The 41,021-nt window shown below is 73.9% G+C and carries 37 protein-coding genes and 2 riboswitches; of the genes, 28 read left to right on the top strand and 9 right to left on the bottom strand.

Annotated elements, in window-relative coordinates:
* Window positions 1-242 precede the first annotated feature (242 nt).
* From amrb99_RS42445 to amrb99_RS42455, 3 genes are all read right to left on the bottom strand, one after another.
* Window positions 243-1,229 (bottom strand): CHAP domain-containing protein, encoded by a 987-nt coding sequence (locus amrb99_RS42445; RefSeq protein ID WP_347257097.1) that lies wholly within the window; start codon window positions 1,227-1,229, stop codon window positions 243-245.
* A 10-nt stretch (window positions 1,230-1,239) separates the two neighbouring features.
* Window positions 1,240-1,399, bottom strand: a riboswitch (cyclic di-AMP (ydaO/yuaA leader).
* A gap of 214 nt (window positions 1,400-1,613) precedes the next feature.
* A riboswitch (cyclic di-AMP (ydaO/yuaA leader) is annotated at window positions 1,614-1,815 on the bottom strand.
* A gap of 503 nt (window positions 1,816-2,318) precedes the next feature.
* Window positions 2,319-3,365, bottom strand: a complete 1,047-nt coding sequence (locus amrb99_RS42450) for a C40 family peptidase (RefSeq protein ID WP_347257098.1) — start codon at window positions 3,363-3,365, stop codon at window positions 2,319-2,321.
* Window positions 3,366-3,559: 194 nt separating this feature from the next.
* Entirely contained in the window at window positions 3,560-4,822 is a 1,263-nt protein-coding gene (locus tag amrb99_RS42455; RefSeq protein ID WP_347257099.1) for an NYN domain-containing protein, read from the bottom strand.
* Window positions 4,823-5,118: 296 nt separating this feature from the next.
* Between amrb99_RS42455 and amrb99_RS42460 the strand changes: the two genes are divergently transcribed.
* The 3 genes from amrb99_RS42460 (at window position 5,119) to amrb99_RS42470 (ending at window position 8,046) form a co-directional block, all read left to right on the top strand.
* Window positions 5,119-6,909: a DEDD exonuclease domain-containing protein gene (locus amrb99_RS42460; RefSeq protein ID WP_190867316.1), complete on the top strand. Its 1,791-nt coding sequence runs from the start codon at window positions 5,119-5,121 to the stop codon at window positions 6,907-6,909.
* A 61-nt stretch (window positions 6,910-6,970) separates the two neighbouring features.
* Entirely contained in the window at window positions 6,971-7,720 is a 750-nt protein-coding gene (locus amrb99_RS42465; RefSeq protein ID WP_190867319.1) for a rhomboid family intramembrane serine protease, read from the top strand.
* Between the two features lie 38 nt (window positions 7,721-7,758).
* Window positions 7,759-8,046, top strand: a complete 288-nt coding sequence (locus tag amrb99_RS42470) for an Lrp/AsnC ligand binding domain-containing protein (RefSeq protein WP_151544422.1) — start codon at window positions 7,759-7,761, stop codon at window positions 8,044-8,046.
* A gap of 19 nt (window positions 8,047-8,065) precedes the next feature.
* On the opposite strand, the gene amrb99_RS42475 is transcribed toward amrb99_RS42470, so the two are convergent.
* Together amrb99_RS42475 and amrb99_RS42480 are read right to left on the bottom strand one after the other, a co-directional pair.
* Complete coding sequence (locus amrb99_RS42475; protein ID WP_190867320.1) at window positions 8,066-8,758, bottom strand: cache domain-containing protein; 693 nt, start codon at window positions 8,756-8,758, stop codon at window positions 8,066-8,068.
* A gap of 16 nt (window positions 8,759-8,774) precedes the next feature.
* Complete coding sequence (locus tag amrb99_RS42480) at window positions 8,775-9,500, bottom strand: FCD domain-containing protein (RefSeq protein ID WP_190867322.1); 726 nt, start codon at window positions 9,498-9,500, stop codon at window positions 8,775-8,777.
* Between the two features lie 78 nt (window positions 9,501-9,578).
* Here amrb99_RS42480 and amrb99_RS42485 point away from each other — a divergent pair, with 78 nt between their 5' ends.
* The 4 genes from amrb99_RS42485 to amrb99_RS42500 are packed head-to-tail and all read left to right on the top strand — an operon-like array spanning window position 9,579 to window position 13,633.
* The gene (locus amrb99_RS42485) at window positions 9,579-10,658 is read left to right on the top strand and encodes an ABC transporter ATP-binding protein (protein ID WP_190867324.1); all 1,080 of its coding nucleotides are present in this window, start codon (window positions 9,579-9,581) and stop codon (window positions 10,656-10,658) included.
* 13 nt (window positions 10,659-10,671) lie between these two features.
* Entirely contained in the window at window positions 10,672-11,880 is a 1,209-nt protein-coding gene (locus tag amrb99_RS42490; RefSeq protein ID WP_190867326.1) for an ABC transporter substrate-binding protein, read from the top strand.
* Window positions 11,859-12,800 (top strand): ABC transporter permease, encoded by a 942-nt coding sequence (locus tag amrb99_RS42495; RefSeq protein ID WP_241756465.1) that lies wholly within the window; start codon window positions 11,859-11,861, stop codon window positions 12,798-12,800. Before amrb99_RS42490 ends, amrb99_RS42495 begins: the two co-directional genes overlap by 22 nt.
* On the top strand, window positions 12,800-13,633 hold the full coding sequence (locus tag amrb99_RS42500; RefSeq protein WP_190867328.1) for an ABC transporter permease: 834 nt from the start codon (window positions 12,800-12,802) through the stop codon (window positions 13,631-13,633). Before amrb99_RS42495 ends, amrb99_RS42500 begins: the two co-directional genes overlap by 1 nt.
* A gap of 192 nt (window positions 13,634-13,825) precedes the next feature.
* On the opposite strand, the gene trpD is transcribed toward amrb99_RS42500, so the two are convergent.
* On the bottom strand, window positions 13,826-14,872 hold the full coding sequence (gene trpD, locus amrb99_RS42505) for an anthranilate phosphoribosyltransferase (RefSeq protein WP_190867331.1): 1,047 nt from the start codon (window positions 14,870-14,872) through the stop codon (window positions 13,826-13,828).
* A gap of 106 nt (window positions 14,873-14,978) precedes the next feature.
* Window positions 14,979-15,404 carry a response regulator transcription factor gene (locus amrb99_RS42510; protein WP_151544428.1) on the bottom strand — a complete coding sequence of 142 codons (426 nt, stop codon included), beginning with the start codon at window positions 15,402-15,404 and terminating at the stop codon, window positions 14,979-14,981.
* Window positions 15,405-15,594: 190 nt separating this feature from the next.
* On the opposite strand from amrb99_RS42510, the gene amrb99_RS42515 reads away from it, so the two are divergent.
* The 13 genes from amrb99_RS42515 (at window position 15,595) to amrb99_RS42575 (ending at window position 31,606) form a co-directional block, all read left to right on the top strand.
* Window positions 15,595-16,251 (top strand): heme-copper oxidase subunit III, encoded by a 657-nt coding sequence (locus amrb99_RS42515; protein WP_194737671.1) that lies wholly within the window; start codon window positions 15,595-15,597, stop codon window positions 16,249-16,251.
* Between the two features lie 39 nt (window positions 16,252-16,290).
* Window positions 16,291-17,202, top strand: coding sequence for a c-type cytochrome (locus tag amrb99_RS42520; RefSeq protein ID WP_190867333.1), 912 nt, complete (start codon window positions 16,291-16,293; stop codon window positions 17,200-17,202).
* A complete protein-coding gene (locus tag amrb99_RS42525) occupies window positions 17,199-18,314 on the top strand; it encodes a Rieske 2Fe-2S domain-containing protein (protein ID WP_190867335.1) in 1,116 nt (371 codons plus the stop codon). Before amrb99_RS42520 ends, amrb99_RS42525 begins: the two co-directional genes overlap by 4 nt.
* Entirely contained in the window at window positions 18,311-19,945 is a 1,635-nt protein-coding gene (locus amrb99_RS42530; RefSeq protein WP_190867337.1) for a ubiquinol-cytochrome c reductase cytochrome b subunit, read from the top strand. The genes amrb99_RS42525 and amrb99_RS42530 overlap by 4 nt, the downstream gene beginning before the upstream one ends.
* A 162-nt stretch (window positions 19,946-20,107) precedes the next feature.
* Complete coding sequence (locus tag amrb99_RS42535) at window positions 20,108-21,235, top strand: glycosyltransferase family 4 protein (RefSeq protein ID WP_190867339.1); 1,128 nt, start codon at window positions 20,108-20,110, stop codon at window positions 21,233-21,235.
* 105 nt (window positions 21,236-21,340) lie between these two features.
* Window positions 21,341-22,150: a hypothetical protein gene (locus amrb99_RS42540; protein WP_190867341.1), complete on the top strand. Its 810-nt coding sequence runs from the start codon at window positions 21,341-21,343 to the stop codon at window positions 22,148-22,150.
* Window positions 22,151-22,703: 553 nt separating this feature from the next.
* Window positions 22,704-24,242, top strand: a complete 1,539-nt coding sequence (locus tag amrb99_RS42545; protein ID WP_190867343.1) for a penicillin-binding transpeptidase domain-containing protein — start codon at window positions 22,704-22,706, stop codon at window positions 24,240-24,242.
* A 316-nt stretch (window positions 24,243-24,558) separates the two neighbouring features.
* Entirely contained in the window at window positions 24,559-26,223 is a 1,665-nt protein-coding gene (locus amrb99_RS42550) for a hypothetical protein (RefSeq protein WP_190867345.1), read from the top strand.
* Window positions 26,204-27,223 carry a hypothetical protein gene (locus amrb99_RS42555; protein WP_190867346.1) on the top strand — a complete coding sequence of 340 codons (1,020 nt, stop codon included), beginning with the start codon at window positions 26,204-26,206 and terminating at the stop codon, window positions 27,221-27,223. The genes amrb99_RS42550 and amrb99_RS42555 overlap by 20 nt, the downstream gene beginning before the upstream one ends.
* Window positions 27,220-28,734, top strand: coding sequence for an NADH-quinone oxidoreductase subunit NuoF family protein (locus tag amrb99_RS42560; RefSeq protein WP_190867348.1), 1,515 nt, complete (start codon window positions 27,220-27,222; stop codon window positions 28,732-28,734). The genes amrb99_RS42555 and amrb99_RS42560 overlap by 4 nt, the downstream gene beginning before the upstream one ends.
* Window positions 28,735-28,882: 148 nt before the next feature.
* The gene (locus tag amrb99_RS42565; RefSeq protein WP_347257100.1) at window positions 28,883-29,518 is read left to right on the top strand and encodes a DUF4142 domain-containing protein; all 636 of its coding nucleotides are present in this window, start codon (window positions 28,883-28,885) and stop codon (window positions 29,516-29,518) included.
* Between the two features lie 37 nt (window positions 29,519-29,555).
* Window positions 29,556-30,899, top strand: a complete 1,344-nt coding sequence (locus tag amrb99_RS42570; RefSeq protein WP_190867353.1) for a DUF1996 domain-containing protein — start codon at window positions 29,556-29,558, stop codon at window positions 30,897-30,899.
* 44 nt (window positions 30,900-30,943) lie between these two features.
* Window positions 30,944-31,606: an NAD(P)H-binding protein gene (locus amrb99_RS42575; protein ID WP_190867355.1), complete on the top strand. Its 663-nt coding sequence runs from the start codon at window positions 30,944-30,946 to the stop codon at window positions 31,604-31,606.
* Between the two features lie 51 nt (window positions 31,607-31,657).
* Here amrb99_RS42575 and amrb99_RS42580 read toward each other — a convergent pair whose 3' ends face one another.
* Complete coding sequence (locus tag amrb99_RS42580; RefSeq protein WP_190867357.1) at window positions 31,658-33,448, bottom strand: AMP-binding protein; 1,791 nt, start codon at window positions 33,446-33,448, stop codon at window positions 31,658-31,660.
* A gap of 231 nt (window positions 33,449-33,679) precedes the next feature.
* Between amrb99_RS42580 and amrb99_RS42585 the strand changes: the two genes are divergently transcribed.
* The 6 genes from amrb99_RS42585 to amrb99_RS42610 all read left to right on the top strand — a co-directional run bounded on the left by amrb99_RS42585 (window position 33,680) and on the right by amrb99_RS42610 (window position 38,110).
* Window positions 33,680-34,375: a copper homeostasis protein CutC gene (locus amrb99_RS42585; RefSeq protein ID WP_190867359.1), complete on the top strand. Its 696-nt coding sequence runs from the start codon at window positions 33,680-33,682 to the stop codon at window positions 34,373-34,375.
* Window positions 34,376-34,428: 53 nt separating this feature from the next.
* The gene (locus tag amrb99_RS42590; protein ID WP_190867361.1) at window positions 34,429-35,196 is read left to right on the top strand and encodes a metallophosphoesterase; all 768 of its coding nucleotides are present in this window, start codon (window positions 34,429-34,431) and stop codon (window positions 35,194-35,196) included.
* A 77-nt stretch (window positions 35,197-35,273) separates the two neighbouring features.
* Window positions 35,274-35,708, top strand: coding sequence for an SRPBCC family protein (locus amrb99_RS42595; RefSeq protein ID WP_190867363.1), 435 nt, complete (start codon window positions 35,274-35,276; stop codon window positions 35,706-35,708).
* Between the two features lie 54 nt (window positions 35,709-35,762).
* Window positions 35,763-36,371: a hypothetical protein gene (locus amrb99_RS42600; protein WP_190867365.1), complete on the top strand. Its 609-nt coding sequence runs from the start codon at window positions 35,763-35,765 to the stop codon at window positions 36,369-36,371.
* Between the two features lie 49 nt (window positions 36,372-36,420).
* Window positions 36,421-37,389 (top strand): ROK family glucokinase, encoded by a 969-nt coding sequence (locus amrb99_RS42605; protein ID WP_190867375.1) that lies wholly within the window; start codon window positions 36,421-36,423, stop codon window positions 37,387-37,389.
* A gap of 10 nt (window positions 37,390-37,399) precedes the next feature.
* Window positions 37,400-38,110 (top strand): endonuclease/exonuclease/phosphatase family protein, encoded by a 711-nt coding sequence (locus tag amrb99_RS42610; protein ID WP_190867377.1) that lies wholly within the window; start codon window positions 37,400-37,402, stop codon window positions 38,108-38,110.
* An 82-nt stretch (window positions 38,111-38,192) separates the two neighbouring features.
* On the opposite strand, the gene amrb99_RS42615 is transcribed toward amrb99_RS42610, so the two are convergent.
* Entirely contained in the window at window positions 38,193-39,149 is a 957-nt protein-coding gene (locus tag amrb99_RS42615; RefSeq protein ID WP_190867379.1) for a hypothetical protein, read from the bottom strand.
* Between the two features lie 367 nt (window positions 39,150-39,516).
* On the opposite strand from amrb99_RS42615, the gene amrb99_RS42620 reads away from it, so the two are divergent.
* Window positions 39,517-40,263 carry a lysophospholipid acyltransferase family protein gene (locus amrb99_RS42620; RefSeq protein ID WP_190867381.1) on the top strand — a complete coding sequence of 249 codons (747 nt, stop codon included), beginning with the start codon at window positions 39,517-39,519 and terminating at the stop codon, window positions 40,261-40,263.
* A 3-nt stretch (window positions 40,264-40,266) separates the two neighbouring features.
* Window positions 40,267-41,021: DUF5931 domain-containing protein (locus tag amrb99_RS42625; protein ID WP_347257101.1), on the top strand; the 755-nt coding region annotated here is incomplete at its 3' end.

Consider the following 41,021-nt stretch of genomic DNA (forward strand, 5'->3'; position numbering starts at 1 on the left):
CCGCCGGCGGCCAGCAGCGCGGCGCCGCCGGCGCCCAACGCGAGGGCCCGGCGCCGCGTCACGGCGCCGGGCCGCGCCCACAGGTCCCGCGGAAGGACGGGACCGCCCCGCCGGGTTCCGGGGGCGTCGTGCCCCTCGTCCTCGGCGGGGCCGTCCTGCGGTGGGCCGTCCTCCATGCGCGCGATCCTATTGAGCCTTCCGTGGAAGCGGTGCCACCGGCGCCGTGTCGCCGTCCGGGGTCACTAGGCGTAGTCGGGGTAGCCGTAGCCGACCACGGTGTCCGTCGAACGCTCCTTGACCTGGACGGAGTTCCCGGTGTTGCCCTCGACGGTCTGGATCGTCCCGTCGCCGTTGTCCTTGATGACCATCCCCACGTGCTGGATGTCGTCGGCGGACTTGCCGCCGCTCCAGGAGAAGAAGACGATCGCGCCGGGCTTGGGCGCGTCGCCCCAGCGGCCGTTGTCCTGGAACCACTGGGCGTGCGCGACGGTCCAGGCGTCGCTGCCGATCTGGTCGGTGAAGCCGAGCTTGTCGCCGATCCAGGAGATGAACATGTCGCACCACTCGGCGTCGCTGTACTCCTGCACGGACCCGCCGTCGCGGGCGACGGTCTCCTTGGCGCGCTCGGTGCCCTCGTACCAGTCGCCGAACTTGGTGTCGCCGTTGCCGTCGGGGCTCGTGCCGACCTGGGAGCGGGCGAGCTCGATGGCGGCCTCGGCGGTCGGGCGGGACTTCTTGGAACGTTCCTTCGGAGCGGCGGCCTTCGGCGCGCTCTCCGCGCTGCGACGGGGCGCCGCCTTGGCGGGCGCCTCGGCCTGGGGCGTCCGGCGCGGGGACACGTGCTTCTGCGGCGCGGGCGCGACGGCCAGGTCGGCCGCGGCGGCCGGCTTGGCGGGCTCCGGCCCGCCGAACGGCAGGACCGACGCCTGCGCGGTGGCCACGGCGGTGCCGAGGACGGCGGCGCCGATGATCACGCCGCCGGTGGTGCGCCAGGCGACGGCGCGCCCGCTCTTGCGGTGCCGGCCGCCCGCCGCCGCGTGGGCGGTCTCGCCGCCGGCGTCCGCTGCCTCGGGCAGGACCTGGGCGGTGATCACCCTGGGCGCCGGGGCGGCCCCGGCCGCGCGGCCCGCCTTCTTCGCGGGGGCCGCGTGGTGCGCGGGGGTCCTTCTGACGGGGGTGATGGGAGTCGTGTCGCTGGTGGGGCTTGCCTTGCGGTGCTTGCCTGCCACGGGGGGATCTCCTTGGCTTCCATGCCGCCTACCGGGTTAGCTGACGGGTTCGGGCGTGGAAGCCGCCCTACGGCCTGCGGGCAGGCCGATTCACCCCGAGGGGACATGGGTGGGTCCCCGGCTCCGTCACCGGCCACGCGGGCACGGGACGGACTCGGCGGTGGCGCGCCCGGGGGCGGGCACGCCGGTTCGGATGGGGGTCCTCTCGGGAGGGGGCGCTGTCGTCGCGCCCGCGGAGAGGCAGAGAAAGAGGGGGCGGGCGCGGCCGTGCGCTCAGCGGACGGCCGCGCCCGGAGAGATTGGTGCCGTTCGGCTAGGAGGCCCGTCCGGGCCCGTCATCCGGCCGCGGCGGGGCGTTCTGCTGAGGGTAGGTGGACAGTGTTCACTCCTTCTTCCAGACGCCTACCGGGTTAGCTGTCGGGTTCGGGCGTGGAAGTGGCCCTACGGCGGCTCTCACCGGTCGTGCCGGAAGAGGCGCACCGATTCACCCCGGGTACCGGAATGTCCGTCCGGAACTGCTCCGGACTCCGGTGAAGGTGGGTCCCCGGTTCCGCGCCGCACGGCGCGGATTCGGCGCTGCCGCTGCGATCCTGTGGGCGTCATGGGGCCCGTGCGCGGGACCCTTTGTCCCGCGTGCGAAAGAGCGGCGCTGATGTTGTGATGGCGGCGGCCCCTTGTCCGGGGGACCGCCCGGGCCGGAGCCCTGTGTGGTCCAGCGTGGCGCGCTCTCAGCGCCATGCACGCTGTCGGCGTGCGCACGGTGGGCCGGGCCGGCCGGGTCTCGGAGAGACCGGTGCGGCACGCTCTCCCGGTGCCGCGGGGCGACGCGTGGATCGTGCCGCCCTGGGGGACGGCGCGTGGGGCGCGCCGCCCGGTCCGCGGCCGCCGTGACGGTGTGCCGCGTGGGGCCGCGGCGTCTGGAGGGCGCCGCGTGACCAGTGCGTCTGGAGGGCGCCTGGGTGGTGACAAGGTACCAAAGCCCCAACAGAAGGCAAACCCCCCCAAAATCAACAACGGACCAGGTCAGCCCTGGTCCGTTGCCGTCGGGGGGAGCGAACGGCCCCCCGCGGGGGGCCGTTCACATGATCGTCAGGGGCGTCCCGCGCCGTAGAAGTTCGACGTGTAGTAGCCCGACAGGGAGCTGATCTTCACCACGTCGCCGGTGTGCGGGGCGTGGATGAACTTCCCGCCGCCGACGTACATGCCGACGTGCGAGAGCCCGCTGAAGAACACCAGGTCACCGGGCTGCAGGTCGCTCTGGGAGACGTGCTTGACGGCCGCCCACTGGGAGTTGGTGGTGCGGGTGATGTTGACGCCCGCGGCCTCCCAGGCCCGCATCGTCAGGCCCGAGCAGTCGTAGGAGCCCGGACCGGTCGCGCCGTAGGAGTACGGCTTGCCGAGCTGGGCGTAGGCGAAGTTGAGCGCCGTCCGGGCCGAGCCGCTGGCCGGGCCGTTGTAGGTGCCGCCCGTCCCGCCGCCGCTCGAACCGCCGCTGGAGGCGCCGCCGCCGGTCTGCTGGACCAGCTTCTTGGCCTCCCGGACCTTCTTGTCGAGGTCCTTCTTGGCCTTGGCGAGCTCGTCGTGCTTGGTCTTGACGTCGTTGTAGGCGCTCTGCGCCTGGGCCTGCTCGCGGCGCAGCCGCTGCGCGGTCGCCAGGAACTGGGTGAGCTGGGAGCTGCGCTGCTCGGAAAGCTGGGTGAAGACCGCCGCTTGGTCGAGGACGGACTGCGGGTCGCCGCTGCCGACGAAGCCGGTGACGTCCGTGGAGTCGCCGTTCTTGTAGGCGTCCGCGGCCATCTGGGCGATCGCCGAGCGCTGCTTGTCGAAGGAGGCCTGCTCTTCCGCCGACGCCTTCTTGGCGGCGGCCAGCTTCTTCTGGGCGATCTTCAGCTTCTCGGTGTTCTGGTTGTACTGCTCGACCTTCTTGTCCATCTCCTCGTTGAGCTGGTCGAGCTTCTTCTGCGCCTGCGCGTGCGTGGGCTTCGGCTTGGCGTGCGCCACCACGGGCGGGAACGCGAAGGACGCGGTCGCCGCCAAGCACGCGGTGACCGCCAGGCGGCGGGTGACCCCTATCCCCGTCGAGCCGGCTCTCCGGTCGCGCGAGCGCGCTGGTTCCCCGATGAGATCGTTGGTCACGGTCCGATTCGCCCCTCTCGTCCACTACGTCAGCGGACGACATTAGCGAGGGGCCACAACCGTCACAACTAATTCGTCACTATCTGATTGACTTCAACCCTATTTGCGCACATTCCGTGTCGGCAAGATCACGGAGCGCACGATCAAGGCGGCGAAATGGTGAGATTCTCCCAATATGTCGGAGTCTTTGCGGGTCACGACCGGCCCAGCCGCCGCAGCAGCAGCGTGGACGGGCAGGGCCGCGCGTTCGCGCGCCGCGCCGCGTCCGCCACCTCCCGGTCGGAGGAGACCACCACCACCGCCCGGCCGTCCGGTTCCGCCCGCACCAGCTCGCCGATCAGCTCGTCGGCCGTCTGCCCCGGCCGGCTGAACAGCACCCGCACCCCGCGCGGCGCGGAGATCGCCACCGGCGCGTCCAGCTCCGCGCCGTCGAACACGCACGTCACCTCGGCGCGCGTCTGCGCCGCGAGCCCGCCGAGCCCCGACAGCAGCCGCGTCCGCTGGTCCGACAGCGGCAGCTCCCCGTAGCCCGTCTTCGTCACGTTGTAGCCGTCCACCACCAGATGCACCTGCGGCAGCGTCAGCAGCCGGTCCAGCAGCTGCGGGTCGCTGTCCGACAGCGCGCGCCCCGGCAGCGTCCGGTGCGCCAGCCGGTCCGGCTCCAGCGCGCCCACCGCGTCCGCCGGCCGCGCGATCGTCGACGGCAGCGCCAGCTCCCGCCGCACCCCCTGCGCCGCGTCCACCAGCGCGTCCAGCAGGAGCCGCAGCCGCATGTCGTCGATGTTGCGGCCCTCCCGCGCCGCCCGCTTGGCCGCCTCCGCCGCGGCCTCCGCCTGCGCCGCCCGCGACCGCAGCTTGCGCAGCTCCTTGTCGGCCGCCGCGGACATCTCGCGCGCGGCCGCCAGCTCCCGGTCCGTCTCCGCCGCGAGCGTCTCCGCCCGCTCCTGCGCCGCCCGGTACCGCGTCCGCGCGTCGTGCAGCTTGCGCCGCAGCTCGGCGACCTCCGCCTTGGTGTCGCGCAGCTCCGCGCGCAGCTTGTCGACCTCCGACGCGCGCGCCGACCGGGCCGCGGCCAGCTCCTCCTTCAGCGCCGCGACGCGCCGCTCGGCGGCCTCCTCCTCCGACGCCGTCGCCGACCGCTCCAGCTCCGCGCGCGCCGCCTCGACCAGCTCCGTCCAGCCGTCCGGGCGCAGCAGGTAGGCCACCACCGCGACCCGCACCGGGTCCGCCGCCGGCGGCACGCGGCCGCCCTCGACCGCCTCGACCAGGTCCGGCTGCGCCTCCCGCAGCGGCTCCGCCACCCGGCCCCGGAAGTCCGGATCCTTCTCCAGCACCGCGGCGATGTGCTGCCCGGCCAGCTTGGCCCGCTTGCGCCGCTCGAACCGCGCGAACCGGCGCAGCGGCACCGGCACCTCGTCCGGCGGCAGCGCGCCAATCAGCTCCGCGGCGGCCTCCACCACGCTCAGCCGGACGGCCTCCGGCAGCGGCCCTGCCAGTCGCCGTCCGGGCTCCGGGCCGCCGGGGCTCGCTTCGGGGCCGCTGTCGATGATCCCGCTCCTTCCGGGCTGCGCCGCCGGTGGGCTGTCTCTTCCCGAGCACCACGCAGCCTAACCAGCACGAACGTGGCATCGGACGGAACGCGCCAAGCTCCCCCTGGACGTCCCCCGCGGCCCCCGCCCGGCGGGACGCGCCGGCGCGCCCCCAACCCTAGCGGCCCGGCCTTCTGTCGGTGGCGTCCTCTACGGTCGCGGGCATGACGGCTGCGCACGAGGTCCAGGGGCAGGTCCGGGCGGTCCAGGGCACCCTGGACGACCTCGGCACCCCCCTGGCGGAGGTCACCTTCGTGGTGGTCGACCTGGAGACCACGGGCGGCTCGGCGGCCGACTCGGCCATCACCGAGATCGGCGCGGTCAAGGTGCGCGGCGGCGTGGAGCTCGGCGAGCTCGGCACCCTCGTCGACCCCGGCGGCCCGATCCCGCCGTTCATCACCGCGCTGACCGGCATCACCACGGCGATGGTCACCGCCGCCCCCCGGATGGACGCGGTGCTCCCCGCGTTCCTGGAGTTCGCCCGCGGCTGCGTGCTCGTCGCGCACAACGCCCCGTTCGACATCGGCTTCCTCAAGGCCGCCTGCGCCGCCCAGGGGTACGCCTGGCCCGCGTTCCCCGTCGTCGACACCGTCGACCTCGCCCGCCGCGTCCTCGGCAAGGACGAGGTGCCCAACTGCAAGCTCGGCACCCTCGCCCGGTTCTTCCGCACCCGCACCGAGCCGACGCACCGCGCCCTCGCCGACGCCCGCGCCACCGTCGAGGTCCTGCACGGCCTCATCGAGCGGCTCGGCTCCTTCGGCGTCACCTCCCTGGAGGAGCTGCGCGGCTTCGCCAAGGCGCCCACCCCCGAGCAGCGCCGCAAGCGCCACCTCGCCGACGACGTGCCGAGCGCGCCCGGCGTCTACCTGTTCGAGGACGCCGCCGGAGAGATCCTCTACGTCGGCAAGAGCGGCGACCTGCGCTCCCGCGTGCGCAGCTACTTCACCGGCTCGGAGACCCGCTGGCGCGTCCGCGAGATGGTCGGCCTCGCCGAGCGCGTCCGCACCATCGTCTGCGCCACCGGCCTGGAAGCCGAGGTCCGCGAGCTGCGGCTCATCGCCGAGCACAAGCCCCGCTACAACCGCCGCTCCAAGTTCCCCGAGCGCGCCATCTGGCTGAAGCTGACCGCCGAGCCGTTCCCGCGGCTGTCGATCGTCCGGGAGTGCCGCGACGACGGCGCCCGGTACCTCGGCCCCATCTCGTCCCGGCGGCAGGCCGAGGAGGCCCGCGCCGCGCTGCACGAGGCCGTCCCGCTGCGCCAGTGCACCCAGCGGCTCACCGTGCGGCTCATCGAGCGCGGCCGCGCCCGCACCTGCGCGCTCGCCGACCTCGGCCGCTGCGGCGCGCCCTGCGACGGCCGCGAGTCGCCCGACGCCTACGCCGTGCACGCCGAGACCGCCCGCGCGATCATGGAGGGCGACGTGCGGCCCGTCGTGGCCGCCGCGCAGGTCCGCATCGACCGGCTCGCGTCCGAGCTGCGGTACGAGGAGGCCGCCGCGCAGCGCGACCGGCTCGCCGCGTTCGTCCGCGCCGCCGCCCGCGGCCAGCGCCTCACCGCGCTCGCCCGGCTCCCCGAACTCGTCGCCGCCCGGCCGGGCTTCGACGGCGGCTGGGAGCTGTCCGTCGTCCGGTACGGGCGGCTCGCCGCGGCGGGGACCGTCCCGCCGCGCGCCCACCCCCGCCCCTACGTCGACGCCCTCATCGCCACCGCCGAGACCGTCTTCCCGCCGGCCGGCGGCGCCCCCGGCGGCGTGGCGCTCGGCGCGCCGCCGTCGTCCGGCGCCACCGCCGAGGAGATGGAGTGCGTGCTGCGCTGGCTCGACCTGCCCGGCGTCCGGCTCGTCGAACTGGACGGCGCCTGGACGTGCCCGGCGCACGGCGCCGAGGGCCTGCGGGCCTGGATCGACAACGCCTACGCGAGCCACGACCCCGAAGCCCGCCAGGGAAGGCGCTGACGGGCCGGGCCGCCCACTAAGGTGACGGTGGACACCCCGCGCCCGGAGAGGACGACCCCGCATGGCCCTGCCTCTCTACGACAGCCAGCCCGCGCGGCGCGTCCCGTGGGTGACGTACCTGCTGGTCGCGGTGAACGTCGTGGTGTTCCTCATGACCCCGATGTCGAACTTCGCCACCTGGTACGGCAAGGGCGCCGTCCGCGAGTGCAAGGCCGCCGAGTTCACCTACCAGTACGGCGCCGTGCCCAAGGAACTGACCACCGGCGACCAGCAGCCGCTGCCGACCGACATCACGAGCCAGTGCGGGCCCGACGGGTACCACAAGGCGCCGTGGACGTCGGCGTTCACCTCGATGTTCCTGCACTCCGGCGCGATGCACCTGCTCGGCAACCTGGTCTTCCTCTTCGTCGTCGGCATGGGCGTCGAGGACCGCCTCGGGCGATGGCGCTTCCTGCTCAGCTACCTCGCGTTCGGGCTCATCGCCGTGTACGGCTTCGCCTGGACCTCGCCCGACTCCACGGTCCCGCTCATCGGCGCGTCCGGCGCGATCGCCGGGGTGATGGGCGCCTACGTGATCCTCAACCCGCGCGGCCGCGTCGTCAGCTACGTGCCGCCGATCATCGTCCTGCGGCTGCCCGTCTGGGTGGTGCTCGGCTACTGGTTCATCCTGCAGTGGCTGTCGCTGGGCGACGAGGAGAGCAGCGTCGCCTACACGGCGCACATCTACGGCTTCTCCGCCGGCGTGCTGTTCGCGCTGCTGGCCCGCCGCGCGGGCCGCACCCGCCGCATCGCGGCGCTCAGCCGCACCTGAGTAGAGTCGGGGGCGTCCGAACTCAGGGGAGGGGCCCAGTGGTCACAGCGATCGTGTTCGTCAAGGCCGACGTCGCGCGCATCCACGAGGTGGCCGAGACGATCGCCGCGCTGGACGGGGTCAGCGAGGTCTACTCGGTCACCGGCGAGCACGACCTGATGGCGATGGTCCGCGTCCGCCGCCACGACGAGCTCAACGACGTGATCCCCGGGCGGGTGAACAAGGTCCCCGGCGTCGTCGGCACCGAGACCCACATCGCGTTCCGCACCTACTCCAAGCACGACCTCGACGCCGCCTTCGCCCTGGGCCTGCCCGACGCCGACTGAGCCGGCGCACCCGTGCGGCCTACGCGGCCGTGATCAGGCTCAGGGAGAGGTCGCCGCAGGGGTGGGCGGTGTGGCCGGGGCGGCCGCGGTAGACGGCGCCCGGAGGCCACGTGGCGGTGTTGGACGCCATCACGCGGCCCGGGGCGTTGACCACGAAGGCGGGCGCGGGGATCTCGCGCAGCACCGGGACGACCTCGTGCTCGAAGGTGCGGGCGAACACGTCCGCGGCGGCGACGCCGGCGAACTCCCCGTCCACGCGGACCGGGGCCGACAGCGTGAGGACGTACTCGTCGCTGCACAGGTAGTCGACGTAGGGGCCGCAGACGGTCTTCTCGGCGCCGCCCTCCGGGCCGGTGAACCAGTCCCAGGCGGTGTAGTCGTACAGGGCGCTGCTCTCGGGGTTCAGGTCGCGCAGCAGCTGGGCCGGGCCGGCGGGGCCGGCCTGCCACCACTCCAGGTACCAGGCGGCGTCGGCGAGCAGCCGGGGCGCGGCGATGAAGCCGAGGCCGCACACCAGCGGGCCGAGCCGGGGGAGCAGCAGGGGGCGCAGGGCGGCGAGGTCGGCGCGGGCCGGGACGCGGCCGGCGCCGCGCACCTCCCGCAGCAGCCGCGCCGAGGCGTCGCGGATCTCGGCGACCGTGCCGAAGACGGCGTCGAGGGTCGCGTGCACGCGGTCCGCCGCCGCACCGGCGGACGGTGGCTCGGGGGGCATGGGGGTCCACCTCGGGTCAGAGGGTGAGCCGTCGGTCAATCAGACGTTCTATCGCATTCGCGACGTGACTTTCAGCGACATCCCGGGCCCGGTCCTCCTCGCCCCGCTCGACGGCGTCGACGATCCGGGCGTGCTGGGCGTGCACGGCCCGGCGGGCGCCCGGCTCGTCGTGGACGGCCCAGATGAGCGGCCCGATGTCGGCCTGCAGCCGGATCTCCTCGCGGGTGAGCCGGACGGACTGGGACGCGGCGGCGATCTCCAGGTGCAGCCGGCCATCCAGCCGGCACATCCGGGGCGCGGCGTCCGGGCGGGTCATCTCGGCGAGGGAGCGGCGCAGCCGGTCGACGTCGCCGGGCAGCGAGCGCCGGGCGGCCAGCCGGGCGGCGGCGCCGGCGATCGCGGCGTAGTGGTCGCCGAGGTCGCGCAGCTCCTCGGCGGACAGCGGGAGGAGCCGCTCGTCGAGGTCGAACGTGCGCGCCGGGGCGCGCACGAAGCTGCCGCCGCCGCGGCCGCGCCGGGTCTCGATCAGCCCCTGCTGACGCAAGGCCATCAGCGCTTCGCGTAGAGTTACCGTCGATATCCCGAGATGTCCGGCGAGATCGGTCTCGCTGGGCAGCTGCTCCCCGTCGTCGAGGAGGCCGAGCGCGATGGCGTCGCCGATCCGCCGGACCACGGCGTCGACCCGGGCGGTGTTGTCGACCGGGGCGAACACGACGAGGCGCGCGCCCTCCGCACCGTCCATGGGCCCCCTCTCCCCGTTGACTCAGTGATACCGGATCGTCACTTGAACTAAAACCTATGACTCCATATGTTTTCGTCCATGCCGGCTACAGCGGTGAGGATCCGCGATCTGCGCAAGACCTTCGGTGCCGTCGAGGCGGTGGCGGGCGTCGACCTCGACATCGGGGACGGCGAGTTCTTCTCGATGCTCGGTCCGTCCGGATCCGGCAAGACCACCGTGCTGCGGCTCATCGCGGGCTTCGAGCGCCCGACGTCCGGGACGGTCGAGCTGGCCGGCCGCGACGTCACGGGCCTCGCCCCGTTCGACCGCGACGTCAACACCGTCTTCCAGGACTACGCGCTGTTCCCGCACCTGGACGTGCTCCGCAACGTCGAGTACGGGCTGAAGGTGCGGCGGGTCCCGAAGGCGAAGCGCCGCGAGCGGGCGCTTGAGGCGCTGCGCAGCGTCCGGCTCGACGGCTTCGAGGCGCGCCGGCCCAGCGAGCTGTCGGGCGGGCAGCGCCAGCGGGTCGCGCTGGCGCGCGCGCTGGTCAACGAGCCGAAGGTGCTGCTGCTGGACGAGCCGCTCGGCGCCCTCGACCTGAAGCTGCGCGAGGAGATGCAGGTCGAGCTGAAGACGATCCAGCGCCGCGCCGGCATCACGTTCGTGTTCGTCACGCACGACCAGGAGGAGGCGCTGACCCTCAGCGACCGCATCGCGGTCCTCGACGGCGGCCGCGTCCAGCAGGTCGGCACGCCCGCCGAGGTGTACGAGCACCCGGCGACCGAGTTCGTGGCCGGCTTCGTCGGCACGACCAACCGGATCGGGGACGTCTGCGTGCGGCCGGAGAAGCTGCACGTGCGCATCCTCGACGGCGGCGACGCCCCCGGCGACGGCGAGGGCGCCGCGCCGGACGGCGGGACGGGCGGGCCGGCGGGGGACCGGCACGCCGAGGGCACCATCGCCGAGGTCGTCTACGCGGGCGCCGTCACGAGGTTCGTGGTGGACCTGGAGTCCGGCGACCGGGTCGTCGCGCTCCGGCAGAACCTCGCGGCCTCCCCGGCGGAGGCGACCCGCCACCGCGGCGCCCGCGTCCGGGTCGGCTGGCAGGCGGCGCACGAGTTCCGGGTCGCCGGTGCCGCACCGAGCACTGAAACCTCCGCGAAAACCCCCAACTAAAGAGGAGTTCCTCATGTGGTCCACGCGCATGGCGCTCGCCGCCGCGGCGGCGCTGGCGATCGGACTGGCCGCCGCCGGCTGCGGCGGCGACTCGGGAGACAAGGCGTCCGGAGCCGGGCAGGGCGGCTTCACGGTCCCGAAGGTCCCGATGCAGAAGTCGCTCGGCCAGGGCGAGGGCCAGGTCAACCTGGTCGCCTGGGCCGGGTACGCCGAGGACGGCTCCAACGAGAAGACGGTCGACTGGGTCCACCCGTTCGAGAAGCAGACCGGCTGCAAGGTCAACACCAAGATCGCCGGCACCTCGGACGAGATGGTCGCGCTGATGAAGACCGGCCAGTACGACACGGTCTCGGCGTCCGGCGACGCGTCGCTGCGGCTCATCGCGTCCGGCAGCGTCGCCCCGGTCAACACCGCGCTCGTGCCGAACTACGCCGACATCTTCGCCGGGCTGAAGAACAAGCCGTGGAACTCGGTGAACAACGTGGCCTACGGCATCCCGCACGGCCGCGGCGCCAACCTGCTGATGTGGCGCACCGACAAGGTGAAGCAGGCCCCCGACTCGTGGGGCGCGGTGTTCGACGCCAACTCCCCGTACAAGGGCAAGGTCACCGCCTACGACTCGCCGATCTACATCGCCGACGCGGCGCTCTACCTGATGTCGGCCCGCCCCGAGCTCGGCATCAAGGACCCGTACGCGCTCGACCAGAAGCAGTTCGACGCGTCCGTGGCGCTGCTGAAGCAGCAGCGGGGCATCATCGGCGAGTACTGGTCCGACTACACCAAGGCCGTCCAGTCGTTCAAGAGCGGCGACACCCTGCTCGGCACGACCTGGCAGGTCATCACGAACTACGTGGAGGCCGCGAAGGCGCCGGTGAAGGCGATCGTGCCGAAGGAGGGCTCGACCGGCTGGTCGGACACCTGGATGGTCGCGGCGAAGGCCAAGCACCCGAACTGCGCCTACCAGTGGATGAACTACATCGTGTCCCCGAAGGCGAACGCGCAGGTCGCCGAGTGGTTCGGTGAGGCCCCGGCGAACGCCAAGGCCTGCCAGGAGACCGCGGACAAGAAGTTCTGCGACACCTTCCACGCCACCGACGAGACGTACTTCTCCAAGGTGCACTTCTGGACGACGCCGATCGCCCAGTGCCTGGACGGCCGCAAGAACGTCAAGTGCGTCGACTACTCCAAGTGGACGCAGGCATGGACGGCGATCAAGGGATGACCGCGTCCCCGGCGGCGTCCACCGCCGGTGAGGCATCCGCCCGCCCGGCGCCGGGTCCCCGGCGCCGGGCGGCGGCGCTGCTGCACCGCCGGCCGGCGCTGCGGCTGTCCCTGCTGCTGTCGGCGCCGCTGGCCTGGCTGGTGGTCGCCTACCTCGGCGCGCTCGCCGCGATCTTCGTCACCGCGTTCTGGTCGGCCGACACCTTCACCGGCGCGGTCGTCCGGCAGTTCACCCTCGCCAACTTCCAGGACCTGTGGAACGAGCCCGTCTACCGGACGATCGCGCTGCGCAGCCTCGGCGTCGCGGCGGCCGTCACCGCCATCGACACCGCCATCGGGTTCCCCATGGCGCTGTACATGGCGAAGGTGGCCCGGCCCCGGTACCGGCCGTACCTCGTCATCGCGATCCTGGCGCCGCTGTGGGCGGCCTACCTCGTCAAGGCGTACGCGTGGCGGGTGATCCTGGCGCACGGCGGCCTCGCCGACGAGGCGCTGAAGCCGTTCGGGCTCTCCAGCCCCGGATACGGCCTCACCGCCACGATCATCGTGCTGGCCTACCTGTGGCTGCCCTACATGATCCTGCCCGTCTACACCGGCCTGGAGCGGCTGCCGGACTCGCTGCTGGACGCCTCCGGCGACCTCGGCGCCCGCCCGTGGCGCACCTTCCGCTCGGTCGTGCTGCCGATGGTGTTCCCGTCCCTGGTCGCCGGGTCGATCTTCACCTTCTCGCTGTCGCTCGGCGACTACATCACCGTCAAGATCGTCGGCGGCCGGAGCCAGCTGCTCGGCAACGTCGTCTACGACAACATCGGCGCCGCCAACAACCTGCCGTTCGCCGCGGCCGTCGCCACGATCCCCGTCGTGGTCATGCTGGTCTACCTCGCCGCGGCCCGCCGCACCGGCGCCCTCAGGGAGCTGTGATGACCCTCTCGCCCGCCGCGCGGACGGCCCTGCGCGCCGTGATGATCCTCGGGCTCGCGGTCGTCTACGTGCCGCTGCTCGTCGTGCTGATCAACTCCGTCAACGCCGACAAGACGTTCGGCTGGCCGCCGACGGACCTCACCGGACGCTGGTGGGCGCACGCGCTCGACAACCCGGGCGCCCGCCAGGCCGTCTGGACGAGCGTCAAGGCCGGCGTCGGCGCCACCGCCGCCGCCATGGTCCTCGGCACCATGGCGGCGTTCGCCGTCGCCCGGTACCGCTTCTTCGGCCGCGAGACCGTCTCGCTGGTGGTGGTGCTGCCGATCGCGCTGCCCGGCATCGTCACCGGCATCGCCCTCAGCAACGCCTTCCAGGTCGTCCTGGAGCCGCTCGGCATCGGCCTCGGCCTGTTCACCGTGATCGTCGGGCACGCCACGTTCTGCGTCGTCACCATCTACAACAACGTGCTGGCCCGGCTGCGCCGCACCGGCACCAGCCTGGAGGAGGCGTCCGCCGACCTCGGCGCCGACACCTTCCAGACGTTCTGGTACGTGACGCTGCCGAACCTGCGCTCGGCGCTGCTCGCCGGCGGGCTGCTGTCCTTCGCGCTGTCCTTCGACGAGATCATCGTGACCACGTTCACCGCGGGCCCCGGCTCCCAGACCCTGCCCATCTGGATCTTCGACAACCTGTTCCGGCCCAACCAGGCCCCGGTCGTCAACGTCCTCGCCGCCGCCCTGATCGTCCTCTCGATCATCCCGATCTACCTCGCCCAACGCCTCTCCAGCGCCAGCCCAGGGGGGCGCCCCCCTGGAACCCCCGTCAGCGGTTGAGAGGCTGTTTCGCGCTCCGCTAGAGCTCCGCGCGAAACAGCCTCTCAACCGCCGGGCAGGCCCGCTGCGCTCGCTGCACTCGCTCCGCGTGCCTGCCCGTGACCGGTGGCTGAGGTTCCACCTGCCGGGGCTGGGGTTCCAGCCGCCGGGGCTGAGGTTCTACCTGGTCGGGGCTGGGGTCGCCCCCTGGGCTTAACGGTGCGCTTGGGAGGTCTCGATCCAGCGGTCCAGGAGGGTGGCGGCGGCGCCGGAGTCGACGGCCTCGGCGGCGCGGTCGCGGGCGGCGGCCAGCGTCGGGGTGAGCTCGTCGGCGGACGGGGCGCCCTCGTAGGCGGTGATCAGCGCCGCCGCGTTCAGCAGGACCATGTCGCGGACGGGCCCCTCCCGGCCGGCGAACGTCTCCCGCGCCACCCGGGCGTTGAAGGACGCGTCGGCGCCGCGCAGGTCCTCCGGGCGCGCCGGGGGGATGCCGAGCGCGGACGGGTCGAAGGTCGTCTGCGTCGCCGTCCCGTCGCGCACCACCCACACGGTCGAGGTGCCGGTGGTGGTCAGCTCGTCCAGGCCGTCGTCGCCGCGGAACACCAGCGACGAGCAGCCCCGCGCGGCGAACACGCCGGCGATCACGCCCGCCATCCGCGGATGGAACACCCCGACCGCCTGCGCCCCCGGCCGCGCCGGGTTCGTCAGGGGGCCGAGGAAGTTGAACACCGTGGGCGTGCCCAGCTCGCTGCGGGTCCGCGAGGCGTACCGCAGCGCCGGGTGGAAGCGCGGCGCGAAGCAGAAGGTGATGCCGGTCTCCGCGACGACCGCCGCCGTCGCCTCCGGGGACAGGTCGATCGCGACGCCGAGGTGCTCCAGCAGGTCCGCGGCGCCGCAGGACGACGACGCGGCCCGGTTGCCGTGCTTGACGACCCGGACGCCGGACGCCGCCGCCACCACCGCCGCCATCGTGGAGATGTTCACCGTGTGGGCGCGGTCGCCGCCGGTGCCGACCAGGTCCGCGATGCGGCCCGGCACGTCCACCGGGGTGGCGTTGTCCATCATGCCGTCGGCGAGGCCGGACACCTCCGCGACGGTCTCGCCCTTGGCGCGCATCGCGACCGCGAACCCCGCGATCTGCGCGTCGGTGGCCTCCCCGGCCATGATCGTGTTCATCGCCCAGGCGGTCTCCTCGCTGGTCAGCGACTCGCCGTCGAGCAGGGCGTTGAGCAGTGCGGGCCAGGTCGTGCGGGCGTCCATCTATCCCCCAGGTGCGGTGGGTCCGGAGGGAGCGCGCCGGGCTCGTCCCGACCCGGCCGGGGTGCGGACCGGGGCGGCGCCCAGAGCCTCCCCGGCGAAACGGTCTTTACAGGGCCGGAAGGCGGTTCTCGAGACGCCAGCGCATGAGGCCGGCGAGCTCCTTCGCCAGCGCCATCGGGTCCAGCGGAAGGCTCACCACGGCGTCGGCGCGCGACCAGGTCGCCAGCCAGCCGTCGTCGCGCCGCCCGATGATCGCCAGCACCGGCGGGCAGTCGTACACCTCGTCCTTGGCCTGCCGGCAGACGCCGAGACCGCCCGCGGGCTGCGCCTCGCCGTCCACGACCAGGACGTCGATGCCGCCCTCGTCGAGCCGCGCCACCACGGCGGGCTGGGTCGCGCGCTCGACGAACTCCACCTGCGGAAGATCGGCGGCGGGGCGTCGCCCGATCGCCATCCGGATCTGTGCGCGGGTGTTCGCGTCGTCGCTGTAGACGAGAACCTTCATCGGGCTCTCCGGGGCGGTGGTGCTCATGACACGGAAGGCTACCGGTTCGTTCCCGCGCGCACGAGATCCAGGTCATGTTTCCCCGCGTCGCGGCCACCGGAAGGCCAGGTGCGGGCAAAGATCGCCGGAGCCCGCGGCACCGTGCCGGAGGCCGGGTGACACGTTCGGGAACTCTAGGAGGGGGGTCATGCGTCACTCACGGGATAGGGGCGCAATAATGCTGCCCGTGACAGCATCCGCGATAGAGACAACACCTCACGCACGGGCGAACCGTCCCAATCTGGTCAGCGTGGGGACGATCGTTTGGCTGTCGTCCGAGCTGATGTTCTTCGCGGCGCTGTTCGCGATGTTCTTCACGATCCGCTCTGTGACGATCGGCCAGTCCGGGCACGACGCCTGGCCGGGCGCACCGCTGAACCTGCCGCTGTCGACGGCCAACACGACCGTGCTGGTGCTGTCGTCGGTGACCTGCCAGTGGGGCGTGTTCAAGGCCGAGGCCGGCAAGGTCGGCCGCGACGGCGGCCTGCTGAACGTCGCCCGCTGGGGCCTGCGCGAGTGGTACGTCCTGTCCTTCCTGATGGGCCTCTACTTCGTGGCGGGACAGGCCTTCGAGTACTACAGCCTGGTCACCAAGGACGGCCTCACGTTCTCCTCGTCGGCCTACGGCTCGGTCTTCTACCTGGCCACCGGTTTCCACGGTCTGCACGTCATCGGCGGCCTGGTCGCGTTCCTGTTCGTCCTCGGCCGGACGTTCGCCGCGAAGCGATGGACGCACGAGCAGGCGACGAGCGCGATCGTCGTGTCCTATTACTGGCACTTCGTCGACGTGGTGTGGATCGGCCTGTTCTCGGTCGTCTACCTGCTCGACCACTGACCCGCTGACCACCCAGACATGACCCGAACGGGGATTTCCGTGAGAAGGATCACCGCATGGCGACGGCGCCCCTGGGCGGGCTACGCCGTCGTGCTGGCGGCCCTGGCGGCGATCGGCGTCATCTACGCCGGTTTCGCGCCGCAGACTGGACGCGCCGAGGCGGAGAGCACGGCCCAGGCGGCGCAGGACCTGAAGAACGGCCAGCAGCTGTTCAACAAGAACTGCGCCAGCTGCCACGGCCTGAACGCCGAGGGCACCAAGGACGCCAAGGGCAAGCCGATCGCGCCGAGTCTGCTCGGGGTTGGGGCGGCCAGCGTCGACTTCCAGGTCAGCACGGGCCGCATGCCCGCGATGAGCCCTGGTGCGCAGTTCCCGCGCAAGACGCCGATCCCCGCCTTCAACACCCAGATCAAGACCGACTACGAGGACGAGGCCAAGCGCAAGGCGGCCGAGCAGCAGAAGGCGCAGGCCGAGAAGAACCTCGCCGACCTGCGGGCCTACATCTCCTCGCTCGGCGGCGGCCCGGAGGTCCCGCCGGCGTCGGCGACCGACCCGACCAAGGGCGACGTGGCGCTCGGCGGCAAGCTGTTCCGCACGAACTGCGCCCAGTGCCACAACTTCACCGGGCAGGGCGGCGCGCTGACGGGCGGCAAGTACGCCCCGCCGCTGTCCAAGAGCGACGTCACGCCCACGCAGATGTACGAGGCGATGCTGACCGGCCCGCAGGCGATGCCGGTGTTCAACGACACCACGCTCACCCCGCAGGACAAGCAGGCGATCATCTCCTACCTGGTGCAGACCCGCGAGCAGCCGAACCCCGGCGGTAACGGCCTCGGCCGCATCGGCCCGGTGTCGGAGGGCCTGGTCGGCTGGCTGGTCGGGCTCGGCCTGCTGGTGATGGCGGCGATGTGGATCACCGCGAAGAAGCCGAAGAAGCTGAAGAAGTCATGAGCGACGAGAACAAGGACACCGCCGGCTCGAAGGAGCCCGGCGAGGGCGGCGGCGCGCACGGGCGCGTGATCGGCACGCCGTCTCCGGCGAGGGACAGGACCCTGCTCGCGCAGGACGACATCTCCGCGCCCGCGGGCGTCGGGGAGGAGCTGGACGAGGCGTCGGCCAAGCGCGCCGAGCGCGTCGTCGCGACGTTCTTCCTGCTGGCGTTCGCCGCCAGCGTGGCGTTCATCGCGTACTACATCGGCTGGAGCGGCCGCAACGGCGGCATGCACGGCGTGACCCGGACGCGCGAGTCCAACTACTGGCTCGGCGGCCTGATGGCGCTGTCGTTCCTCGCGCTGGCCGCGGGCGTCACCATCTGGGTGCGCCGGCTCATGACCAGCAAGCCGATCGTGCAGGAGCGGCACAACCTGCAGGCCGACGAGGAGACCCGCGCGGCCTTCACCCAGGACTTCCTGGAGGGGGCGTCCGACAGCGGCCTGACCAAGCGCCCGCTGCTGCGCCGCACGCTGCTGCTGGCGGCGGCGCCGCTCGGCCTGGCGCCGCTGGTGCTGCTGCGCGACCTCGGCCCGCTGCCGGAGAAGCGGCTGCGCTCCACCTACTGGGGCGAAGCGGTCAAGAAGGCGCAGGCGCAGGGCAAGAAGGGCGTCCGCCTCGTGGTGGACGGCACCAACAAGCCGCTGCGGGTCAGCGACTTCTCCTCGCCCGGCGGGATGATCACCGTCCTGCCCGAGGGCATCGAGGAGGGCGTGCCCGAGGACCAGGTGCTGACGCAGAACGCGAAGGCCGTCACCATCCTGATCAACGTGCCCGAGAACGAGTTCAAGCCCGCCAAGGGACGCGAGAACTGGCACATCAACGGGATCGTGGCGTACTCGAAGGTCTGCACGCACGTCGGCTGCCCGGCCGCGCTCTACGAGCAGACCACGCACCACATCCTGTGCCCGTGCCACCAGTCGACGTTCGACGCGACCGACGCGGCCAAGGTCGTGTTCGGCCCGGCGGCGCGTCCGCTGCCGCAGCTTCCGCTGGCGGTCGAGGACGGCTACATCGTCGCCACGAGCGACTACCACGAGCCGATCGGCCCGAGCTTCTGGGAGCGCGGATGAGCGAGGCGACAGCCGGGGCCACGGCTCCGAAGGCGGTCGAGGGACCGCTCAACTTCATCGACGACCGGCTCGGTTCCACCACCTTCTTCAAGCGGAACATGAAGAAGGTCTTTCCGGACCACTGGTCGTTCATGCTGGGCGAGATCGCCCTGTACTCGTTCATCATCCTGCTGCTGACCGGGACGTTCCTGACGCTCTGGTTCAAGCCGAGCATGAACGAGGTCATCTACAACGGCTCGTACACGCACCTGAAGGGCGTGCAGATGTCGGAGGCGTACGCCTCCACGCTGCACATCAGCTTCGACGTGCGCGGTGGCCTGCTCATGCGGCAGATCCACCACTGGGCGGCGATCCTGTTCATGGCGTCGATCCTGGCGCACATGCTGCGGGTGTTCTTCACCGGCGCCTACCGCAAGCCGCGCGAGCTGAACTACCTCATCGGCATCAGCATGTTCGTCCTCGGCATGCTGGAGGGCCTGTTCGGGTACTCGCTGCCGGACGACCTGCTGTCCGGCACGGGCCTGCGCATCACCCAGGGCGTGCTCGAGGCGATCCCGCTGGTCGGCACGTACGGCTACATGTTCCTGTTCGGCGGGGAGTTCCCCGGCCAGGACATCGTGCCGCGCCTGTACATGCTGCACATCCTGCTGATCCCCGGCCTGATCCTGGGCCTGGTGACCGCGCACATGATGATCATGTGGGTGCAGAAGCACACCGCGATGCCGGTGAAGAACCAGACCGAGCAGCAGGTGTACGGCTACCCGTTCTACCCGGTCTTCATGGCCAAGACGGGCGCGTACTTCCTGTTCACCTTCGGTGTCATCGCGCTGCTCGGCGCGTTCGCGCAGATCAACCCGATCTGGCTGTTCGGACCGTACGATCCGGGCGCCATCTCCGCGGGCTCCCAGCCGGACTGGTACATGGGCGTCCTGGAGGGCGCGCTGCGCATCATGCCGAACTGGGAGGTCAGCGCCTGGGGCCACACGGTCAGCTTCAACGTGCTGATACCGGCGACGATCCCGCTCGGCATCGTCTTCGGCGGCGCGATGGCCTGGCCGTTCGTCGAGCAGTGGGTCACCGGGGACAAGCGGCACCACCACGTCAACACCCGTCCGCGCAACGCCCCGATCCGCACCGCCACCGGCGTCGCGGCGGTCACGTTCTACGGGCTGCTGTGGCTGGCGGGCGCGAACGACGTCCTGGCCGACAAGTTCGACCTCTCCCTGTACGCCACGACCTGGTTCTTCCGGGTGACGATCTTCGTCGGGCCGTTCCTGGCCTTCATCATCACCAAGCGGATCTGCCTGGGGCTGCAGCGCAAGGACGCGGACGTCGTCGGGCACGGCGTCGAGTCGGGCGTCATCCTCATGTCGCCGGAGGGCCGGTTCTCCGAGCGGCACGAGCCGGCGCGCGAGGAGCAGCGGGCGGTCCTGCTGTCGAAGGAGAACACCCGTCCGGAGGCGCCGCAGCGCGACGCCAACGGCATCCCGGCCGCGAAGGGCCCGCTCGGGCACCTGCGGTCGCGGCTGAACCGGGCGTGGACCTTCGACGACATCCCCGTCGAGGAGCACGAGCACGGCGAGCACGCGGAGATCGAGGGCGGCAAGCAGTCGCACGAGATCAGCCACTGATCGCGGAGCCCGATCGAGGGGCCCGGCACCGGACGACGGTGCCGGGCCCTTCGCTTTGCCCGGCCCCTGCCTGCCCGGCCGCCGCCCGGCGCGCGCCGATGTGCGCGCTGCGCGGCGTTCCGGCTGCTCCGGGGCGGTGCGGGGTCCGTATCCTGGCCGACGATGACCAAGACCCTGGTGGTGACCAACGACTTCCCGCCCCGTCCCGGCGGGATCCAGGCGTTCGTGCACGGCCTCGCCGTCCGGCGCCCGCCCGGCTCGGTGGTGGTGTACGCGCCGGCGTGGAAGGGGGCGGCGGCGTTCGACGCGGTGCAGCCGTTCGACGTCGTGCGGCATCCCGGGTCGCTGATGCTGCCGGAGCCGGGCGTGCTGTGCCGCGCGTCCGCGCTGATGCGCGCGGAGCGCTGCGACTCGGTGGTGTTCGGCGCGGCGGCGCCGCTGGGGCTGCTCGCGCCGGCACTGCGGCGGCGCGGGGCGGAGCGGATCGTCGGGATCACGCACGGGCATGAGGCGGGCTGGGCGTCGCTGCCGGTCGCGCGGTCGCTGCTGCGCCGCATCGGAGACGACGTGGACGCCCTCACCTACCTGGGTGAGTACACGCGGTCGCGGATGGCGCGCGCGCTGTCCCCGGCCGGTGCCGCGCGGATGGCGCGGCTCGCGCCGGGCGTCGACGAGACGCTCTTCCGCGCCGGAGCCGGCGGCGCGGAGATCAGGGCGCGGCACGGCCTGGCGGACCGGCCCGTCGCGGTGTGCGTGTCCCGGCTGGTGCCCCGCAAGGGGCAGGACGCCCTGATCCGGGCGTGGCCGCGGGTGCTGGCGACGGTCCCCGACGCGGCGCTCCTGCTCGTCGGCGGCGGCCCGTACCGCGCGGAGCTGGAGCGGCTCGCGGCGTCCGAGGGCGTGGCCGGGTCGGTCGTGCTCACCGGAAGCGTGCCGTGGGAGGAGCTGCCCGCCCACTACGACGCCGGGGACGTCTTCGCGATGCCCTGCCGGACGCGCCGCCGCGGCCTGGACGTCGAAGGGCTCGGCATCGTCTACCTGGAGGCGTCGGCGACGGGCCTGCCGGTCGTCGCGGGCGACTCCGGCGGCGCCCCCGACGCCGTCCTCGACGGCGAGACGGGCGTGGTGGTGCCCGGCCGGTCGGTGCCGCGGGTCGCGGACGCGGTCGCGGGCCTGCTCGCGGACCCGGAGCGGGCCGCGGCGATGGGCCGCGCGGGCCGCGCGTGGGTGGAGCGGGAGTGGCGCTGGGAGGTGCAGGCGGCCCGCCTGGACGCCCTGCTGCACGGCTGACCCGGCGGATGTGGCGCCGCGGTCACGGCCCCGGACCGGTGCGCGGCCAGAAGCATACGGCCGCCGCGTATCGCACGCCCCGTGCCGGGTGACAGGATGCGCAGTATGGAGAACGCGGACATCGAGGATGTGTGGGCACGGGTTCCCGGCGAGACCGCGCGGTGGCTGCACGACCTGGATCCCGACCACTGCTACTCGGGGTTCGAGCCGCCCCGCAACCCCGACTCCGCCTGGCTCTTGCACGCGATGTACGCGTGGGAGGAGGGCCTGGTCACCACGACGCACGACGACGTCCACCAGTCGGTGCTGGGCGCGGGGCTGGTGGAGCCGCCCGACCCGGCCGGGGAGGCGCCGGGCGACGTGGGCGACCTGCTGGAGGGCGCGATCGTCACCGGCACCGAGCTCGGCCGCAGCGGCGACCCCGGCGCGGGCTGGCGGCGGCTGCGCTGGCGGGAGCTGGCGCGCGGGTTCGGCGAGCCCGCGGTGCCGGAGGGGGAGCTGCCCGGCAACCGCTGCCTGCGGCAGGGACATCCGGCGGGGAGCTGGTCGGCGGCCATCCGGCCGCCCGCGGAGGGCTGCCTGGACCGGGAGAGCTGGCACCGGCTGGTCGGGGTGCTGCTGCGGCACAGCCCGGCCGGCGCCGCCACCCGCTGCCTGGCCTACTACTGCCCGCTCGTCACCGCGGACTGGGACGACGAGACGGTCCTGGCGGGCCGGCTGGGCGACGCGGCCCGGCTGTACGACCACCCGGCGATGACGAGCTGCCCGTCCGACCTGTGGGCGGAGGACCGCTCCTGGGTCGTGTACTGCGACTGGGACCTGTGGGGCACGAAGGTCGTCGGCCCGACCTCGCTCGTCCAGGCGCTGCTGGACGACCCCGAGCTGGAGGCCGTCCGCCTGCCCTGGACCCGCTAGCCGCGCACGGTCCCGGGACGGGGCCCCGCCCCCGCGCCGTAGGCGGGGCCCGTCCCGGGACCGGCGGGTCGAGGGGGGCCGTGCCCGTGCTCCGGAGACCGGTTCCACGCGCACGCCCCTGCCGAGGTGGGTGCGATCCTGCGCCGGCCGGTCCAGCGCCCGGTGGGGGAGGACCTGGAGACGGGCGCGCCGCGAAGGGCCGGCCCGCGGGGCCGGATCGGTGCCGCGTGGACGGGTCCCGGGGGCACGGCCCCGGTTCGACGACCGGACGCCCGGGAGTGGTGGGCCTTCCGGCTGCGGGGAGGAGCGGTCCCGGTGAAGCGCTGCGCCATCTCGGGGCCCTCCCGCCGCTGTGCGTGCACGGTCATCGACGTCCCCGACGCTAGGCCGCGGGACGCCCGCCGGCACGCCCGTTAAAGCGGACTTAAGGGGTGGATTACTCATGGCTAATTCATCGGCCAGGTTCGGCCTCAAAACGGTCGTTACTCCCCATGTCCATTTCCGGCTCCCATTGAGATGATCTCCATTCGGGGGCTGGGGGAGGGGAGCGCGGATGCGATCGCGGAGCGTCGGCGTGCTCGCGGTGCTGGTGGCGGTGGCCCTCGCCGGCGGGCTCGTCGCGGCCTGGCGGCTGCGCGGCGGGCGCGGCGCCGGGACGCCGGAGGAGATCGCGGCGGACTACTTCGCCGCCTGGCGGCGCGGGGCGCTGGACGACATGCGCGACCTCGTCGCCGACCCGCCCGGCGACTTCGCCCGGCAGTACCGGGCGCTGTCGCGCGGCCTCACGGTCACCTCGATCATGGTCGAACCGCGCCCGGTGGTGCGGACCGGCCCCGGCGCGGCGCACGCCGACTTCACCGTCACCCGCACGCTCGCCGGGCACGGCGAGTGGTCGTTCGGGGCGGTGCTGCGCCTCGGCCGCGTGGACGGGCGGTGGCGGGTGCTGTGGACGCCCGCGACCCTCTACCCCGGCCTGAAGGGCAGGGGGACGTGGTCGCTCGCCCAGGTGCGGCTGCCCGCCGTCACGCTCGTCGCCCGCGACGGCAAGGCGCTGCCCGACACCGGGCTCCTCGCGCCCTACCTGGCCGAACTCGTCGACGACCTGACGCCGGAGGGCTACGACGAGGCCAGGTGGGTCATCGAGATGCGCGACGGCGACGGGCCGCCGCAGCGGGTGAAGGTGCTCGGCGGCGCGCCGGGCAGGAGGATCCGCACGACCCTGGACCGGCGGTGGCAGACGGCCGCCGAGAAGGCCGTCCGCTCCGTGCCCAAGGCGGCGGCGATCGTCGCGCTGCGGCCGTCCACCGGCGAGGTGCTGGCCGTCGCGGACGCCCTCGGCGGGCTCGGCGCGTTCGCCGGCCTCTACCCGCCGGGCTCGACGTTCAAGGTCGTCACGGCGGGCGGGCTGGTCGCGGACGGGGCGGGGCCGGGCACGCCCGCCGACTGCCCGGCGTCCGTCGTCACCGCGCAGCGGACGATCCGCAACGACGAGGGCCACGAGCTGGGGCGCACGACGCTGAGCGGCGCGTTCGCCGCGTCCTGCAACACCACGTTCGCGCGCCTCGGCGTCGAGAGCCTGGGCGCCGGCAAGCTCGCCGCGAGCGCCCGCAGGTTCGGGTTCGAGACGAGGTTCTCGCCCGGGGTGCGGATGCTGGAGGGCGGCTTCCCTGGCGTGCAGAGCGGCGCGGAGCTGGCGGAGGCGGCGATCGGGCAGGGCCGCGTCCAGGCGAGCCCGCTGCTGATGGCGAGCGTCGCGGCGGCCGTCGCGGACGGATCGTGGCGGCCGCCGCGGCTGGTGGCGGCGAAGCTGGTTCGCGAGAGCGGCGGCGACACGCCGGACCCGCACCCGATCCCCGGGGCCGCCGCGCTGCGGTCGATGATGCGGGCGGTGGTCACCGGCGGCACCGCCGCGGGCGCCGGCCTGCCGGACGGCACGGCGGGCAAGACGGGGACCGCCGAGTACTCCGACGACGGCTCGGCGCACGCCTGGTTCATCGGATACCGCGGCGACCTGGCGTTCTCGGTGTTCGTCCAGGACGGCGGGTCCGGGCCGAGGACGGCCGCGCCGCTCGCCGCGGCGTTCCTGCGCTGACCGGCCGGAAAATGGCGCGGAACGGCTGAACCCCCGCCGTTCCGCGCGCGTACTCCCACGATGAGCGGAACGGCCGCGAAGACGGCTTGAACCGTTTTTTGTCACCAACCCTCTTCTGAGGGACCAATGGGGCGTATGCTCCGGTGGTGATCGGCGGGATCCATTGCGCATCCCGTACGGGAACGCGGCGGGAGCGAGCGGGCTCCGCACACCGCGCTCCCGATGTCTCAGCAGGACCGCCGCCGGGCCGCGCGCCCGGACGGCACCGAGCCGACCCGGCGTTCGCCTGCGCTCCGCCTCCTCCACAGGAGAGGGCATGGCGCGACGTGACGACGGGCATGCGTCCCGGATCAACACGCATGCTTCACCGTGGGCGCGGGCACCCGAGCGTCCCTCGCCGGGGGCGCGGCCCGCACCCGGCCGCCGGCCGGACGAGCCGCAGTGGCCTGAGGGGTCGTGGTGGTCGGAGCAGCCGGGATGGGACGAGCGGGGCCGGCGGCGCAGGCGCGAACCGACGCGCCGTGACGTCCGGCGGCGCGAGAAGAACCGGACACGGCGGCAGCCGGAGCGCCGGTCGGCGTACCGGGCCGAGCGCCGAGCCGACCACCGGGCCGAGTACCGGGCCGAGGCGCCCGCCGCGGCCCGGCGCCGCGAGCCCGCCCGAGGCTCAGGGCGGCGCCCGCCCACCCGGCCCCGTCCCGGACCGAAGGCGAGGCCGCGCGGGCCGCGCATGCCCGGCGACCGGATCGGCGCGGGCGCGCTCATCCTGTCGGCCGTCGTCGGCCTGTCCCTGCTGGGCATAGCCGAGCGGACGCTGCTGGACGGCCGCCCGATCGGCACGACCGAGTCGGTCGGCGCCGGCAAGGGGGCGCGGCACCCGAAGGGCCACGCCACCGCCGCGCCCGGCGCGCAGCAGCCGCACCGGCAGGCGCCCGCCGCGTCGGGCGCCCCCGCCGCGCCGGCGCGTCCGGACGCGCAGGCGCTGGCGGCGCAGGTGCGCAAGCTGACCCTCGCCCAGCGGGGCGCCGCGGCCAAGCAGGCCTACGGCGCCGCGCCGACGCGGGCGCCGATCGTCGCCGCCACCCGGACCAGCGCCGACGGGACGTGGGTGTTCGGCACCACCGCCATCCCCGTCCCGGCGAGCAGCGACGCCGACCCCGAGATCGCGTTCTTCGCGGCCCGCTGGACGGGCCGGGACTGGCGGATCGGCCTGTCCGGCGCCACCGCGTTCGGCACCCTGCTCGGCGCGATGCCCGCCACCGTCATGTCGGCGGCGGAGTCCCGCGCGCTGCGCCGCTACGGCGCGCTGTCCGCCGAGCAGGCCGCCGCCGCGGTCAACGGCACGGGCGCCGGCGACGGGCTGATGCTGCCGTGGAAGAGCGGCACGTCCTGGACGATGCTGACCGCGGACCCCGCCTCCGCGCGGCGCCCGCTGTCCGCGCTGGCGTTCGCGGGCGGCGACGGGCGCGTCCTGGCGTCCGGCGCGGGCCGGCTGTACCGGTTCTGCGGCGACGGCTCCGGGCCCGCGCTGCTCATGGTCGTCCACGCCAGCGGCGTCGCCACCGTCTACGACCGGGTCCGGTCGGCGGCGCAGCTGCGCGACGGCAGCGTCGTCGGGCGCGGCGACCCGCTCGGCCGCACCGGCACCGCCGGGGCCTGCGGCGGCGCCCCGGCCGCCCGCGCCGAGGTCCGCTTCGACCTGCGCCGCGGCGCCGCGCCCGTCCCGCTCGACGGCGCCGTCATCGGCGGCTGGACGTTCAGCGAACGCGCGAAACCGCTGCTCGGATTCGCCGAGCGCGGCCTGCTCCAGGTGCTTCCCGGGGGCCTCATCGCCAACCTCGGCGCGGTCCCCGCGGCGGATGCCCCGCCGTCATCGCCGGCGCCCGGCGACGAGCCGGGCGGCGGCGCAGGATCGGCCGGCGACCCGTCGCCGTCCGCTACCCAGAACAGGAGTCCGAGCGGTGCGAACACGCAACAGTGACGATCCCGCGGTGCCCGCGTGGGTGCTGCGAACCGTGCTCGTCGGCGCGGTGCTGGTGCTCGCCGGCGCCGCGACCCCGCCGGGCGCCGTCGCCGCGGCGCAGGCGCAGTACTTCCTCTCCTTCTACGCGGGCGTCTTCACGCTGCTCGCGCTGACCGGCGCGGTGATGACCGGCCTGCTGGCCACCGAGCGGCTGATCCTGAAGATCCGGCACCGGGTGCTGGCGCAGGGCGCGCACCGCGCCTGCGCGGTCGTCGCGTCGGTGATGGTCATCGCGCACATCGCGGTCAAGGTGCTGGGCGGGCTCGCGACGCCCGCGCAGATCGTGGTGCCGACGCCGGACGCGGTCGGCCTCGGCACCGTCGCGTTCGAGCTGATGGTGCTGATCGCGATCACCGGCGTCCTGCGGACCCGGTTCGTGGCCCGCGCCCGCCCGTGGGTGTGGCGGTCGATGCACGCCGTCGCGTACGTCTCGTGGCCGATCGGGATCCTGCACGGCCTGACCGCGGGACGGGTCGCGGCGAACTGGGTGGTGCTCAGCTACGTGATGAGCGTCGTCTTCGTCGTCATCGCGCTCGCCACCCGGCTCATCGTGGTGATCAAACCGCGCGAGGTCGGGCGGGCGGGCGACGGCTTCGCCGCCGGTGAGCGGGCGGCGGCCGCGGCCGCCGCCCGCCGCGCGCGCGGCCGGTTCCCCGAGCGCGACCCGCGCGCCGCCGTCCCGCGCGGCTACGCCGACCGGCTCGGCTACGACGACCGTCCCGGATACGACGACGATCCGCGCGGATACGACGACCCGCGCGGCGTCGACGACCTGCGCGGTGTGAACGACCTGCGGGGTGTTGACGATTTGCGCGGAATAGACGACCCGCGCCGCATGGACGACCCGCGGGTGACCGGGCCGCTCGGCGGGCGTGACTCCCGCTCCACCGTGACCGACCCGCGCGGCGTGCCGCTGCCGGGCGAGGGCGGCGGCTGGGACACCGAGGTCATCCGATGAGCGCCGTCCACACGGTCTCCAACATCGGCGGCCCCCGGCTGACGCTCGGCTTCGACCGCTTCGACCGGCTCGACCTCGACCGGCACCTCGCGGTGCACGGCCGGCTGCGCGTCCCCTCGCTGGACGACCTGGTCAGGATGGCCGAGCAGGTCGACATGCGAGGACGCGGCGGCGCCGGGTTCCCGTTCGCGCGCAAGCTGACCGCCGTCGCGTCCCGGGTGAACCACCCGACCGCCGACCGGACGCTGCTGCTGCCGGGCGAGAAGGGAGGCGACCGCGGCTCCAGCGAGGACGTCGTCGTGGTCGTCAACGGGGCCGAGGGCGAGCCCGGCAGCGCCAAGGACAAGGTCCTGCTCGGCCGCGCCCCGCACCTGGTGCTGGACGGCGCGCAGATCGTCGCGACCGCGCTCGGCACCCAGCGGATCGTCCTCGCCGTCGAGAGCGACGAGGCGGCCCGGTCGGTGCGCGCCGCGATCGGCGAGCGGCGGATGCCCGCCCGCGTCGTCCGGCTGACCGAGCGGTTCATCTCCGGGGAGAGCGGCGCGGTGATCCGCGCCATCAACGGCGAGACGCCGATCCCGCCGGGCGTGAAGGTCCGCGCCGCCGAGTCCGGGGTGGACGGGTACCCGACGCTGCTGTCCAACACCGAGACGTTCGCGCAGCTCGCGGTGCTGGTCTCGCTCGGCCCCGACCTGTACGCCTCCGCCGGGACCGACGACGAGCCGGGCACCACGCTGCTCACCGTCGGCGGCACCACGGTCGTCGAGGCGCCGTACGGCACGCCGCTGCGGGACGTCCTGAAGCACTGCGACGTGCCGCCCGGCCCCGGCGTGCTGGTCGGCGGCTACCACGGGACGTGGCTCGACCCGGCCGGGGCGGCGCGCGCCGTGCTGTCGCGGGCCGGGATGCGCGCCGTCGGCGGCACGGTCGGCGCCGGCATCATCCTGCCGCTCGCGCAGGGCACCTGCCCGCTCGGCGAGGTCACCCGGATCGCGTCCTACCTGGCCGCGCAGTCCGCCGGGCAGTGCGGCCCGTGCCGGCTGGGGCTGCCCGACGTCGTCCGGGCCCTCAACACGCTGAGCGAGGGCGGCGGGACGGTCGAGGACGTGCGCCGCGCCGCGGCGATCGGGCGCGGCCGCGGCGCCTGCACCCATCCCGACGGGACCGCGCGGTTCGTGCTGTCGGCGGTCGAGGCGTTCGGGGCCGACATCGACGCGCACCGGTACGGCGGCACCTGCGGGCTGCCGACGTTCGGGGTGCTGCCGCTGCCCGTCCCGACCGGGCGGGAGGAGCGGGTGGCGATCGACTGGAGCCGCTGCGACGGCCACGGGCTGTGCGCCTACCTCGTCCCGGAACTGATCCAGCTCGACCGGTACGGCTTTCCGGTGGTGCTCGGAAGCGACATCCCGTCCTGGATGGAGCGGGACGTGCAGAAAGCGGTCGCGATGTGCCCGGCATTGGCGCTGCGGGTCGTCGGGGGAATCCCGGGCGGTCCCGCGCGGCGTTCCTGACGGCGGCCCGCCCGCCATTACGGACGGGCCGGAGAAATGAAAAAGTCCGAGCGACGGTGAACCCCGGGCCCGGCGCGGTGCGTATTCCTCGGCGAAACCGCGCCGGGTCCGTTCTTCGGTGCGCTCCCGGAAGGAGGAAGGGATTTCGGTGAGAAATTCGTACGGTGTCGCGGAACTGCGCCGGCTCCCGCGGTTCGGGCTCCGCCGGGGCCGGGGCCTGCTGCTGCTGGCCGTCGCGGCCGTCGTCGCGGCCGCCCTCGCGGTCCTCCTCAACCCGCGGGTCGCCCCGGCGAACGGCGTCGACAAGGGTGCCACCGTCCCGTCGAAATGGGGCCCGCTGAGCGCCCAGGACCGGCTCCTGCTGGTCAAGGTCCGCCAGGCCGGGCTCTGGGAGATGCCGGCCAGCCAGATGGCCGTGCAGCGCGGCGCGAGCCCCCGGGTGCGCGAGATCGGCACGATCATCAACCAGGAGCACATGCAGCTGGACGCCGACACCCGGGCCACCGCCCAGCAGCTCGGGGTGACCCTGCCGGCCATTCCGAACGGCACGCAGCGGAGCTATCTCCGGGAGCTGGCCGGGCTCGACGGAAAGGCGTTCGACACCGACTACGTGTTCCGGCTGCGGGCCGCGCACGGGCAGGTCCTGCCGTTCGCCGCCACGGCACGCGTGCAGAGCCAGAACACGATCATCCGGGCCTACGCGGAACGCGGGATGAAATTCGTCCTGCACCATATCCAGCTGCTGGAGAGCACCGGCCTGGTCACCAAATCCGCGCTGCACTGACGGGTATCCCACCCCCCGCTCACAGGGAGTACTCAAAATGGGAAGAAGAAGAAAGACCTTCGCCGTGATCGTCCCGGCGGTGCTGCTCGCCGCGTCGGCGTGCAACGACGTCCCCGGGGGCGCCGGGGCGCTGCCCGGCGGCGCGACCGTCACCGCCGATCCGGTCGGGCACGTCCAGAAGTACCGGGGCGGGCACGGCACTCGGACCAGCCCGCCCGCTGACGACGGCGGCGGCCAGCAGAACGGCGGCCAGAACGGCGGCGGGCAGATGCCCGGCATGGGCGACGGCCAGATGCCCGGGATGGGGGACCCCTCCCAGACGGCCGTCCCCAGCCCGCCGGACTCCGGATCGCCGGATCCCGGCCAGACCGATCCGAACCAGCAGAACGGCGACGGTCAGAACGGCGACGGCCAAAATGGCGACGGCCAGAACGGGAACGGTCAGAACGGCGGCGGCCAGAACCAGAACGGCGGCGGGCAGGGCGGCCAGAGCCAGGTGAAGCCGGGCCCGCGCGCCGACCAGTTCGTCGACATCCGCCAGGCGCAGCCCGTGCGGCAGCCGCGGCGCACGCGGGCCGCCTCCACCGGCGTGTTCACGTCCAGCTGCGGCACGAACGCCGGGCAGAAGCACAGCAACCCCGACAACGTGATCGTGGCGCCCGGCGTCCAGAACGGCGCGCACCACATCCACGACTACGTCGGCAACCTCGACACCAGCGCGTTCTCGACGGACCAGACGCTCGCCGCCGCCGGGACGACCTGCACCAACGGCGACCAGTCGACCTATTACTGGCCGGTCGTGCGGCTGCGCGCCGGCAAGGACGGCTCCGACCGCGCGGCGCAGAGCCAGGTGGACGGCAACACCGGCAGCGTCGTCACCCCGGCGAAGGTGCGCCTGCAGTTCCTCGGCAACCCGCGCAGCAAGGTGACGGCGATCCCGCGGTTCACCCGGATCGTCACCGGTGACGCCAAGGCGTCGTCGAAGGGCCCGGCCAACGCGCACGCCCAGTGGACGTGCAGCGGGTTCGAGAACCGGGCGTTCACCGACAAGTACCCGCTGTGCCCGAAGGGCAGCATGGTGGAGCGCGTGCTGAACTTCCCGAGCTGCTGGGACGGGCAGAACACCGACAGCGCGAACCACCGCGACCACATGGTCTTCCCGGACCCGCGGACGGGCCAGTGCCCGCAGGGCCGCAAGGCCGTCCCGCAGCTGCGGATGACGCTGGCCTACAACCTGCCCGCCAAGGCGCTCGCGTTCGCGCTGGACACCTTCCCGGAGGAGGGCCACGACCCGGTGACCGACCACGGCGACTTCATCAACGTGATGAACGACCAGCTCATGCGGAAGGCCGTCGCCGCCATCAACGGGCGCCGCCGCTGATCCCGGTCCCGGGGCCCGTGCGCGCCCGCGCGTAGGATCGCGTCATGGAGATCGTGATCGCGGGCGGGCACGGGCAGATCGCGCTGCGGCTGTCCCGGCTGCTGGCCGGGCGCGGGGACGCCGTGGTGAGCCTCATCCGCAACCCCGACCATGCGGCGGACGTGCGGGCGGCGGGCGCGACGCCGGTCGTCCGGGACCTGGAGGCGGCGTCCGCGGACCAGGTCGCGGGCGACCTGGCCGGCGCGGACGCGGTCGTGTTCGCCGCGGGCGCGGGCCCGGGCAGCGGCGCCGCCCGCAAGGACACCGTCGACCGGGCCGCGTCGGTGCTGCTGGCGGACGCGGCGGAGCGCGCCGGGGTGCGGGGCTTCGTGCAGGTGTCCGCGATGGGCGCGGGCGACCCGCCCGCACCGGGCCGCGACGACGTCTGGGCCGCCTACATCCGCGCCAAGGGCGAGGCCGAGGACGACCTGAGGGCGCGCGGCGGCCTGGACTGGCTGATCCTGCGCCCGGGCCGCCTCACCGACGACCCGGGCACCGGGCTCGTGACGCTCGCCGAGCCGCCGGTCGGGCACGGCGCGGTGACCCGCGACGACGTCGCCGCGGTGATCGCCGCGCTGCTGGACGCCCTGCCGGACGCCCGGCACCGCACGCTCGACCTGCTGAACGGCGACGTGCCGATCGCCGACGCCGTCGCCGCCCTGCGCTGACCCGGCGCGGTCGCGCCGCACGGGCCGGGCGGCGCGGGCGGCGGCGGGCGGTCAGGCGGTGTAGAGGGACTCGATCTCGTCGGCGAAGTCCTTCATCACGACGTTGCGCTTGACCTTCAGGCTCGGGGTCATGTGCCCGGCCTCCTCGGTGAAGTCGACGCCGAGGATGACGTACTTCTTGATGGCCTCGGCGTGGCTGACCGACTTGTTCGCGTCGGCGACGGCGCCCTCGATCTCGGCGATGATGTCGGGGTCGCGGCGCAGCTCGTCCACGGTCATCGCGGCGGGCTTGCCGTGCCGCTCCTTCCAGGGGCCGAGGGCCTCCTCGTCCAGCGTGATCAGGGCGCTGATGAACTTGCGGCCGTCGCCGACCACCAGGCACTGGCTGATCAGCGGGTGGGCGCGCAGCCGGTCCTCCAGCGGGGCGGGCGCGACGTTCTTGCCGGCCGCGGTGACGAGGATCTCCTTCTTCCGGCCGGTGATCTTCAGGAAGCCGTCGGCGTCGAGGGCGCCGAGGTCGCCGGTGTGGAACCAGCCGTCCTCGATCGCCTCCTTGGTGGCGGCCTCGTTGTTCCAGTAGCCGCGCAGCACGTTGATGCCGCGGACCAGGACCTCGCCGTCCTCCGCTATGCGGACGTCCACGCCCGGGATGGGCTTGCCGACGGTGCCGATCCTGATGGCGGTGGGGCGGTTCACGGTCGCCGGCGCGGTGGTCTCGGTGAGGCCGTAGCCCTCCAGGATCGTGATGCCGACGCCGCGGAAGAAGTGGCCGAGGCGCTCGCCGAGCGCGGCGCCGCCGGACACCGCGTACTGCACCCGCCCGCCGACGGCCGCGCGGAGCTTCCCGTAGACCAGCACGTCGAAGACCTTGTGCTTGGCCTTGAGACCGAGGCCGGGGCCGCCGGCCTCCAGCGCGCGGCTGTAGGCGATCGCGGTGTCCGCGGCCGCCTTGAAGATCTTGCCCTTGCCGTCGGCCTCCGCCTTCTGCTCGGCGCCGTTGTAGACCTTCTCGAACACCCGCGGGACGGCGAGCAGGAAGGTCGGCCGGAACGAGGCGAGGTCGGGCAGCAGGCTGGGGATGTCGCTGTGGCCGAGGACGATGCCGCCCTCGATGGTGGCGACCTCGATCAGCCGGGCGAACACGTGCGCCAGCGGCAGGAACAGCAGGGTGGAGCTGCCCTCCACGGCGATCTCGGAGATCGCGCCCTGCACGGCGTTCCGGGCCGTCGCGACGAGGTTCCCGTGGGTGATCTCGCAGCCCTTCGGCCGCCCGGTGGTGCCGGAGGTGTAGACGAGCGTCGCCACGTCGGCGGCGGTGCGCGAGCGGCGGCGCTCGGCGATCGTCGCGTCGGCGACGTCCTTGCCGAGCTCGGTGACCTCGGCGACGGCGCCCGCGTCGATGCCCCAGACGTGCGCGAGGCCCGGGAGCCGGTCCCGGACCTCGCCGACCAGCGCCAGGTGCGCGTCGGTCTCGGCGAACAGCGCCTTGGCGCCGGAGTCGCCGGCGATCCACTCGATCTGCTCGGCGGAGGAGGTCTCGTAGATCGGGACGGCGACGGCGCCGGCCGTCCAGATCGCGTAGTCCAGCAGCGTCCACTCGTAGCGGGTGCGCGACAGCAGGGCGACCCGGTCGCCCGGTTCGACGCCCGCGGCCACCAGCCCCTTGGCGACCGCCGCGGCCTCGGCCGCGAACTCCGCCGCGGTGACGGCGCTCCAGCCGGTGCCGGTGCGGCGGCGCAGCACGATGGCGCCGGGCTCCTCGGCGGCCCGGGTGAAGGGCGCGTCGGTCAGATTGGCGGAGTCGGGGACCTCCACCATCGCGGGGACGCTGAACTCGCGCACGGCCCACTCCTGTGATCGATCTTCGGGGACGGCGGGGGAACCTGCCGGTCCCTCCGAGGGTGAATGATACCCACGAGTAGGAAAACCGTCCGAAAGTGAGCGTTCCGCCCCGGAGCGGCCTGCGGATCGACGGTTAACGGCACGGCAAAGACCGTTCGGCGCGGGCGGGTGGCCGCCGGTCCGTCCCCTACCCTTGACCTGGTCGTATACGGAAGTGGTCGGGGGAGAGCCATGGCCCTGCTCGAAGTGATCGCGCTCACGGCCGCGGACGCGCGCGCCGCGCAGGACGGCGGCGCCGACCGGATCGAGGTCGTGGCCGACATGGGGGCCGACGGGCTCACCCCGGACCCGGACATGGTGGCGGCCGTGCGCGCCGCGACGGCGCTGCCGCTGCGGGTGATGCTGCGGGCCAACGCCGGGTTCCGCACCACCGGCGCGGAGCTGGACCGGCTCGTCCGGGCCGCCGCCGACCTCGCCGCCGCCGGGGCCGACGGGTTCGTGCTCGGCTTCCTCGACTCCTCCGGCCACGTCGACGCCGGCGCGACGGGCAAGCTCGCGTCCGGCTGCGCGCCGCTGCCGTGGACGTTCCACCGCGCCGTCGACCACGCCGCCGACCCCGTCCAGGCGTGGGAGGCGGTCCGGGCGCTCGACGGCGGCCTGGACGCCGTGCTCACGGCGGGCTCGCCGCGCGGCGTGGACGCCGGGGTCGACGTGCTGGTCCGGCGCGCCGCCGAGGACCCCCGCTCCGCCGCGATGATCATGGCGGGCGGCGGGCTGCGCCGCAAGCACGTGGCGGTGCTCGCCGCGGCGGGCGTCACCGCGTTCCACGTCGGCACCGCCGTCCGCCCGGACGGCTCCTGGGACGCCCCCGTCGACCCCGCGCTCGTGGCGGAGTGGCGCTCGCTGGTGTCGGCCGCGGCGGGCTGACGCCCGGAGGGGCGCCCGTTTTCGGGGGAGAGGTCCCCTATTAGAGTCGGTTCATGAGGATCCACGTGGTGAGCGACGTCCATGGCCGCGCGGACGCGCTGAAGAGCGCGGGCGACGGCGCGGACGCGCTCATCTGCCTCGGCGACCTGATCCTGTTCGTCGACTACTCCGACCACGGGCAGGGCATCTTCGCGGACCTGTTCGGGCAGGAGAACGCCGACCGCTTCATCGCGCTGCGCACCGAGAAGCGCTTCGACGAGGCCCGCGAGTTCTCCCGCGGCCTCTGGGCCTCCCTTGAAGGGGACGCGTGGCCGCACATCGAGCGCGCCGTCGACCGGCAGTACGCCGAGCTGTTCGCCGCGATGCCGACCCCCGCCTACCTCACCTACGGCAACGTCGACGTCCCGCGCATGTGGGCGCCGCACCTGCGCGACGGGCACCGCGTCCTGGACGGCGAGACCACCGAGATCGGCGGGCTGCGGTTCGGGTTCGTCGGCGGCGGGCTCCGCACCGAGTACCGCACCCCCTACGAGCTCGACGACGACGCGTACGCGGCGAAGGTCGAGGCGGTGGGGGAGGTGGACGTGCTGTGCTGCCACATCCCGCCCGCCGTCCCCGAACTGCTCTACGACACCGTCGCCCGCCGGTTCGAGCGGGGCAGCGAGGCGATCCTGGACGCGATCCACCGCACGCAGCCGAAATACGTGCTGTTCGGGCACGTCCATCAGCCGCTCGCCGCCCGCATGCGCATCGGCCGCACCGAATGCGTGAACGTGGGCCACTTCCGCGCGCGCGGGGTCCCGTACGTCCTCACGGTGTGACGGATACCGTGCTCTAGACAGCGGCCCGGGCGACGGAATCCCGGGCGCGGGTCCATGGCGAACCGGAGGGAACGCAGATGGCGGACCGCACGAGTTCTTCCATCACCATCAAGGCCGCGAAGGCCGACATCATGGCGGTGATCGCCGACCTGGAGGCATATCCGGACTGGGCGAGCGGGATCCGCGAGTTCACCGTCCAGGAGACCGGCCCGGACGGCCGGGCGCTGCGCGGCCGGCTGACCTTCGACGGCGGCCCGTTCAGCGACACCGTCGGCCTCGCCTACACCTGGGACGGCGACGACCGGGTGAGCTGGGAGCTGGTCGAGAAGGGCGCGGTCGTCACCGGCCTGCACGGCACCTACGCGCTCGCCGAGGCGGGCGACGCCACCGAGGTCACCTACGAGCTGGCGGTCGACGTCCGCGTCCCGATGATCGGCATGGTGAAGCGCAAGGGCGAGAAGCGGATCATCGACTCCGCGCTCAAGGGCCTCAAGCGCCGCGTCGAGCGCTGAGCACGCCCGGAAGGCGGTACCGTTTCACGCCGATGACGGATGGATGATGGAGTCATGACCGACCAGCCGGGTGACCTGATCAACGAGGCGGGCAAGCTCTTCGACGCGGTGCTCAGGCGCGTGGTCGGCGGCGGCTCCCGCGACGACGACCGCGACGACGACCGCGGCGACCGCGCCGACCGCGGCGCCCGCCCCCGCGGCGACGCGGACGACGTGTGGGCGAGCGCGACCGCCGAGCCGCCGCGCTACGCCACCGGCGCCCCCGAGTGCTGCCACTGCCCGGTCTGCCGGGCCATCGCCGCGTCCCGCGAGTCGGGGCACGACGTCGGCCGGCACGTCCGGGAGGCCGGGCAGTCGCTGATGGCCGCCGCGCTGGACGTGGTGCAGGGCTTCGACCGCACCCGCCCCGGCGCGAACCGGAACCGGCCCCCGCGGCCCCGGGATGCGTCGGCGGGCCCCGGGGCGGGTAGGTCCGATCGGTCGGGACGGTCGCCTCGCGACGAGGCCCCGTCCGGCGGGACGCCGCGTGACGAGGCCCCGCGCGACGACGCCGAGCGCGGCCGGACGCCGCGCGGGGAGGCGCCGCGCGGGGAGGAGCCCCGCGAGGAGCCGGGCGACCCGTGGGCGGCCGCCACCGGCGGCGACTCCATCGACATCGGCTAGTGGTGCGGACGGGCTCCAGCCAGGGGCGCGCGAGGAGGAGGAAGCGTACATGGCCCTGACCATCGGCGTGGACGTGGGCGGCACGAAGGTCGCCGCCGGCGTCGTCGACGACCGGGGAACGATCCTGGAGAAGGTCCGGCGGCCGACTCCCTCGACCAACCCCAAGGAGACCGCCGAGACCATCGCCGAGGTCGTCGACCTGCTCAAGGGCAAGTACGCGGAGGTGTCGGCGGTCGGGCTCGGCGCCGCCGGGTTCGTCGACGAGACCCGCTCCACGGTGCTGTTCGCGCCGAACCTCGCCTGGCGCGAGGAGCCGATCCGGGAGAAGGTCGAGCACCTCGTCGGGCTGCCCGTCGTGGTGGAGAACGACGGCAACGCCACCGCCTGGGGCGAGGCGAAGTTCGGCGCGGGCCGCGGCGAGAACTTCCTGGTGCTGGTCGCGCTCGGCACCGGCATCGGCGGCGGCATCATCATCAACGGCGAGCTGTACCGCGGCCGGTTCGGGATCGGCGCCGAGATGGGGCACTTCCGGGTCGTCCCCGACGGGCGCCGGTGCGGCTGCGGCAACCGCGGCTGCTGGGAGCAGTACGCCAGCGGGAACGCGCTCGTGCACGAGGCCCGCGACCTCGCGCGGGTCGCGCCGGCGATGGCGGGCCGGCTGCTGGAGCTCGGCGGCGGCCGCCCGGAGGGCATCAGCGGGCCCGAGGTGTCGCAGGCCGCCCGCGAGGGCGACAAGGCCGCGCTGGAGTGCTTCCGGACGATCGCGCACTGGGCGGGCCAGGGCCTCGCCGACCTCAGCGCGATCCTGGACCCGGGCGCGTTCATCATCGGCGGCGGCCTGTCCGACGCGGGCGACCTGCTGCTCGACCCGATCCGCGTCGCGTTCGAGGAGGCGCTGACCGGGCGCGGCCACCGCCCGCTGCCCGACATCCGGATCGCCGAGCTCGGCTCGGCCGCCGGCATCGTCGGCGCCGCCGACCTCGCCCGCGTCCGCCCCCTCCAGGACGCGGCGGTCTAGGACGCCCGCCGTGGCGACGCCGGTCCGGGTGCTGAGCTACAACATCCGGTCGCTGCGCGACGACCCGGAGGCCGTGGCGCGCGTCGTGCGCGCGAACGGCCCGGACGTGCTGTGCCTGCAGGAGGTGCCGCGGTTCTGGGGCTGGCGGGCGCAGCGGCGCCGGCTGGCGCGGGCGTGCGGGATGGACGTGGCGGCGGGCCGCCGTGCGTGCGGCCTCGCCGTCCTCGCGGCGCCGCGCGTCCGCCGCGTCCACCGCGAGTTCCACCTGCTGACGCCCGACGAGGGACTGCACCGGCGGGCGCTGGCCGTCGCGGTGCTGGAGATCGGGCCGGCGCGGCTGATCGCGGCGAGCACCCACCTCGACCTCGCGGACGGGCCGCGGCTGCGGCACGTCCGCGAGGTGCTGGCGCTGCTCGACCGGGCCCGCGCCCGGTACGGCGCGCCGGTCGTGCTCGCGGGCGACGTCAACGAGGAGCCGGGCGGCCCGTCGTGGACGCTGCTCACCGAGCACTTCCAGGACGGCCACGCGACCGCCCCGGCGGGGGAGCCGCTCACCTTCTCCGCGCGCGACCCGCGCCGCCGCATCGACGGGGTGTTCGCCGACCCCGGCGTCGAGGTGGCCGGATGCGGGGTGCCGCCGGACGAGCCCGGCGACCACGTCCGCGCCACCGACCACCGCCCGCTGCGCGCCGACCTCAGCCTGCCCGCCGGGCCCGGTTAGCCGGCGCCGCCCGGACGGCCACCGGTCAGAGGGCGCCGGTCAGAGGGCGCCGGTCACAGAACACCGTCCGGACGGCCGCCGGTCAGACGACGGCGCCGTCGTCGGGGTCGCGGGGCTCGTCGCCCATCCGCAGCACGAGCGTCACGAACCCGCCGATGAACGCGGCGACCGCGAGGAACGCGGCCCAGCCCGGCACCTCCCAGTCGAGGATCACCGTGACGAGGAGGTAGACCGGGCCGCCGATCAGCGCGATCCAGGCGCCCTTGGTGAGCGGGTCCGCGCTCGGCAGCGGCGGGGGCGGCGGCGGGATGTAGTGGCCCTCGTCATCGGCGTCCGGCGGGAACTCGGGGGCCTCGTCGGCGGGCCGGATGACCCGGGCCCGCGGCAGCCGGCCCGTCCGGTCGTCGCCCTCGCGGGGCGGCGCCGGGCGCTCGTCGATGTTCTCCTGGTCGGGCCAGGGGACCTCGTCGCCCTCCGGCGCCGTGTCGAACCCCGCGACGATCGCGGCCCAGATGGCGTCCTCGTCGAGGTCGCGGCCCTTGCCGCCCTCGTCGCCCTTGCCGGGCGTCCCGGACCCGCCGCCCGCCTCGCCGTCGCCGCGGCGCCCCGGCGCGTCGAACACGCCCTCGAACGCCTCGTCGAAGGACCCGTCGAGCCCCCCGTCGAGGCCGCCGTCGCGCGGGCCGTCGTGCACCCCGTCGCGCCCGGCCGGCGTGTCCGGCGCGGAGTCGGCCAGGTCGGGCTCGGGGCGGCCGTCACCCTCCCCGCGCACGCCGGCGTCCCGCAGCCGCGCCAGGTGCGCGCGCAGGATCCCCTCGGCGGCCGGCTTCATGTCGACGTCCACGTACAGCCGGTCGAGGACGTCGCCGACGGGGCCGCCGGCCGTCCCGGCGATCCCGGGCAGGCCGTCCGGCGACGCCGCGTACGCCGCCACGCCCGCCTCGCCGAGCGCCGCCAGCATCGCGTCGGCCAGATGCGGGGCGAGGTCGACCAGCGGCGCGTAGGTGTCGGCGGACAGTCCATTGCCACGGCGATTCACGGGGCCGGCTCCTTCGACGACTCCGGCGTGACCGACAGCACCGGCATGACGGCCTCCGCTCCCCCATTGAGGTGTGCGCCCGGCCGCCCGCCGCGGTGCGCGGCGGCACTCCCGGACGACCCGAAACGTGTGTCCCACGGTATTCGCTGCGCCGCCCGGGACAAGCCCCCGGGCGCACCCGATTGAGATTTCCGTTCAGAGCCTACGTTCATCTGGGCGCGGGGTGTGCCGGACCGGCCCCGGGCACCGGGACAGTGGTGTGGGCGAGGAACCGCCGGGATGCGAAGATGTCCCATCATTACCCCCCTCGGACGGGGACTCGGTCTTGCGCGCCGCGTGCGCACGCGGCTCGGAGGAAGGTGTCGGCATGCTCTGGTTCTGGATCCTGCTGAGGGTCGTACTCTCACCCATCATGTACGGCGCATGGTGGCCGCGGAACCGGGGCATGAGGAACGTCCCCAAGCGCGGCCCCGCGCTGCTGGCGTGCAACCACCAGTCGTTCGCCGACCACTTCTTCGGCCCGCTGCCGCTGATGCGGCCGATCTTCTTCATCGGCAAGGGCGAGTACTTCACCGGCAAGGGGCTCAAGGGCCTGATCAGCAAGGGGTTCTTCACCGGGGTGGGGGTCGTCCCGGTCGACCGCACCGGCGGCCCCGAGGCGGACGCGGCGCTCCAGACGGGCCTGCGGATCCTCGGCGAGGGCAAGCTGCTCGGCATCTACCCCGAGGGCACCCGGGCGCCGGACGAGAGGCTGTACCGCGGCAAGACCGGGGTGGCGCGGCTGGCGCTGAAGTCCCGCGTCCCGGTGATCCCGATGGCGATGATCAACACCTTCAAGCTGATGCCGCCCGGGCAGCCGTACCCGCGGCTCGGCGTCCGCCCAGGCGTGCGGTTCGGCGAGCCGATGGACTTCTCCCGCTACTTCGGCCGCGAGGACGACCGCGAGGTGCTCCGCGAGGTCACCGACCAGATCATGGAGGCGATCCGGGAGCTGTCGGGGCAGGAGTACGTCGACCGGTACGCCGCCGAGGTCAAGGCCGAGATGGCCGGCAAGCCCGTCCGCCGCGTCGACGACGACGGCGACGACGGCGACGAGGGCATCGCCGAGGACTGAACCGTGCGCGACGACACCGGCGGGGGCATGGCCGGCCTGGACGCGGCGCTGTGGCGGTCCGTGGCGGTGTACCGGGCGCTGGCGCTGGTCTACGCCGCCGTCGTCATCGGCAAGAACTCCGGCGGCTACGCGCACCCGCTGGGCGGCTGGGCCGTCCTCGGGGTGCTGACCGTCTGGACGGGCGTCGCGACGCTGGCGTACCGCGACCCGTCCCGGCGCGGCTGGCCGCTGCTGTCCGCCGACCTCGCCGTCGCGTTCGGCTGCATCCTCGCGACCGCCTGGGTGGAGACACCCCACCACATCGCGACGGGCCGCCCGACGCTGCCGGTGTCGTGGGTCGCCGCGTCCGTGCTCGCCTGGGCCGTCGCGGGCGGGCGGCGGCGCGGCGTCATCGCCGCGCTCGTGCTCGGCGTCGCGAACCTGCTGGTGCACGCCGCGGCAGGGACGGCCGGCGGGATGGGCAACACCACGCTGAACGGCATCGTGCTGCTGTTCCTCGCCGGCCTGGTGGTCGGCCAGGTGGTGCGCCTCGCGCGCGAGGCGGAGGCGCGGCTGGCCCGCGCCGTCGAGCTGGAGGCGGCGACCCGGGAGCGGGAGCGGCTGGCGCGCCGCATCCACGACTCGGTCCTGCAGGTGCTGGCGATGGTGCAGCGGCGCGGCGGCGAGGCCGGCGGCGAGGCGGCCGAGCTGGGCCGGCTGGCGGGGGAGCAGGAGGCGGCGCTGCGCGCCCTGATCGGCGCCGGCCCCGGGACCGGCCC

This window comes from Actinomadura sp. RB99 (assembly GCF_014706005.1).
Taxonomy (GTDB): Bacteria; Actinomycetota; Actinomycetes; order Streptosporangiales; family Streptosporangiaceae; genus Spirillospora.

Bases quoted from the DNA above. Each gene is read 5' to 3' on its own strand.
- amrb99_RS42460 (WP_190867316.1), top strand. From the start codon at position 5,119: ATGACGGCTGCGCACGAGGTCCAGGGGCAGGTCCGGGCGGTCCAGGGC.
- amrb99_RS42465 (WP_190867319.1), top strand. From the start codon at position 6,971: ATGGCCCTGCCTCTCTACGACAGCCAGCCCGCGCGGCGCGTCCCGTGG.
- amrb99_RS42475 (WP_190867320.1), bottom strand. From the start codon at position 8,758: ATGCCCCCCGAGCCACCGTCCGCCGGTGCGGCGGCGGACCGCGTGCAC.
- amrb99_RS42480 (WP_190867322.1), bottom strand. From the start codon at position 9,500: ATGGACGGTGCGGAGGGCGCGCGCCTCGTCGTGTTCGCCCCGGTCGAC.
- amrb99_RS42485 (WP_190867324.1), top strand. From the start codon at position 9,579: ATGCCGGCTACAGCGGTGAGGATCCGCGATCTGCGCAAGACCTTCGGT.
- amrb99_RS42490 (WP_190867326.1), top strand. From the start codon at position 10,672: ATGTGGTCCACGCGCATGGCGCTCGCCGCCGCGGCGGCGCTGGCGATC.
- amrb99_RS42495 (WP_241756465.1), top strand. From the start codon at position 11,859: ATGGACGGCGATCAAGGGATGACCGCGTCCCCGGCGGCGTCCACCGCC.
- amrb99_RS42500 (WP_190867328.1), top strand. From the start codon at position 12,800: ATGACCCTCTCGCCCGCCGCGCGGACGGCCCTGCGCGCCGTGATGATC.
- trpD (WP_190867331.1), bottom strand. From the start codon at position 14,872: ATGGACGCCCGCACGACCTGGCCCGCACTGCTCAACGCCCTGCTCGAC.
- amrb99_RS42510 (WP_151544428.1), bottom strand. From the start codon at position 15,404: ATGAGCACCACCGCCCCGGAGAGCCCGATGAAGGTTCTCGTCTACAGC.
- amrb99_RS42515 (WP_194737671.1), top strand. From the start codon at position 15,595: ATGCTGCCCGTGACAGCATCCGCGATAGAGACAACACCTCACGCACGG.
- amrb99_RS42525 (WP_190867335.1), top strand. From the start codon at position 17,199: ATGAGCGACGAGAACAAGGACACCGCCGGCTCGAAGGAGCCCGGCGAG.
- amrb99_RS42530 (WP_190867337.1), top strand. From the start codon at position 18,311: ATGAGCGAGGCGACAGCCGGGGCCACGGCTCCGAAGGCGGTCGAGGGA.
- amrb99_RS42535 (WP_190867339.1), top strand. From the start codon at position 20,108: ATGACCAAGACCCTGGTGGTGACCAACGACTTCCCGCCCCGTCCCGGC.
- amrb99_RS42540 (WP_190867341.1), top strand. From the start codon at position 21,341: ATGGAGAACGCGGACATCGAGGATGTGTGGGCACGGGTTCCCGGCGAG.
- amrb99_RS42545 (WP_190867343.1), top strand. From the start codon at position 22,704: ATGCGATCGCGGAGCGTCGGCGTGCTCGCGGTGCTGGTGGCGGTGGCC.
- amrb99_RS42550 (WP_190867345.1), top strand. From the start codon at position 24,559: ATGGCGCGACGTGACGACGGGCATGCGTCCCGGATCAACACGCATGCT.
- amrb99_RS42560 (WP_190867348.1), top strand. From the start codon at position 27,220: ATGAGCGCCGTCCACACGGTCTCCAACATCGGCGGCCCCCGGCTGACG.
- amrb99_RS42570 (WP_190867353.1), top strand. From the start codon at position 29,556: ATGGGAAGAAGAAGAAAGACCTTCGCCGTGATCGTCCCGGCGGTGCTG.
- amrb99_RS42575 (WP_190867355.1), top strand. From the start codon at position 30,944: ATGGAGATCGTGATCGCGGGCGGGCACGGGCAGATCGCGCTGCGGCTG.
- amrb99_RS42585 (WP_190867359.1), top strand. From the start codon at position 33,680: ATGGCCCTGCTCGAAGTGATCGCGCTCACGGCCGCGGACGCGCGCGCC.
- amrb99_RS42590 (WP_190867361.1), top strand. From the start codon at position 34,429: ATGAGGATCCACGTGGTGAGCGACGTCCATGGCCGCGCGGACGCGCTG.
- amrb99_RS42595 (WP_190867363.1), top strand. From the start codon at position 35,274: ATGGCGGACCGCACGAGTTCTTCCATCACCATCAAGGCCGCGAAGGCC.
- amrb99_RS42600 (WP_190867365.1), top strand. From the start codon at position 35,763: ATGACCGACCAGCCGGGTGACCTGATCAACGAGGCGGGCAAGCTCTTC.
- amrb99_RS42605 (WP_190867375.1), top strand. From the start codon at position 36,421: ATGGCCCTGACCATCGGCGTGGACGTGGGCGGCACGAAGGTCGCCGCC.
- amrb99_RS42620 (WP_190867381.1), top strand. From the start codon at position 39,517: ATGCTCTGGTTCTGGATCCTGCTGAGGGTCGTACTCTCACCCATCATG.